A 57,395-nucleotide genomic window follows, 5' to 3' on the forward strand; every position below is an offset into this window, starting at 1 on the left:
CCCCATGCCGAACTCAGTAGTGAAACGGAACAGCGCCGATGATAGTGTGGCATTTGCCATGTGAAAGTAGGTCATCACCAGGCTCCTATTCAGAAAAACCCGCTCAATGAGCGGGTTTTTTGCTTTCTGGCGTTTATGCTTTTTATTCCAATACATTCGATTGCAGCAATAATACAGCAGCCTTTTTGCTTTCTGAATTTTAGGTTTTACACAACGTTTATTGTTTTGCTGGGGTAAACTCATTAAGTAGCTTCATTAGTTCCTTACTCAAAAATTCAGAAAAAAGTAGGGGAGCAATTGCACCAAAATTAGCCGCCTGTGAGCAGCTAATTAACCAGGGATTCAGCTAGTTAACTAATCTTGGCTAACCCTTTGCTTTGTCACTGGCTTTGTTTTAGGATCAGGGCATTCACACTAAGGTTTAAGACGACGTGATCCGTAATTTATTACTGCTAGTTATAGCTTTTGGCGCTTTGCCGCTGCAGGCAATTGAAGTAAAAGACTTATACCAATATCGCCAGCCGGTCGAAGATAAAACCCGAACTAGCCGAGCTACCGCGAGCCAAAATGCGCTGCTTAATGTCCTTGTTAAAGTGACTGGTGACGCCAATGCGGCTGAAAACTCTAAAGTGCGTGCTGCCTTGCCCGATATCGCTAGTTACATGACTAAATATGAGTACGCGGATAATAAGGGTGAATCTTATTTACAGGTAGAATTTGATGGCAACAAGGTTAACGCCTTGGTGCGTGACGCAGGCCTTCCGTTATGGGGCAATCGTCGTCCCTTGGTGGCGATCTGGTTAGCCATAGAAGATGGTTGGCGTCGTGAACTGATGACCGCCGACTCTTACCCGCAAATTCAAGAGCAAATTGCCGAGCGAGCATCCCGTCGTGGTGTCCCCGTGGTAACGCCGTTATTTGATTTAGAGGATCACCAACATGTGACCGTGGCCGATGTTTGGGGTAACTTCAGTGACTCTCTGGATATTGCCTCTGAGCGCTATATGGCTGAGCGGGTTGTATCTGCGCGTCTTTATAAAGATGAAAACACCGACGGCTGGGCCTTGGAGTGGCGTTTTACCAATGAAGATCAGTTTGAAGGAGTAAAGCATCAGGGCGAACAACAAGAGGTTGTGGGCGATATGATTGATGCCTTAGCCAGCGCTTTGGCGAGCGAATATGCAATTGATGCTAGCTCCAGCTATGAAGCGCAACAGCAAACCCTAAAGCTATATAACACTCAGAATTTTGTCGATATTGAATATGCCGTGCGCCGTTTAAAAAGCTTAAGTGTAGTGACCGATGCGGCGGTGACGCACATCAGTCAGGAGCTGGTTGAGATCCGTATTAGCCACACAGGTGGTGTGGAAGATCTCAAGAAAGCGTTAACCCTGGATTCTTACTTTAGTGACTATCGCGATCCGCAGAAGTTTTACTACTCCAATAGTAATGATGCGCTCGAGTACGCGTGGCAGTAATCTATGATGCTTAGCTCGCAATTAGCACTGCCGGTGACCTTGCCGGATGACGAAACCTATGCCAGTTATTTTGGCGGTGAGGATTCCTTAGAGGTTAGTCATCTGCGCTCGTCATTTAATCAGTTGAACGAGCAGTTTCAATATACCTATTTATGCGGTTTAGGTGATTCCGGAAAATCGCATTTGCTTTATGCCACCTGTGTTCATGCTCAGGAGCTTGGCTTGTCCAGCATGCTGTTATCACTGAGCGAAGTGCAGCATTACGGCCCGCAAGTGCTTGAAGGGGTGGATGCCCTCGATGTGGTCTGTATCGATGATTTACATCTTATTGCCGGTGATGAAGCCTGGGAAAAAGCGCTTTTTAACTTCTTTAACCGCTTTAACGAGCCAGGTAAGCTCTTACTTATCTCCGCCGACTTGCTGCCTGATATGTTGCATTTGGATCTGCCTGATCTCGAGTCGCGCTTAAAGTGGGGCACCACCTTGCAAATTCGCTCCATGAGCGATGATGATAAGGCGCAGGCACTGACCAACCGCGCCAAGATGCGCGGCCTGGAGCTATCCGATGAATGTGCGCGTTTTTTACTGACGCGTCTTAGTCGTGATATGCGTGCCTTACTGGATGTACTCGATACTTTGGATCATGCATCCATGGCGGCACAACGCAAGCTCACCATTCCTTTTATAAAAGCCACACTAAAGCTGTAGAAACAGGCGCGCGGGGCTAGAATCAATGCGGCCCTTTGGTTATCATAAGTGGCTAAATAAACACTTTAAATTATCACCCTAGTCAGGTATCCGATGAACTTAGAAGCGATTTTGGCTGACGCCTTAAAGGCGGTTGAAACAGCCAGCGAAATCGCGCACCTAGAAGATGTGCGCGTAAACTACCTTGGTAAGAAAGGTGAAATAACCGGGCTACTTAAAACACTTGGGCAAATGGCGCCAGAAGAGCGTAAGAGCGCAGGCCAAGTAATTAACCAAGCAAAACAAGAAGTTACTGAAGCAATCAATGTTAAACGTGAAGCACTGAGTGCTGCTGCGTTAGAAGCTAAACTTGCAGCTGAAACAATTGATGTCACCTTGCCGGGTCGCAATATGGCCTCAGGCGGTGTGCACCCGGTTACGCGCACCATAGAGCGTATTGAATCCTTCTTCGGCGAGCTTGGCTTTGCCGTTAAGTCGGGCCCTGAGGTAGAAGATGATTTCCACAACTTCGATGCCCTGAATATTCCGGCTCATCACCCGGCCCGTGCGGATCACGATACCTTTTACTTCAATCCTAAGTTGGTATTGCGCACCCAGACCAGTGGTGTACAAATTCGCACCATGGAAACCGAGCAACCGCCGCTGCGTATTATCTCGCCTGGTCGCGTATACCGTAACGACTACGACCAAACTCATACGCCTATGTTCCACCAGGTTGAAGGCTTGATGGTAGATACGGACGTCAGCTTCACTGAGCTTAAAGGTATTCTGCACGACTTCCTGCGTAACTTCTTTGAAGAAGACATGGAAATCCGTTTCCGTCCGTCATATTTCCCATTTACCGAGCCTTCGGCGGAAGTAGATGTAAAGGGTAAAGACGGTAAATGGCTTGAGGTATTAGGCTGTGGCATGGTGCACCCGAACGTATTACGTGCGGTAAACATCGACCCTGAAAAATACACTGGCTTTGCCTTTGGTATGGGTGTAGAGCGCCTGACCATGCTGCGCTATGGCGTTAACGACCTACGCGCTTTCTTCGAAAATGATATGAAATTCCTAAACCAGTTCCGTTAAGAGGTCGTGATAAATGAAATTCAGTGAAAAGTGGTTACGCGAATGGGTTAACCCGGCCATCGACGCGAATGAACTGGCAGAACAACTTTCTATGGCTGGCCTTGAAGTAGACGGTGTTGATGCCGCTGCGGGTCAATTTGAAGGTGTAGTTGTAGGTGAAGTGGTTGAATGTGGCCAACACCCGGATGCAGATAAACTGCGTGTGACCAAGGTTAACGTGGGCGAAGACGAGCTACTCGATATCGTCTGTGGCGCGCCAAACTGTCGCCAAGGCCTAAAAGTGGCCGTAGCGAAAGTGGGTGCCGTTCTTCCGGGTGACTTTAAAATCAAAAAAGCCAAGCTACGTGGCCAGCCTTCACACGGCATGTTATGTGCGTTTGTTGAGCTAGGTATCAGCGAAGAAGGCGACGGCATCATGGAATTGCCTCTTGATGCGCCTATCGGTCAGGACCTACGTGAATATCTTGCTCTCGACGACAAGATTATCGACGTTGATTTAACGCCAAACCGCAGCGACTGTTTAGGTATTAAAGGCCTGGCTCGTGAAGTGGGTGTACTGAACAACCTAGACGTTAAAGAGCTTGAAATTCCTGCGGTTGAACCAACAATCGACGATAAGATCAGCATTGAGCTGGTGAATGAAGAGGCATGTCCGCGTTATCTTGGTCGCGTGTTAAAGGGCATTAACCTGGATGCGCAAACACCACTGTGGATGGTTGAAAAACTGCGTCGCAGTGGCATTCGTTCAATCGACCCGGTCGTAGATGTGACCAACTATGTGTTGATTGAGCTAGGTCACCCTATGCACGCCTTTGATCTTAATGCCATCGAAGGTGGTATCAAGGTACGTAGCGCCAACGCAGGTGAAGAGCTGGTATTGCTTGACGGCAACACGGCGAAATTAAACGAATCGACTCTAGTGATCGCCGATCATAACAAGGCCCTGGCCATGGCCGGTATCTTTGGCGGTGAGCACTCGGGTGTAACCGAAAAGACCTCAGACATCCTGCTTGAAAGTGCTTTCTTCAACCCAGTTGCGATTGCCGGCCAAGCACGCAGCTATGGTTTGCATACAGATGCCTCACACCGCTATGAGCGTGGTGTAGATTTCGCCCTGCAGCGCGATGCCATGGAGCGTGCTACTGCATTGCTGCTTGAAATCGTTGGCGGTCAGGCTGGCCCAATCGTTGAAGCGGTTGCCCCTGAGCAATTGCCTAAGGTAACGGCGGTAACACTTCGTCGCGAGCGTCTAGACCGCGTCATTGGTTATCATATCGATGATGAAACTGTTACCAATATCTTGCGCCGCCTAGGTCTGGATGTGCAGTTCGATAACAACACCTGGCAGGCGGATGTGCCTAGCTACCGTTTTGATATTCGCATCGAAGAAGATCTAATCGAAGAAGTGGCACGCGTATTCGGTTACAACAATATTCCTAACGAGGCGCCATTAGCCAAGTTGAATATGACCCGTCATAACGAAGCGGACGTAGCCATCAAGCGTATGCGCGACACCCTGGTAACCCGTGGCTATCAAGAAGCAATTACCTATAGCTTCGTTGATCCTAAGGTGCAAAATGCCATTCACGGTGAAGAAAACAGCCTGGTATTACCGCATCCTATCTCTATCGAAATGTCGGTGATGCGTAAGTCTTTAATGCCTGGCCTACTTAATACTTTGGTGTATAACCAGAATCGCCAACAGCCACGTATTCGCTTCTTCGAGCAAGGACTGAAGTTTATTGCCGATGAAAACGCCGAAAACGGCGTGCTGCAGCAGGCTGTAATTGGCGGCGTGGTTGCCGGCAGTTGTTATGGCGAGCATTGGAATCTTGATAGCCGTGCGGCGGATTTCTTCGATGTCAAAGGCGATGTAGAGGCTTTATTGGCGCTGTGCAATACCAGTGCACGCTTCAGCTTTAAAGCCGAGGCCTGTGATGGTTTGCACCCAGGTCAAAGCGCGGCCATTTATGCAGATGGCGTAAAGGTTGGCTTTATTGGCGCTTTACACCCACAATTGCATAAGCAATTGGGTATTAACGGCACCGCATTTGTGTTTGAAATTGAAATCGCCGCGCTTAACAACCGCGTGTTGCCACAGGCTAAGGCTATTTCAAAGTTCCCATCGAACCGCCGCGATATCGCGATTTTAGTCAAAGACGAAGTAAATGCCGGTGATGTTTTGGCCGCGATAGAAAAAGTTGGCGGAAATCAATTGGTTGACCTAAACTTATTCGATGTGTATAAGGGCAAAGGTATAGAGCCAGATTATAAGAGTTTGGCAATTGCTCTGACACTGCAGGCGGTTGATAGAACGCTCGAAGAGAAGGATATCAACCAAGTTGTCGACAACGTCGTAGCCACTTTGGCTAAAGAGTTTAATGCATCGTTGAGGGACTAGATATGGCGCTTACCAAAGCCGACATAGCTGAACACCTATTTGAGAAGTTGGGGATCAATAAAAAGGATGCCAAAGAACTAGTTGAAGCGTTTTTTGAAGAAATCCGCTCAGCTTTAGAGAATGGGGAGCAGATCAAGCTTTCTGGCTTTGGCAATTTTGATCTTCGCGATAAGAAAGAGCGACCGGGTCGTAACCCAAAAACCGGAGAGGATATTCCTATTTCGGCGCGCCGTGTGGTTACCTTTAGGCCTGGGCAAAAACTGAAAACCCGTGTTGAAGTCGGTACCAGTAAGCTTGAGTCTTAATCATAAAAAGCAGCCTTAGGGCTGCTTTTTTAATGCCTGAAATTGGCCGCTATTCCTTGCCTGCACATTTATTTAAGCCCCTGTCCGGCACTGTGTTTTTGAACGCCGTTATTTCCTATCCCAATCCTTTAATTTTTCTCCGTCTCTTATTGGGCTAATGAGTTAACAATAACTAGAGGTGGTTATTGTCGCCACTTTGCATTAGAATATGGGCGCCCGGCAACAGGCATATTGTCCTTGATCGCGCTCTCACTTTGTGGTCGGAACAATTAAGTGCTGGGGTTGATATCCGTTCAAATCAAATTTCAAAGGCAGAAACAATGACCTTATCTCACGAGCAAGAATACTTAAACAGCTGGCAGGAACGCCAAGACTTCGCTGAAAGTATGCAACCTATTATTGGTAAACTGTACCGCAACCGTGGTATCGAAATTGCTGTATATGGCCGTCCGCTAGTAAGCGCCAGCACCATCGATATCATTAAAGCGCACAAAACCGTCGCTCAATTTGAAGATTCAAAACTGCGTTTACGTGAAAGCTTCCCATTCCTAGAAGCCATTAGCAAAATGGAGTTAAACTCTGCTCGTATCGATATCGGTAAGTTAGCCTACAACTACCTATACAAAGATGCAGCCAATGGTCGCTCTGTTGAAGAATACCTAAACGATGAACTAGCTGAAATCGTTAACGCCGGTGCAGCGAAAGAGCCGCGCGACGTAGTACTTTACGGTTTCGGTCGTATCGGTCGTTTACTAGCTCGTCTACTTATCGAAAAATCAGGTCCTTACGCTGATCTTCGCCTTCGTGCTATCGTTGTTCGTGGCGGTAAAGACGGTGACCTTGAAAAGCGTGCCAGCCTGTTGCGTCGTGATTCAATCCACGGTCCTTTCAACGGTTCAATCACTGTTGATCATGAGCGTAATGCTATTAAAGCAAACGGCAGCTACATCCAGGTGATCTACGCGAACTCACCAAGCGAAGTTGATTACACGGCTTACGGTATCAAAGACGCACTCGTTGTTGATAACACAGGTATCTGGAAAGACGAAGCGGGCCTAGGTCAGCACCTTGAAGCTAAAGGCGCGGCGAAAGTACTACTTACCGCTCCTGCTAAAGGCAATATCAAGAACATCGTATACGGTGTTAATAACAGTGATATCAAAGCAGAAGACAAGATCGTGTGTGCAGCAAGCTGTACAACTAACGCCATCACACCTACTTTGAAAGCTCTTAACGACAAGTTCGGTATCAAGAATGGTCACGTTGAAACTGTACACTCGTACACCAACGACCAGAACCTTATCGACAACTACCACTCGGCCGAGCGTCGTGGTCGTGCTGCTGCATTGAACATGGTTATCACCTCTACTGGTGCAGCTAAAGCGGTATCTAAAGCGCTTCCAGAGCTTGAAGGCAAGCTAACTGGTAACGCTATCCGCGTACCTACGCCTAACGTTTCAATGGCTATTTTGAACCTGAACCTTGAGACTGCAACGAACGTAGAAGAGCTAAACGCCTTCCTACGTGACACGGCACTTTACTCAGACCTTCGTGACCAAATCGACTACACAGCATCGACTGAAATCGTATCGACTGACCTTGTAGGCAGCCGTTACGCCGGTGTGGTTGACTCAAAAGCAACGATTGTTGACGGTGACCGCGTAGTACTTTACGTTTGGTACGATAACGAGTTCGGCTACAGCTGTCAGGTTGTACGTTGTATGCAAGACATGGCTGAGGTTACTCACCCAAGCTTGCCACGCTAATAAGCGTATAGAACAAGACTAGCCGGCACCGAGTGTCGGCTTTTTTATTGCTAAAACTGGCTTTACCGACCTATTACTAGGGAAGGGCCAGGTTATCTCATTAACAATAAGGATCAGCAATGAAGATCACCAGTAATTTCGACAGTGGTAATATCCAGGTTATCGCTAGTGAAAACCCGATGAATATCCAGCTAGAGATCAATAAGGACAACCAGTCTGATTTTTATCAGTGGTTTCATTTTCGCCTAGAAACCACGCCATTTGTTGAGCACCGTTTGCAGATCAACAATCTGGCGCAGTCGGCCTATCCGGAAGGTTGGGACGATTACCAGGCGGTTGCTTCTTATGATCGTCAAACCTGGTTCCGCGTTCCTACCCGTTATGAAGACGGCACCCTGGTTATCGACGTTGAGCCGGAATGCTCACAGATGTTCTTCGCCTACTTTGCACCATACAGCTACGATCGTCACCTGGACCTGATTTACTGGGCACAAAGCCACGCCATTTGTGAAGCGCAAAACCTAGGCCTAACACTGGATGGTCGCGATATGACGGTTTTGCGTATTGGTGAGCCGAGCGCAGAGAAGAAAAATATCTGGATCACTGCGCGTCAGCACCCGGGTGAAACCATGGCCGAGTGGTTCGTTGAAGGTTTGCTGCACAAGCTACTGGACGACGAAGACCCCCATGCTGCTGCACTGCTGTGCAAAGCCGTATTCTACGTAGTGCCGAACATGAACCCGGATGGCAGCGTTCGTGGTCATTTGCGTACCAACGCCGCCGGTGTAAACCTTAACCGTGAGTGGGCCACACCAAGCATGGAAAAGAGCCCGGAAGTCTTCTTGGTGCTTAACAAGATGCGCGAAGTGGGTCTGGATATGCATCTGGATATTCACGGTGATGAGTCTATCCCTTATAACTTTGTCGCCGGTAGTGAGGGGATCCCAAGCTATGATGCACGCCTGGAAGAGTTAGAAAATACCTTTAAGCAAGCGCTATTAACCATCACGCCGGAGTTCCAGGATGAGGTTGGTTACGATAAGGATGCACCGGGCGAGGCCAACTTGACCGTGGCATCCAGTGCGGTTGCCGAAGAGTTTAAGGCCTTGGCTTACACGGTAGAAATGCCGTTTAAAGACAATAACAACCTGCCAGACTTGGATTATGGTTGGTCAGACCGTCGCTCTTACCAATTCGGTCAGGATACCCTCAGCGCCATCGTTGCTGTGGTTGATAAGTTGAGATAACAGGCTTTAACGTGGGCATTGGCTATTACTGTGCCCATCATTGAGTTTAAAGCGATAAAGGCATGGGTTGGTTAACGATCCATGCCTTTTTTATTGCTTTCAATTTAGCCGGGATAAACTCAGCTAGAAGTTTAACGCATTAAAATGAAACAAGATTTACTTACGGGGTAAGCTCTACTCGAGCCCATAGGTCGAACGGATTGAAAATTAAGTGTTAACAAACTTAGGCAGTATAAGTTAATATTCCAAAGGTTGAAGAGTGAGGTAAGTATGCTTGCTAATTCTCACTGCCTTATGTCGCGCATTCTCAGTAGCTAACGCAGAGTATCGTAACTAAGAATAAGAAATATAATTATAGAGGATATCTATGGAAGCTTTTGTAAGCGCCGTTAATGACATTGTGTGGAGTAGTGCACTCATTTATCTCTGTCTAGGTGCAGGTCTATTTTATTCCGTATTAACCCGTTTCGCCCAGGTTAGGCATTTCAAAGAAATGTGTAAATTGCTGCTGAGCTCGAATGAATCGAGCCGAGGCATCTCATCTTTTCAGGCCTTGGCCGTTTCCTTATCAGGTCGCGTAGGTGTAGGTAATATCGCCGGCGTTGCTGCTGCCATAGGCTTTGGTGGTCCGGGTGCTATTTTCTGGATGTGGATAGTGGCATTTTTGGGTGCCAGTACTGCGTATGCCGAGTCTACTCTGGGGCAAATTTATAAAACAGAAGAAGATGGTCAATATCGCGGTGGCCCGGCTTACTATTTTGACCGTTGCTTGCAGCAAAAATGGTTGGCCATTTTATTTGCCGTATCGGCCATCGTTGCTTGTGGTGTCTTTTTACCCGGCGTGCAGGCCAATGCGGTAGGTAACGCCTTTACTCAGGTATTTGGTAACGGTGAGATGGTAGCGACTGGCTTTGGCGAGGTAGGCACCTATAAGCTGGTAGCTTTGGCTGTTATTCTGATTGTTCTGGCCTTTATTATCTTTGGTGGTATTAAACGCATCGCCCACTTTACCCAATTTGTCGTGCCATTTATGGCCTTGGGTTACATAGTTCTGGCTTTAATCGTGGTATTTCTAAACCTGGATAAAGTGCCTGGAATCTTCTCGCTGATCATCTCCGATGCCTTTACCGCCCAAGCCGGTTTCGGTGCGGCCATCGGCTGGGGTGTAAAACGTGGTATTTATTCGAATGAAGCCGGTCAGGGTACGGGCCCGCATGCAGCCGCTGCGGCTGAAGTTGACCATCCGGCGCAGCAAGGTCTGGTACAAGCGTTTTCTGTCTATGTAGATACGCTGTTCGTTTGTACGGCGACCGCGTTAATGATCCTTATTACCAAGCAATACAATGTGGTAGGCGACTTGCCAGCGGGCCAGTTTATTGTCCAAAACGTTGATGCAGCAACTGAGATTGGCTCTGCAGCCTTTACCCAAATGGCCTTGTTTAATGTCTTTGGTGACTTTGGTCATGCCTTTGTTGGTATCGCTTTGTTCTTCTTTGCGTTTACTACAATACTGGCGTACTTCTACATTGCCGAAACCAACGTTGCCTACTTAAATCGTTATGTCAAAGGCGGTATCCCGCTGGTGCTGGTGAAGCTGGTGATCATGTTTATGGTTTCATACGGCATGGTTAACAGCTCTGGTTATATCTGGAATATCGGTGACATTGGTGTTGGCCTAATGGCGTGGATCAACATTGTTGGTATCTTGGCGATTCTCTTTGTCGCTAAACCGGCTCTAATGTGTTTACGCGATTATGAAGACCAGAAAAAAGCAGGCGGCAAGATCACCTTTGATCCGGTTAAACTTGGCATTAAAAATGCGACTTTCTGGGAAGAGCGTCTTGCCAAGCAATCAACCAAGAAATCGACCAAGCAATCGAAAGATGCCCAGTAAGAAAGGTCGATTTGTTGATGGAAAGGGCGAGCCCAGAGCCATTTTTGAATCTCAGCGATTGGCTTAAATTCAAAAAAGACATCGACAAATAAAACCAGTACAATGAGGCGCCAAGTGGCGCCTTTTTTATTGGCGCGTGTATTGGCACCTAATTGCACCTAGGAGTAAGCATGGCCATAATTTCATGTCCGCAATGTCAAAAGTCGATATCCGACAAACATCAAGCCTGTCCCCATTGCAATGCCGTTTTTGGCGAAATGGATGCCGAGACCAAAAACCGTATGGCGGCGCGTTCTAAAACGCAAAAGCAGCAGTCGCTGATGAACCAGTCTTTTATCGCCTTAATTCTCTTCCTCGGTGGCTTTTTCGTGCTTTACTGGCATCATCCTGTGCCGGGCTCTTGGCAGCAAACCACCTGTTATGTGGCAATCGCCATCGGGGTTGTTTGGTATCTAGTTAATCGTGTTCGTCTCGTGCTTTTGAAAAGAAAAAAATTATGAATATTGACCAGTTAGTTCAGTCTATCACCCCTGAAGTTTACGAACGTTTGCAATATGGCGCCGCCACCGGCAAGTGGCCAGACGGTAACCCTTTAAGCGAACAACAAAAAGAGCAAACCGTGCAACTGGTGATGCTCTATCAAGCCAAGGTGCTCAAAAGCGACGAACAATTTACCGTTGGCGCCGACGGCCAGTTGGTGCAAAAGTCGAAAAAAGAATTAAAGCAGCAATTTAAGGCCGAAAACGAAATAGCCAGGTTCAGTGAAAATGATCTTTAAACAGTTATTCCAACCCAAGTGGAAGCATCCAAAAGAAACCACCCGACTCGGCGCATTAGCCCAGCTGGACAAACAACAGGATGCACACATAATCACAACCTTGGCCTGTGAGGATCCCAGTGCCAATGTGCGTACCGCGGCGCTGAAAAAGCTCAACGATGTGGGTCTTTGGTGGCAGGCGTGCCAACAGGACGGTGAGCCGAGCATCAAACGTCTTGCTAACCAAAAAGTGGCCGAGGCCATTTTGGCCAGCCCAGACGCCCTGAGCGATACCGACAAAGAGCGTTATATCGATCGCTTTGCCGCCGATAAAACCTTGGAGCAACTGGCGCTGCAAGAAAAAACCGCGGCCGTCAAAATTAAACTGTTAACCCGTTTAAACAAAGCACCTTTGCTGGAGCAGGTATTTCGCAGCGCCGATAGAGCATTGCAACTGCAATTGTGTGAGCTGGTGCTGAAATTACAGCTAACCGAAAAACTGCTTAAGGTCGCCAAGGGTGAGGCCAAGGACAAGCTGCAAAAGGTAATTGACGAGCAGCAACGCCAAGAGCAGATGCCGCTAGAGGTGGCAGAGCAAGTTAAGCTGATTCTAGCCAAGCTCAATGCCTTGCGTGAAAAAACCGATTATCAGCTGGTTAACAGCCAGTTTCTGCAGCTGGAAAAGCAATTCCAGCAGTTAGAGCTAGAGTGGCTGGACGAAGAGCTGCGCGGGCAAACACAAAGCAAGTATACGCAGCTGGCGGCCAAACTCAGCGCGCACAGCGACAAACTAAAGGTCGCGTATGAGCAAGAGCAAGCGCAGCAACTAGCCAAGCAGCGCAGCGTTTTGGCGCTGGCTAATCTCAGTGCCTTGGCGGAAGAGATCAGCAATGCCATGGCCCTGCGTTTCGATGGTAATGAGCAAATTCAAACCGACTGGCTTTATGCGAAAGTAGCGCAAGCCAAGGACATGTTGCAAAGCCAAGACCTGCAGGCAGGTAGTGAGCTGCAAAGTCAGCAGCAAGAGCTAGAGCGTCTGTTTAAGCAGGTTGAGCAGCTGGCGGCCTATGAGCAAGACGTGGATGCCCTGCGTGAGCAGCTGGCCAGCTATGGCAACCTAAGTGTCCCCGCTGATATCAGTGAGCTTGACGCGGCGCTTAGCGCTGAAGCCGAGCTCCGCGCGCAACTGCAGCAGGCCATTAAGGCACTTCCCAAAGAGCTGGCGGCGCTTTGGCAGCAACAATTTAATCAGGCCAAAAAGCACTGGCAGAGCCAGAATGACACCCTGATTCAGGAGCAAAAGCAACTGCAGAGCGTGGCGCGTAAAAAGGCGCGAGATATTCGCCGCCTTATTAATCAAGGCCGTTACCGCGTTGCCTTTGGCGTGTTTAATGGTCTGCAAGAAGCATATGCGCAATTGGCAGTACATTTTCAAAATGATCTAAGCCGCGAATACGAAAGCCTTGCCAAAACCCTGGATGATGCCAAAGACTGGCACCAGTATGCCGGTGAAGCGCAGCAGGAGCAGTTACTTGAAGCGGCGAAAGAGCTGGCACAGGGTGACTGCGATGATGCCAACGAGCGCTTAGCCCAGGTAAAGCGTTTGCGTAAAAGCTGGCAGTTGCTGGGCCCAGAGGTGGCGCAGCAGGCGAAAGAAGCATTTGAGCAGGCGATCGAGGCGGCCTTTGCCCCTTGTCGCGAGTATTTTGCCGAGCAACAAGCGCTTAAAGAGCAGGCCATGGCCGAGCGCGAACAGTTAATCGCACAGATGCAAAGCCTGAGTGAGCGTGCCGCCGAGCTTGAGACGCGGGAGCTGGAACACCAGTTCAACGCGCTATTAAAACAATGGCGCGCCGCCAAGCACATAGAAAGTAAGCTTTATCATAAATTGAGTAAGGCATTTGGCAATGCGCAAGGGGATATGGCCGAGCGTGTAGCCAAATTCTATCAAGACAATGCTCATGCCAAAGAAGCGCTTTTGCAGCAGGCGGAAGCTTTGGACACCAGTGATGTGTTTGCAGCCACCAACAAGCTAAAAGAGCTACAACAGCAATGGCAACAAATTGGTTTTGCCGGTAACGCTAAAGAGCGTAAGTTGTGGCAGGCGTTTCGTCGTGTAAATGACGGTATTTTCAGACAGCGCGATGCCGCTAAGGAACAGCAGCAACAAGCCCATGCCGAGCAAAAGGCGGAGCAGGTGAGTGCCCTTGAAGCCCTTGAGCAACAACTGGCGCAGGCGCAAAGCAATGCGGATTTACAACACTTGCTCAATGATGTGCAGCAGCTGCAATTGGTGCGCGAACTGCAAGGTCAACGGCAGCAACTTGCGGCTCGAATTGAGGCGGCGTTAAATGCCAAAGAGCAGGCGTTGCAAACCCGTCACTTCCAGGAGCTGCGTACCGCTTTGGCCGAGCAGCAGGCTGTGCCTGCAGATTGGTTAAGTGGCACCCGCGTGGATTTAACCGCTGAGCAATTGGTGCTACGCCTGGAGATCACCAATAATCTGGCCAGCCCAGAGTCGCTTTCTACACAGCGTATGCAAGAGCAGGTGAGTATGCTTGATAATAAGCACCACGGCGTTGAGCACACCAGCGAGGAGTTGTTACTTGCTTGGTTAGCTGGCGTGGGCGTTAACGAGCAGGGTATTTGTCAGGGTGCGCAAGCCGAGATTGAGCGCCTGGTTGTAGTTTTAGATAAGATGGTATCAGTATGAAGCAATGGTTAGTGGGTCTGGTATTGGCTGGTGTCGCTTTGTTAAGCGGCTGCGCCGGTCATGCACCCTTGAGTGTATTTTCTTTAACGAGCGGCGAGCTTGAGCAGAGCTTGTTACAACAAAGCGACCGTTATGGCGCCAATGCCACGGTAATGGGCGTGCCCATGGAGCTGACGGTGAACGATATTGGTGTGCAAATCGGCCCTGAGCATAGCCCTAATGGCATTGAGCTGGCGCTGGATAATACTGTGATGATGCAGGCTTTGGCGCTAAAGGTGCCGGTGCGAGTGCGCTTAAACATTGCCGCTGCGCCGTATTTTAACGCTAAGCAGGATGCCATCTATTTGCAGGATTTTAAAATCCTTAATGCGGATATAGATGCCATGGGTTACCGCGGTAAGTTGGCGCCCCTGTCTGAGCAGGTGCAGCAGTTATTGACTCAGGCACTGAGCCAATATCCTGTGTATAGCCTGAATAAGCAAGACCCGAAACAGGCCTTGCTGTCACGCTTTAAGTTGGCGCTAGAGGTTAACCCCGGGGTGATCACCCTGACTTCCGGGCTCTAATGCACTTAATTTAAACCTTGCGAAAATGTGTGAGCAAGCCCTAAAATGACGACATATCGTTACTTGCTGGCACATTTTCCATGGACTCTTCATTAAAACACTTTCTTCACGATCCCCGTCTATTACTTGATGCCGCCGGCGAGGGCATTTATGGCTTCGATCTCAGTGGCAATGCGGTCTTTATTAACCCCGCCGCAGAGCGCATGACAGGCTGGCAGGCAGACGAGCTACTGGGTAAAAAGATCCACCAGTTTCATCACCACAGCCATGCAGACGGCAGTGATTACCCAGCCGATCAATGCCCCATCTATCGCACCATGTTCGATGGACAAACCCGTCAGGTAAGTAACGAGGTGTTTTGGCGTAAGGATGGCAGCCTGTTTCCCGTTGAATACACCTCTACGCCTATTTATAAGGATCAACAACTGATTGGCGCGGTGGCGATATTTCGTGACGTATCCACCCAGCGCAGCACGGAGCAAGCCTTACGTGAAGCGCTGCAAAGGGTGAGTCAGTTAAGCGAGCAGTTACAGGCGGAGAACCGTTATCTGTTAGAAGAGCTCAATGCGGATTGGCAGCACGGCGACTTGGTTGGTCAGTCGGCGCCTTTTCGCACCATGATGCAGCAGATTGAGCTGGTGGCACAAACAGATGCCAGCGTTTTGATCCTCGGTGAAAACGGCACCGGCAAAGAGCTGGTGGCGCGCCACCTCCATGCCCAAAGTGAGCGCCGGGATGCTCCTTTGGTCAAGGTCAACTGCGCCGTGTTTGCCGAAAGCCTGTTGGAGTCCGAGCTCTTCGGCCATGAAAAGGGCGCCTTTACCGGCGCGGCGCAAAGACGCAAAGGGCGCTTTGAGCTGGCCGACGGCGGTACCTTGTTTCTTGATGAGATTGCCGAGCTGCCGATGTCTGCTCAGGGTAAATTGTTGCGGGTGTTGCAGGAGCAGGAATTCGAGCGGTTAGGAGGGCAGGAGACCATCAAGGTGGATATTCGCCTGATTGCCGCCACCAACCGGGATCTATGGCAAATGGTGCAGCAGGGCACCTTTCGTATGGATCTCTATTATCGCCTCAATGTCTTTCCCTTAACCGTGCCGCCGCTGCGCGAGCGCATCGAGGATATGGAGCTGCTGGTGGCTCAGCTGCTGGCCAAGCTGTCGCAAAAGTTAACTCGCAGTTTCACTGGGATAAGTAAGAAAAGTTTGGCCATGCTTAAGCGTTATTCATGGCCGGGCAATATCCGTGAGCTGCAAAATACTCTGGAGCGCGCCGCTATTTTAAATCAGGGACCGATTATGCAAATACCCAGTTTGATGGTGGACGGTGCAGTTGGGGAGCCTGCTCACGATGCCATGCCAACCTTGGCGGCCCACGAAAAGCAATATATCGAAGAGGTGTTAAGCCAATGCCAGGGGCGTATTAATGGTCGTGGCGGTGCCGCCGAAGTTTTGGCACTGGCACCAAGTACCTTGCGCTCGAAGATGAAGAAGCTTGGGATCTGCCGCGGATAGACTGAAGCGGGGAGAAGTGTGATAGTGGGGCCTTAAGTGTCGCTGCTAACGCCTTACTAATGGGCGCATAAATGCTTGGCTAAAATTGGCGACGAAGGAGCACAAGCCAAGCGTTTTGCGTCCTTTTGAGTAACTTGTTAGCTAGTTTCTACATTGAGCTTCAAATTCTTAGGATCATTATCTTTATTTTGCTCATCCAGTTTTCTTTTTATTGATTCGAACATCCATACTCCGAAAAACAGCTAACAGCTAACAGCTAACAGCTAACAGCTTTTAGCAAGACCTTACAAGGTACGCTACCTAGTAAGGTAGGAGGTAAACCATGTATAGGCGAACTAATAAGACTATAAAAAGTAATAGTAAATCATACAGTAAACGAAATGATAACTCGGCACAATGCGAAGAGGGTTCCGCACCAATTCAATCCTTTTCTAAGTATTCCGTCAATGGAGATAACGATATTTCGATAGCTCCGGCGTTATATCGTTATCAAACTTGCTTTTTATTTTTAAAATAACCAATAAAAACAATTGGTTGATTTAAATTCAAACCTGGCACAACACTTGCGATAGGAGCTGTGTTCCCTAGTTAGTAAAAGCAAGTAATATGAAATTTGATGTTAAAGAAGAAGACCTGATCATTAAGCCCTATAAGCAATCCGGGCCGATTTATGTGCGTGAGCAAAAGGGGCGCTTTCAGCGTATTCGCCGTATTTTAAGCTGGTGTTTGATGCTGGCTTTTATCGGATTGCCCTGGGTGAGTTATCAGGGCCAGCAGGCGGTGTTATTCGATGTTGCCCAGCAGCAGTTTAGGATCTTTTCCGCCACCTTTTTCCCGCAAGACTTTATGCTGGTCGCCTGGCTCTTTATGGCCGGGGCCTTTGCGCTCTTTTTTATCACCAACTGGCTGGGCCGTGTCTGGTGTGGCTATATGTGCCCGCAAACCGTGTGGATGCTAATGTATACCTGGGTTGAGCACCGCCTTGAGGGCACCCGCAACCAACGTATAAAACGCGACGCTCAGCCCTGGAACGCCGATAAGTTGGTACGTAAGGGGGCCAAGCATCTGGTGTGGTTATTGATGGCGTTTTTAACCGCCACCACCTTTATGAGTTACTTTATTCCCGCGCACGAACTGTATAGCGACCTGTTGGGTTTGAGCTGGGGTGGTATCACCTTATTCTGGGTCTTCCTGTTTACTCTGTGCACCTATGGTAACGCCGGTTGGCTGCGGGAAAAGATGTGCATCTATATGTGCCCCTATTCGCGTTTTCAATCCGTGATGTTTGATAAAGACACCTTGGTCGTGAGCTATGATCAGGACAGAGGTGAAGCCAGGGGGCCAAGAAAGCGCAAGGCCGACCCGAAACAATTGGGCTTGGGAGATTGTGTCGACTGTAATCTGTGTGTCGAGGTATGCCCGGCTGGTATCGATATTCGTAATGGTTTGCAATATGAGTGCATTAACTGCGGTCTGTGCATCGATGCCTGTGACCAAACTATGGACAAGTTTAATTATCCAAAGGGTTTAATCGCCTATCGCAGTGAGCATCAGCAAAACGGTGGCCGGACATCAATTTGGCGCTTAAAGCTGGTGGGTTATGCCTTGATGACAGTGCTGGTGTTTGTGGTGATGGCTATCTGGCTCAATGGCCGTACGGCGCTGGAAGCTTATATCACGCGCGACAGGGGAGAGTTGTCCCGGGTTGATTATCAGGGCCAGGTGGAAAACCCCTATCGTATCTCCATTATCAATAAATCCCAGCAGGTTCAGGAATATACCTTGAGTCTTGAGGGTTTGGAGCAAGGTCAGTTGCAGCTGCACGGGCAATTAAGATTGCAACCGGGTGAGCAAAAAGAGGTGCCGGTTACGGTGCGCATTGATGGTGAATTACTTGAGCGTAAGGTGACGCCCTTTAGCTTTGTGATAACGCAAAACGAAGGTGAGCAGCAGAGTATTCGCAAAGAAACCCGTTTTTATAAGTAGTAGCTTCAGCAAGATAGCCGAGCAATAAAAAGGACCCAGTCTAGTGCTGGGTCTTTTTATTTGTGTCTGCCTAGGGTTGTAACGCTAAGCGCTGTTTATAAAGCGCTAACAAAATCCAAAGCGCCAACTACGGCGGCAACCTGAGCTGCGACGCAATTTTCTGGTGTGCTGCGTGGGCTATCCGGATAGACCTCGGTGGTGGTGACATAAGGAGCTAAAGTCAGGCCCATACAGAGGCCCAGTTTGCGCCCCGCATATTCAATCACTCCATGCCCGGAAATGGGCACGCCAATTAACTGGTTGTTTATATCGGCTTCGGCAATATGGGTTACGGTTGCCACCTCGGCGTTAATGGCTTTTTGGAATTCCGGCTGTGGGCGCTCGGTGTCGGCCACCAGATAAAAGCCATCGGGAATATTCCAATTGTTATTGGTCGTGCCTTCTCTTGCCGCCAAAGCCGGGCGGAATTCCGAGTTATCCGTATCCGTGGTTTCATGGAGATCTATATGTACCAGCACATCGCTGCTAAAAGGGGCGATAAAGTCGAGCAGCAACTGAGCTTCGGGGGCAGGCGAGCCTTCATAAAAGGAACGATTCGGGTCGATTGCCTCCGGGTTCCAGCGGTTAATGGTTTCATAACCCCAAGGGCTTACACAGGGAACCACAAGAATATTGAAGGCTTCGCTATGCGCCGGGGTGAGCTCGGCGGCAAACGCTAGGGCACCGTGAATACCGCTGGTTTCATAACCATGTACGCCACCGGTAACCAGGGCAATAGGGCGCCCGGCCTGCCAACTTTTATGCTTAAGGGCAAAGAGGGGATAGTCTTGCTGATAAGCAAGCAGTCCGTATTCGATAATCTCAAACTGAGCGCTTAGCGCCTGAATCTTGGCGACGACTTCATCCTGATAACTGCGGTGCATTTTTTGTGCCTCAAGCCATTGCTGCTTGTGCTCTGGGCCCCAGGGTTCACCCGGTGTGCCAATGGGATAAATGGTGTTGCTCATAACCCTTCCTGCTATTGTCTTTGTTTAGGCGCAGCTTAGAGTCTTGGCAGGGATTGTCAACCAAATTGCCTTTGTTGGCCAAGGGTATGGAGCATATATTGAGGCGTCGCGCCCTAAACTTTGAACGCGACTAAAACGTGCGGGAGGCTAGTTTTCAGCTAGGTTATTCTGGATATAGACAAGGGCGTCATCGAAATTTTCAAAGACGATATCGTTGGCGCTATTGGCGCGCCCTAAGGCACGACGAATTTGTTCTAACTGATTGATGGCAATAGCAGAGTTGATCACAAAGGCGGCGGCTTGGCAGCCATGGGCAAACATCTTCTCGGCCACAGACACCATAAGCACTTGTGCCTCGGGTGTAGCGGCAAGCACATCCTTGGAATTACTGATATAACCCCAACGTTCAAGCTGATGCTCTTTCACCAGGGTTTCTAATTGAGTGGCGAAGGTGGCTATCATGCGCTCATTGATGGCACCGCTGAACTGGCCGACGATCACATCTCCTTGTCGGGTTAGTTGATATGAACCATTGGCGCCGGAATAATTAAACATATGTCCCCCTAGGTTTGTGAAGGCGAGATTCTCATCACATTGTCCCTATTGTAACTGCAACTATGTGTATTTAGGATGTTTTTTCATGGTTTATTTGATGTTGACCAGGTTAAGTGTAGTTGATGCTTGAATGGAGTTGTTAAGATGAGGTATTTTCAGAACATAATGAACATTTAGGGTTGGTGATGGAACTAACAGATAAAATGCAGGCCTTTGTGATGCACTGTGGTGAGATGGGCAGTCGTTGGGGCTTTAATCGCACCATAGGCCAGATGTATGCGCTGCTACTTATTAGCGAGGAGCCACTGAGCGCCAACGAATTATCGCAAACCCTGCATATTTCCCGCGGTAATGTCAGCATGGGTATTAAAGAGCTGAACTCCTGGCAGCTGATCGCCACTCGGCATAAGCCGGGCGATCGTAAAGAGTATTACCAGCCGGCGGGCAGCATTTGGCAAATGGCCAACCGTGTATTTGAGCAGCGCCGTAAGCGCGAAATCGACCCGACCTTGAGCCTGTTGCGCGATAACCTCCTCGAGGAACCAAGGGATCAGCAGGAGCGCTACGCCCAGCAAAGGTTATTAGAAATCCATGATTTACTGGAAATGATCACCGAATGGGCCTCCGAGCTGCAGCGCTTAAGCCCGGAAAAACTCTCCACGCTAATGAAGCTCGGTGCCGGCGTGTCAAAAATCCTCGATTTTCGCGATAAGCTCAGCCCCAAAGACCGCACAGAGTCCTGAGTTACTCATTAATTAGCCCGGAAAGCGCAATAATACTAAACGCGTATATCTATATAACGAAACAGTTGAGGTGTTTTTGCGCAATTAGGTTAATAATTAGTTATAGGTTTCCAGCCAAAGATAACCAATCTCGCTCGTCGAGTTGGTTTTCTTCTTTTTTGGCCCTTCTTAATTATCCCCACGCCTTGTACCTGCTCGCACAACACTAGACAAATGGCCGTCTAGCCGCTAACGTAAGTCGGTTTATTACAACAAGAATGGATTTTTTATGCTTAAAAGAACACTGGCTGTCGCCGTGTGTGTGGCCCTAGCTGGTTGCAACGACAAACCGGCTGCAGAGGCAAGCGCACAACAAGAACAAAAAGTAGAACAAACTCAGGTTGCAGCAGCGGCCATCAGCTACCCAATTACACGTAAAGGCGAAGTGGTCGACAGCTATTTCGATCAGCAGGTTGCAGATCCCTATCGTTGGTTAGAAGACGATATGAGCAGCGAGACGGCACAGTGGGTCGAAGCGCAAAACAAGGTCACTTTTGGCTACCTGGAGCAGATCCCGTTTCGCGACGAACTTAAGCAACGTCTAAAAACCCTGATGGACTATGAAAAGGTCAGCGCCCCATTCACCGAGGGTGAGTACACCTATTTCTATAAAAATGACGGTCTGCAAAACCAATACGTGCTTTATCGCCAAAAAGGCGAGGGTGAGGCGGAAGTCTTCCTAGACCCTAACACCTTTAGCGCCGATGGCACCACATCACTGGCGGGTATCAGCTTTAGTGAAGACGGTTCATTGGCGGCCTACCAGATCTCAGAAGGCGGCAGTGACTGGCGTAAGGTGATTGTGCTGGATACCAAAACCAAGGAGCAAATTGGTGAGACCCTGGTTGATGTGAAGTTCAGCGCCATTTCCTGGTTTGGTAATGATGGCTTCTATTACTCCAGCTATGACAAGCCTAAGGGCAGTGAATTGTCGGCGAAAACCGATCAACATAAGCTCTACTACCATAAGCTGGGTACGGCGCAAAAAGACGATGCCCTTATCTTTGGTGGCAGCGATGAGCAAAAACACCGCTATGTTGGCGCCGAGGTGACTTCGGATGCGCGTTTCCTGGTAATTTCAGCGGCCGTCTCAACATCTGGTAACAAGCTGTTTATTAAAGACTTGAGCAAGGAAAACAGCGAGCTGGTTACCATTATTGACGACCTGACCTACGACAGCTCGGTGCTGGATAACAAGGGTGATACCCTGTTTATCGTTACCAACAAGGATGCGCCGAACAAGCGCGTAGTGACCGTTGATATCAAGGATCCAACGCCTAAAAACTGGCAGGACCTTATTCCTGAAACCGAAAACGTACTGAACATCTCTAAAGGCGGAGATTTCTTCTTCGCACGTTATATGGTTGATGCCATCTCTCAGGTGAAGCAGTTCGATAAAAGCGGCAAGCTAGTACGTGAAATCGCGCTACCGGGCGTGGGCACGGCGTCGGGCTTTGAAGGTAAAAAAGAACAAACCACCTTGTATTACAGCTTCACCAACTATAAAACGCCAAGCACCATCTTCAGCTTTGATGTGAACAGTGGTGACTCGGTTGTTTATAACAAGTCAGGCGCTCAGTTTGACCCGGCGTTGTATGAGTCTAAGCAAGTATTCTATAGCTCAAAAGACGGTACCAAGGTACCTATGATCCTAACCTTTAAAAAGGGCACTGAGCTTAACGGTAAAAACCCAACCATTCTTTATGGTTACGGCGGCTTTAACGTGAGCCTGACTCCTCGCTTCTCGGCCACTACGGCGGCCTGGTTGGAGCAAGGCGGCGTATATGCGGTGGCTAACCTGCGTGGCGGTGGTGAGTACGGTAAACAGTGGCATAAAGCCGGTACGCAGATGCAAAAGCAAAACGTATTCGACGACTTTATTGCTGCGGCCGAGTACCTGATCGCTAACAACTACACCTCAAGTGACTACCTTGCGGTACGTGGTGGCTCTAACGGCGGTCTATTGGTAGGTGCTGTGATGACGCAACGCCCGGATCTGTTTAAGGTTGCCTTACCTGCGGTAGGGGTACTGGATATGCTGCGCTATCACACCTTCACCGCCGGTGCAGGTTGGGCCTACGATTACGGTACGGCGCAAGACAGTAAGGAAATGTTTGATTACCTTAAGGGCTATTCGCCGGTACATAATGTAAAAGCGGGCACCAGCTATCCGGCAACCCTGATCACCACGGGCGATCATGATGACCGCGTGGTTCCAGCGCATTCATACAAGTTTGCTGCCGAGCTGCAATCGAAGCACCAGGGTGAGAACCCTGTGATGATCCGCATTGAAACCAATGCCGGTCACGGTGCAGGCACGCCGACCAGTAAGATAATCGAGCAATACGCCGATATCTATGGCTTTACCCTGTATAACATGGGTGTTAAAAAGCTTTAATACTGAGAAGCTTATGCTAATTTGAAAGCCGGGCCTAGTGCTCGGCTTTTTTGTTTTAGGGAGATGACAATGCAGCTAGATTCTTTTGAATCGTCAAGACTGGTACACCAACCCTTAAGTAAAGAGTATTGGCCGCTGTTTGTAGCGCTTCATCAAAATCAAGAAGTGATGCGCTATGTCGCCGACCTCCCGCAAATCACGCAGATCAGAGCGCGCTTTGACGCCCGGCTGGCATCAGGGGCAAAGGCTGATAGTTGGCGGGCCTGGGCGATACTTAACGAAAACGGCAAGGAGATAGGAGTAACCGGCTTTTTACCTCAAGGCGAGCACAGCGCCGAGCTGGGTTTTTTACTCTTGCCCGAGTATCAAGGTCAAGGTTATGGCCAGGAGTCATTACAAGCCTTACTGACCCATGGCGAGCGGCGTTTTGCAATTGCACAATATCGGGCTACGGTTACTGCAGGCAATCTGGCGTCGCGAGCACTGTTGCTTAAATGCGGCTTTACTCAGCTCGCCAGCGCCCGCAATGGCTATTGTATTGACGGTGTCGAGGTCGAGGACTGGCTGTTTCAACTAAGTTTGTAATTGTGCATATACGCACAGAACCTAGCGCCATGGCGCCATGTTCACGGACCAATCGCTGGGATAAGCTAGAGTAATAGGATCTGTTTATCTTTGCGGTTTACTTTATGTTCGATCTAAACGCATTCTGATCACGACGATCGTTATGATGCATAACACGCTATGTACATAGCGAGCAACACAGAGCAGGATGCGTTTAGATGAACCCGTAGGGCAGCGCTTGTAGCGCATTTCTACTGTGTTGTTACATGTTTATGTAGAATAACTACACCACACATGTGCCGCCTTGTATAAATACACTACAAACTGCTGCAGAAACGAACAACAAAGGTCAACAGACCCTAAGGAGTAAGAAGTATGTTGAATAATACTGAGCATGGTTATGGCTGGATGCACATTGCCTTGCATTGGTTGATGGCCATCGCCGTCTTTGGGCTTTTTGGCTTAGGCCTGTATATGGTCGAGTTAAGCTATTACGACAGCTGGTATAAAGGGTCGGTTGATTTGCATAAAAGCATAGGCCTGACCCTGGCAATGCTGTTGGTGCTGCGTTTGGTCTGGCGTTTAACTCAGGCGCGACCTCAGCCGGTGGACCGCAGCTTAATATGGCAAAATCGTTTTGCCCACTGGGTGCATATCATTTTGTACCTGATATTGGTGGTGATACTTATTTCTGGCTATCTTATATCTACGGCAGATGGCCGCGGTATTGAGGTTTTTTCCTTGTTTAGCGTTCCTTCGCTAGGGGAGTTTGTTGACAACCAAGAAGATATTGCTGGCATGGTGCACGAATACGCGGCCTGGAGCCTGGTGATTCTTGCTGGTTTACATGCCTTGGCGGCCCTTAAACACCATTTTATTAATCGCGATCATACCCTAGTGCGTATGTTGAAAGCGAAAAAAGGAGATTAATGTGAATAAAGCTCTAACTAAACTAACTCTGGCTGCAGCCATGATGGCCGCCAGTGGTGCTGCCAGCGCGGCGGATTATGTTATCGATACCCAAGGTGCCCATGCTTTTGTGAATTTCAAAATTCAACATCTTGGCTATAGCTGGTTACATGGCCGCTTTAACACTTTTTCTGGCGACTTCAGCTATGATGCGCAAAAGCCGAATGAGTCCAAAATCAAGGTGGTGATCGACACCGCCAGTATCGACTCAAATCATGCCGAGCGTGATAAACATTTGCGCAGCGGTGATTTCCTCAATGTGAAAAAACACCCAACGGCCACCTTTACCAGCACTAATATTGAGTTTACTGATGCTGATAATGCCAAGGTAAGCGGTGAATTCACCCTAAATGGCGTGACAAAACCTATCAGCTTTGATGTAACCAAGGTGGGAGAAGGCAAAGATCCTTGGGGTGGCTATCGCGCCGGCTTTAGCGGCCACACACGCTTTGCCCTGGCCGATTATGGCATAGATCAAGACCTGGGGCCGGCCTCGACCCATGTGGAAATTGAACTGTCTATCGAAGGCGTGCGTCAATAACCTTCTTTCTCACACGCCTACAGCGCTTGTTGTAGGCGTGGTCTTAATGCCGTGGGCAACCATTGCAACATCACATCCTTGTAGGTATCGCTTGCCACCACCTGCTGCAGTGCCGGTGCCAATGCTTTTAACTGTTGTTTTCCTAATTCATTGTTACTGCAGGCGATATAGCCATAGCTTAGGGCCGGCGCTTCAGTGATAGGGAAAATACTGAGTTGCTCATCTAAACCCATTTTCTCGCTTAAATATTGAAATTCGCTGGGATAACTTAGCAAGATATCGAGACGTTTTTTGGCCAGCATATAGGTGAGGCTGGCAAGCACATCGCGCCCGGGTCGGGTTGTTAACTGGGATTTAGGCACTTGGGCTATCACAGTATCCAGCTCATTGCCGTAGGAGCGTCCCATGGGCAGGCCTAAACGCAGATGATGCTCGCTCAGCAAATGGGTCAGAGACTGAGGTGCGCCCGGGGTTAAGCCCAGTTTTTGTGCCACTTCTTTGTGCATCACCAGAGCCGGTGATAAACCTATGGTGGAATACTGTTCGCTAAAGTGTAATTCAGAGCGTCGTTGCTCGGTTTTATACAGGGATAATAAACAATAGGTGCTTTGCTTATGGCGCAGCTCGGTCAATAAATGGCTGCTGGGGATGGCCATATATTTAAAGTCATACTCCGGCAACTGCTGCTGGAGTAAGTGGATCACTTGTTCATCGCGCCCTTGGCCGACATTGGTGCCATTGAAAATATAGTAGGGTTCGAAATCCAGGGTGAGCCAGGTAATACTGTTGCTGTTTATCCCGTAAGCTGTGCTGGAAAGAAGCAGGGCGATCCCTAGGGTTAGACGTTGCCAAGGTCGCTGCCGAAAAGCTTGTTGTAAACCATGTCTTAGATACCGCATACAAGTTACCGCTAATACTAATCAACCTTTTGAGTCTAGCACCGCTATAATTTTAGACCCATGAAATATATATAAAAATGTAAATGTTAGGCCCAGCTATAATCTCCTGCCTGGCTATTAATATGATGAATAATCAATACGCTAGCCTGAAATTAGCCAAGTAACTAAGACCTTGGTATAACTTAAAAAAAGTGACCAGGAGCGCCCTTATGACCCAGCAGCAAAGTTTAGCGGTCGCCTATATAGATGGTGATGGCATAGGCCCCGATGTGATGCCCTTGGTACGAGGGTTAGTGGATCTTGTACTCGAGCGCTGTTATGACGGCAGACAGATAATTAGCTGGCAGCCGTTATTACTTGGCGAGCAGGCGGCCCGAGAGGGGGATGGTGAATGGTTCCCACAGGCCACCATATCAGCGCTGCGTGAACTTAAGGTAGCATTGAAAGGGCCCATGAGTAGTGCCATTGGCGGTGGTTTTCGCTCGCTTAACATTGCCCTGCGTGAAGAGCTGGATCTGTTTTGCAATATGCGGGTGATCAAGGCCTTACCCGGTTTACCTTCGCCGCTCAAAAATCCCGACGGCATAGATTTGGTGGTTTTTCGCGAATGCAGTGAAGATAGCTTTGCCAGTATCGAGCTGGCAGCCAATAGCCCGGATGCAGCACGTTTGATTGAGGTATTGGAGCAGGAGCTTGGCTACCATAGGCTACGCTTTGTCGATAACTGCGCTCTGGCCATTAAAAACTGCTCACAAGCGGCCACCGAGCGGCTGATAAAACAAGCCGCCGACTATGCCATTAGCCAGCGGCGTAAAAAAATCACCTTGGTACATAAAAGTAATGCCTGGCAGCTCACCGAAGGCCAATTCCAACGCTGGGCGCTCGATTACCTGCGTAAAGACTATCAACTGACAGTAAGTGATTGTCAGCAGCACTATCTTTTGCCCGGTGCCGATGGCACTCAGATACAGGTTGAGCAGATGATGTTGGATCAGGTGATGCAGCGACTGCCGCAGCAGGCTGGCAGTTTTGATGTGATGGTGTGCAATAACCTGGCAGGAGATCTTATCGCTGATTTAGCTGCGTCCCTGGTCGGTGGCGTGGGGATCATCCCGAGCGTCAATTGCAACCAGGAGCTGGCCTTGTTTGAGCCCAGTCACGGGCCGTTTCGGCGTATTGCCGGTAGCGGCCTGGCCAATCCCTGTGCCAGTGTTTGGGCGGCGGTCTTGATGTTAGAGCACTTGCAGTTGGACGTGGCGGCATCAAGCCTGTTTGCCGCTTTAACTGAGGTGGTTGCCAGCCATGAACAGCTGTTTCAACTTGATACGCGCAGTAGTCTCGAGCAGGGCGTACCCACAAAAGAGGTGATCGCCGCCATAATTAAGGCCTTGCCATGCTAAACAAAGCCTTGGTTGTTTTTGTTAAGCGGCAATCGCACCTTGGAGCAATTGGCGAGCACGTATGCGGGCGGCGTCCTTGCTGCCTAATCGCGGTGCCAGACCAAGTTCATCAAGCAGGATAAACAGCATGGAGACCGGAATGGGGCAGTTGTTTTCATCAAGAATATCTGCTTGTGTGTTGTTGACACTGGCGGCATTCGGGTAGTGCTCGCGTAGCGCATCCAAGGTCACACTGTTGTCGCCACAGGCGCGGCAGCGGCCACCAAACTCATCGTTAAGCTGTGCCAAGGCTTGATAAAATTCTTCAAGGTTCATGGGCGAAGCACAGGCTTGCAGCTGAGTGCGAATAAATAGATCTAATTCGGTATTAATATGAATGCAGTCGTAGTGTTTGTATTGGCGTCTTAGCATGGGTGCCTCCATCGGCTTGTTGTTGCTATATATTTACCTTAGGGCCAAACACTCTATTAATGAAATGGATGATATCGATTTTTGGTATTGATGCTGTAAATTGTCTGTTTGAGTCTTAGGTGTACCGCTGCAATTGTTGTCTTAGCCAAATATGGGCCGGGCTATGGTGCACCAATGGGCTCCAGAGCATGGATACGCCAATGGGGACTATGGGGAAAGGTACGGCGCACAGGGCCAAAGGCGCGTTGCTGGTGGCGATAATATGCTCCGCTAAGCGTCTCGGCAGGGTGGCTATCAGCTGCGAGTTAGCACAGAGTGAGGGGATCAGGCTGTGATGGCGGGCGTAGACGCGAATATTGCGACGCTCGCCCAGTTGCACCAAGGCTTGATCAACCCAGCCTAATTTTTGCGGCTCGCGGTTTTTTATCATCGGCTCTGGACCAAAACCGCTGCGGTTAAGCCAGACATGCGGGCTGGCCAGATAGGTTTCAAGATCCAGACGTTGTTGCAGCGGGTGCTGCCGTGCACTCAGACAGCAATAGTTATCCCGCCACAGGGTGGCCTGATGAAATGAGGCGGGCATACGGGTAAAGCGATCGATGGCGATATCGACCTGACCATGCTCAAGCTCACTGAGGGTGACATCGCTGGGGTTAATGAGGTCGATATTAATGCCCTGATAGGCACTGAGCACTTCGCTAACAAAGGGCACGAGCAAGGAAGCCACCAAAAACTCATTGGCCATAATGCGAAAGGTATGTTCGCTGCTGCTTGGGTCAAAGTCTTGTTCTTGTGTGGTGATAGCCTGCGCCAGGGTCAGAAAGTGTTCTAACTGGGGCTGCAACGCCAGGGCTTTTTCGGTGCACATCATGACGCTGCCACTGCGAACCAATAAAGGGTCGCCAAACAGATCGCGCAGCCGTTTCAGGGCGTTACTCATGGCACTTTGTGTCAGTGCCAGCCGATTTGCCGCAGCAGAGACGCTGCGCTCCTCGATAAGGATATGCAAATACACCAACAGATTGAGATCGACCTGACGTAAGTTCATGCTATAGACACAAAAAATAGAGGTACCTAATACTCTATCCTAGCTGCTGGAATAAAGCTAACCACAGCAACGGCTTAAGGTATTTTCATTGCTGATAGTGATTATTCGCCGCTGCTTGGAATAGCAGAAAAAGGAAGTAAGGGGAGAAAAGTTGTGGTGATGGCAGAGGGCATAATTAGTTAAAAGGCGCCAACTCGGCGCCTTAGTCTTTATGCTCTTTGGGCTGAGCTCATGCCATCACCCATGTACTTTTTTGCTTCTTCGTCGTCCTCCGAACGCAGACGCTCAAGCTCAGCATGGGTTTCAGCCAGGCTTGATTCCAACTCGCTAAGACGGCTTTGCGCCAGGGTCGCACTTTTAGACAAGCGCTCCAGCGTTGAAGTTGAATTTTGCTTCAAGAAGGTGATTTGTTCGCCTAGGCGTTTATTCTCATCAATAATACCCTGAGCTTCAGAGTCTTTATTCGCTAGGCGATCTTCAAGCTCTTTGATCTTTTGCTGGAATTGATCGTTACTGGCGGTCAAACGCTCAATGGTGGACGCCGAGTTATTCTTTAAGAAACGCACCTGCTCATGCAGTTTTTCATTGTCCTGCTGTGCTTGTGTATGGGTTTCTTTAAGTTCTTGCAGCTCTTGAGTTTGCGCCTTGTTTTGCTCACGAAGCTGACGAATGTCTTCGCGCTGGCTCTCTTGGTGCTTGGCGGCAATGGCGCTTTGCTCTTTGAGCATGCTGTTTTCGGTCTTCATGCGCTCAACTAAAGGCTGTTGCTCTTCTAACTGTTGTTGCAAACGTTCGATTTGCACGTCTATGTCAGATTTTTCCTGCTCTAGCTGGTTGTGCTTATGCGCAAGCTCGTCACGTTGTTGCAGTAATTCATCACGCTCTTGGGCAAGGGCCGCATAATCATTATCGAAGTTATCGATACGCTGTTTCAGAGTCGCAATTTTTTGTTCGTTTTCTGACTGGGCTTCTTCAAGTTGCTGTTCAACGCCGGCCAATTGATTTTTATGCTGTTCTAATTCGGCAGCTTGCGTATCAATTTGCTCCTGACGAGCGGCAATCTTGTCATTTAATTCTTCATTTTGCTGGGATAGTTTCTGATATTGCTGCTGCAAGTTATCCAGGCTTTGCACTGCGAGTTGCTCGGCCTGAACCATTTCTTCTAGCCGTGCCTGTACCGGGGCGAGCTGGGCATTGGCAAAAGCCTGAGACTGTGCCCTGAAGGCTTGCACAAATTGTTCTGAAAACTCAACTTCCATATCGCTTACCTTGGGTGGCTGCTCTGTATCTTGTGGACGAGCGGAGCGGTCTTCGCTGCGCCATTGGCGGTAATGTTCAAGCACGCTAGAGCGTTCTCCGTTAACACGTTGTAATAAAACTTCCAGTGTGATTGGCGTACCGGCGCGATGTAACTCATCACAAACGGTTTTAATTTCATTATATTGAGTCATCAATCTATCCTCCCAGCAGATTTTTTAGGATAGCATTAAAACTGCGGCTGATCAGAAATTCTAATAAAAATATTCTAGTTAATTTCTCAGCAGCGGCTCATAATTACTATTTTAGTTGTAGTTCTATCCTAACAGGTACTACCTCAATCATACTACGACAATTTGGTATTACACAATGCTAACAATTGATTTAAATGAAAATAAACAGCTAGTTATAGTTGAGTCAGCAAGGGTTCAGGCAAAAAAAGAGCAATTACTGATAAAAGTGCGTGCTGCGGGCGTTAATCGCGCCGATTTATTGCAGCGTCAGGGTCATTATCCGCCACCACCCGGGGACAGCCCTACTTTAGGCTTAGAAGTGTGTGGTGAAGTGGTCGCCCTAGGTGAAGGAGCCGACAAGAAATGGCTGGGTCAACAGGTGATGGCGCTATGTGCTGGCGGCGGTTATGGTCAGTTTGTGGCCGTGGATCAGGGTCACTGTCTGACGCTACCTTCTAATTTTAGCGCCTTGGAAGGGGCGGGCTTCTGTGAGGTGTTTTTAACCGCCTATGATGCTCTGCGCCAGTATCCTGGGTTTGGCGCCGGGCACACCCTCTTGGTTCATGGTGGCGCCAGTGGCGTTGGCACTGCTGCGATCAAGTTGGCCAAGTATTTTGGCGCCAAGGTGGTGGTCACTGTGGGTAATGAGCAAAAACGCCAGGCTTGCTTGCAACTTGGTGCAGATGTGGCGATAAACTATCGTCAAAACGATTGGTGGGAACAAATGCGCGCCGAGGGTTTGAATGCCGACTTGGTGATAGATCCGGTTGCCGGTGACTACCTTAATGCCAATCTTAAGGTTTTGGCTCAGGACGGCAAAATCGTCATTTTAGCCATGCTCGGCGGGCGTTATTGTCAGCAACTGGATATCGCCAGGGTATTACAAAAGCGTGCATCCATAATCGGCTCTACCTTGCGTAATCGCAGCAGCGAGTATAAAACGGTTTTGGTTAAGGAGCTGCATCAAAGGTGCGAAGCGGGCATGCTCAGTGGTGAGTTAACGCCTGTGATCGACTCGGTTTACCCTTGGAGGGATGCGGATCAAGCCCATCAGCGTTTGGCGCAAAACGCCAATATAGGCAAGGTGATCTTGGTGCATAAATAGAAAAGGCCAGCATTATGCTGGCCTTTAATCATTGTACTGACTGGTGAGGAGTTTACATCACTCGCATACCTGGCTTGGCGCCGTCATGAGGTTCCAGCAGGTAGATTTCATCCTTGCCAGGGCCTGCCGCAAGCACCATGCCTTCAGAAAGACCAAAGCGCATCTTACGCGGCTTCAGGTTGGCAACCATCACAGTTAGTTTGCCAATCAGCTGCTCTGGGCTGTACGCAGATTTAATGCCGGAAAATACCTGACGTTGCTGACCACCCAGATCCAGGGTGAGCTTAAGCAGCTTATCGGCACCTTCAACATGCTCGGCATTGGCGATGAGGGCTACGCGCAGGTCTACCTTGGCAAAGTCATCAAACTCGATCTCATCCGCCAGCGGATCTTTTTTCAACTCGCCGTTGTCGGCTACTTGCTCTAGTGCTTGGCTTTGTGGCGCCAGGCTTTCTTTCGATTCATCAACCATGGTATTAACCTTATCCATTTCAACACGCTGCATCAGCGCTTTAAATTTGTTGATAGGCTGACCCAATAGCGGCTTATCGACACCATCCCAAGCCAGCTCATCGTTTAAGAAGTCGCTAACATTGGCGGCCATGCCCGGTAAAATTGGGCGCAAATAAGTCATCAGGATACGGAACAGATTTAAGCCAACGCTGCATACCTCATGGGCTTGCTGCGCGGTGTCTTCGCTTTTAGCCAGAACCCAAGGCGCTTGCGCATCTATGTATTGGTTGGCTTTATCGGCCAGAGCCATAATGGTGCGTACCGCACGACCAAATTCACGGTTTTCATAGTGCTCGGCGATGGTGTCTTTGGCCGCCGCAAACTCGGCCAACAGGGCCGGCTCGGCATTGGTGTCACTTAGCTTGCCATCGAACTTTTTGGTGATAAAACCGGCACAGCGGCTGGCGATATTGACCACCTTACCGACAAGATCTGAGTTAACGCGCTGGGCGAAATCTTCCAGGTTTAAATCCAAATCGGTAATGCCACCGCTTAGTTTCGCGGCAAAGTAATAACGCAAGTATTCAGGGTCGAGATGATCCAAGTAAGTACGAGCCTTAATAAAGGTGCCTTTTGACTTAGACATCTTGGCGCCATTGACGGTTACAAAACCATGGGCGAAGACATTGGTCGGCTTTCTAAAACCGGCGCCTTCAAGCATGGCCGGCCAAACAGGCTGTGGAAGTAAATAATGTCTTTACCGATAAAGTGATACAGCTCAGCGTCGGAATCTTCGCGCCAAAAGGCATCAAAGTCGATACCGTTTTTATCACACAGGTTTTTAAAGCTGGCCATATAGCCGATAGGGGCATCCAACCACACATAGAAGTATTTACCCGGTGCGCCTGGGATTTCAAAACCGAAATAAGGGGCGTCGCGGCTGATATCCCACTGCTGCAGGCCATCGGCAAACCACTCGTCTAGCTTGTTGGCCATTTCTTCTTGAATACTGCCCGAATGCAGCCAACCTTTAAGCATGCCTTCAAAAGCAGGCAGGTCGAAGAAGTAATGCTCTGAGTCGCGCAGCACAGGGGTGGCGCCTGACATCGCAGAGCGTGGTGATTTTAGTTCGGTCGGCGAGTAGGTGGCGCCACAGACATCACAGCTGTCGCCGTTTTGGTCTTCTGCATCACAGCTTGGGCAGGTGCCGGTTACGAAGCGGTCCGGTAGGAAGATTTGTTTTTCCGGGTCGAACAACTGCGAGATGGTGCGCTTTTTAATATAGCCACCGTCGTTAAGGCGGTTATAAATAAGTTCGCTTAGCGCCTTATTCTCATCCGAGTGGGTGCTGTGGTAGTTATCAAACTCGATATTAAAATCGGCAAAGTCACGTTGGCGTTCAACGCTAACCTTGGCAACCATTTCCTCAGGGCTGATCCCTTGCTTCTGTGCGTTAAGCATGATCGGCGTGCCGTGGGCATCGTCCGCACAGACGTAATAGGTTTCATGTCCTTGGGACTTTTGAAAGCGAGCCCAAATATCGGTTTGAATGTACTCAAGCATGTGGCCCAGGTGTGTAGGACCGTTTGCATAAGGCAGGGCGCTTGTAATGAGAATTTTTCTCTTTGCCATAAGGTGCTTATTCCATCTCAGATAGGCTCACCCAGATCATCGACTCAAGGCGCTGTAGCGCGATGAAGTTTCGTTGCCTAGGGTGAATAGACTGGTGTTAATGCCCTGAATGTTACATAATTTGGCGGCACATTTCATTACGCTTCTTTAATTATTTATGCAGTTACTATGTTTGGATTAGGCTCAGGTAAAAAACCCTCTTTGTTTTCAAAACGCCGGGGTTCACAATGGCAGGAAGAATATAGGCAACATCTGGGTCGCTATCGTAGCGCCGCCTTTCCCGTAGGGGTGCCAGAGACCGCGGTACAGGCCAGCAGTGAGCAAGGTTTATGCAGGCTTGTTATGCCCTTCGCCTGTGCCCAGGAAGCGCCGGAACTCGGTGCTTTTCTAAGCAAGCAATTGAGCCGCCAGATACAGGTGGAAATTGAAGTGCAGTTGGCGGAAAAACCGCGTTTTGCCAACATTAAACACATTATTATGGTGGCCTCCGGCAAAGGTGGTGTGGGTAAATCAACCTGTGCCGTCAATTTGGCCATGGCACTGCGCCATGAAGGTGCCCGAGTCGGCATCCTTGACGCCGATATTTATGGTCCTTCTATTCCCTTATTGCTGGGTCTGCAAGGTCAGAAACCTCAGGCCAAAGACGAGAAAACCCTGCTGCCCATGGAAGCCCATGGTCTTAAAGCCCAGTCTATCGGCTTTTTAGTAGACCCGGACGATGCCACCGTATGGCGCGGGCCCATGGCATCCCAGGCCCTGGTACAACTGTTGAATGAGACCCAGTGGGGCGAGCTGGATTATCTGATTGTCGATATGCCACCGGGTACCGGCGATATTCAGCTGACCATGTCGCAAAAGGTACCGGCATCGGGAGCGGTGATCATCACCACACCCCAAGATTTAGCCCTGGCCGACGCGCAAAAAGGGGTGGCCATGTTCAATAAGGTGAACGTGCCCATTATTGGTTTGATGGAAAACATGAGTCAATTCCAATGTCCCCATTGTGGCGAGTCGAGCCATATTTTCGGCGCCGACGGTGCGCTACAGCTATCCCAGCGCTATGGTGTGCCTATTTTGGCGCAATTACCGCTTGCGATGGAAATTCGTCAGTGCTCCGAACAAGGCGGTGACCTGAGCGACGACTATCAGGATATGGCGGCCTATTTTGCCGCGGCGGCGCGCCTATGCGCCAGTCAGCTTTATTATCAACAAGGCGCTCAGCAGGGCGTAGACATTATTATAACGGACGACTAACCATGCGTTTATCAGATACCCATATAAAAGAATACCTAAACGATCAGCGCATCGTGATCACCCCGCAGCCCGACGAGCAGATGATCTCAGGCGTCAGCGTCGATTTGCGTTTGGGTAATAAATTTCGCGTGTTTCAGGATCACTGCGCGCCGTATGTAGACTTAAGCGGCCCTAAAGAGCAGCTTAACGCGGCGATGGAGTCCATTATGAGCGATGAAATCGTCATCAAAGAGGGCGATGCGTTTTTCCTGCACCCGGGCGAGCTGGCCTTGGCCATTACCTATGAATCTGTGACCCTGCCGGCGGATATCGTCGGCTGGCTCGACGGTCGCTCGTCATTGGCCCGTTTGGGTTTGATGGTGCATGTGACCGCGCACCGCATCGATCCGGGCTGGAGCGGCAATATCGTGCTTGAGTTCTATAATTCCGGCAAGCTGCCACTGGCGCTGCGCCCGAATATGAAAATCGGTGCGCTGAGCTTTGAAACCCTTTCAAGCCCGGCGGAAAAGCCCTATAACGCTCGCGCCGATGCCAAATACAAGGGGCAAAACAGTGCCCTGGCAAGTCGCATTGGCGATGAAGGCCAGCAATAAGTCAGCCTAAAGCTTAGGTCTTTACCTTTACTATGTATACCGCCCTGATCTTCGGGGCGGTTTATTTTTATCCGAGCGCTTGCCCTAAAAGCGCAAAATATTCCCGAAAACACGGCACCAGCTTTGCCGCCTCCTCCTCATTAGGGTAAGCGCCCAGCTTTGCCAACTCCCCCTGCTTGGTACCACTGACCAAATACTGGTTTTTTATCTCGGCATTTTGCACATAGTGCTCAAATGCGCGAGCGCTCAGCTCTTCTGGCATGGCCAGGTAATATTGACCGGCACTGGCATCAAGTAGAGCACAGCGCTTTAAATAGGCGGAGCTATCTGTGCTCTGCTCGTTTAACAGGATGTGCTCTAAGAGCTGTAACAGGGGTTGATTAAGCCGGTGTGGATTATAGTCATCCCGGGTCAGCCAGAGTTTGCTGGCAAACGCACGCTGGGATGTTGGCCCGGTAAATAAAAAACGACTGATGTAATGATCAAACGCATGCCACCATTCATGGGCAAAGGCGCCGCTGCCGGCGTTTTTCGCCAAGGCCAGGGTGCGGGTGCTGCTTTGGTAGTGGGCTTGGACCCCAAGGCGGCCGCCCTGAGCAAAGGCCAGGGTTAAGGTTTGACGCAGGCCAATGACTTGCGGGGGAACGGCCAGTATTTGGGTGAGATCCGCTAAGGCATCATAAACCAGGTTCGCCGCTCTTTGGCGCTCTTCGTTATTGACCCAGCGCCCCACACTGATGGCACGCAGGCCAAAGGTGGTACGCACTTCACTGAAATCCACATCCACGCCAAAGCGATAATCCGGACCACGGCGGTACTTGTGGTCCATAAGCGACGAGGTCATTTTTGATAACGCTGCTTAACGGCGGCGGGCATCTGCTTGGTTTGCATGGTGACAAAACCATCAAGCAAGTGCAGCAAGGGGTGAGTGTCGAGCCCTTCTAATTGCGCCAAACAATAGGCGCTGGCCTCAAGCGTTGACAGGCTTTGCTCACGGTTGGCCTTGCGAATATGGTAGCGATTGGCAGGAACCTGGGCAAAACTCAACGCCTTCAGCTTATGCAGCCAGGGGTTTTGTTGCCATAACCTATGCACCTTACTCCAGGTGCCATCGAGGACAATAATATGCTCAATGGGGGCGGTGCATTGTTCCACCGGCTCCGCTGTGTCAGTGGGATATAAGAGCGCACAGGCTTTATCTGCAATGGCGCGCACTTCGGAAAAATCCTCAGGGTGCTCGCCCACACACAGCTGCATATTGGTCAAACCCAGTTGCAACAAGGGGGTGGTGCTTTTGGCCTGCTTTTGTTCATGAGGATGTTGTAAAACCCAAAGCTTAATGCGGTTGTTTACCTTGGTGACAAAGGGGCAAACACAGCTGCTGGGTGGGTAATGACAGTGAGAGCAAAGAAGGCGAGCCATAGTGACAGAGGGTTTTACTGATATATGGCGTTATTGTACTGGTTTTAGCTATTTGCTCCAAGTTGCGCATTTGCTATCCTCGGGCTGGACACTGAAGACCAAAGGAAAAGGCAGTATGGATATAAAAATTGATGAATCGGCCTTGATGGCGATGCATGATTTACTCGGCGAGCATTTCGATGAGATCTTAGTATTTTGTTTCAGTGAATTCAGCCGCTTACATAGTGCCTTTCAAGAAGCGCTGGGCAGTGAGCAAAGCGATGCCATTCGCAATATCCATAGTTTAAAATCCAACGCCGCCCAATTTGGCGCCGTCACCTTGGCGGATACGGCGCGCATCATAGAGCTTGGTTTGAGCCAGGGTGACCATCAAGCATTACAGGCGCAAATCGATGCGCTTCCCAGTGTCATAGAGCAAAGTATTGTGCTGATCAAACAGTGGCAACAACAAATTGAAATTAATTCATAGATAAGGGCATTTCGCATATAGCTATTTCCCTCTTGTGCCGATAATCTAACGGTAATAATCATAAGGGGGAAGGCATGTCAGAAATATTAAAAAGTCAGAAGTTACATGGGGTTTGCTACGATATTCGTGGACCCGTGTTGGCTGCAGCCAAGGCCATGGAAGATGAAGGGCAAAAGGTACTTAAGCTTAACATCGGTAATCCTGCGGCGTTTGGCTTTGATATGCCCGAAGACATGCTTAAAGATATTATCCGCAACCTCAGCTCGGCGCAGGGCTATTGCGACTCCAAGGGTCTGTATTCGGCGCGAGTGGCGGTTTATCAGCACTATCAACAGCGCGGTTTGCATAACCTCAGCATAGACAATATTTTTATCGGCAATGGTGTCAGTGAGCTTATCCAAATGGTCACCCAGGCACTGGTGAATAATGACGATGAAATCCTCATCCCGGCGCCGGATTATCCCCTGTGGAGCGCTTGTGTCACCCTGGCCGGCGGTAAGGCGGTGCATTATCGCTGTGACGAGCAGCAGGACTGGTTCCCGGATATCGAGGATATTCGCAGCAAAATCACCTCCAGAACCAAGGCCCTGGTGCTTATTAACCCGAATAACCCAACCGGTGCTGTGTACAGCAACGACCTCTTGCTTGAGTTAATCACTTTGGCTCGCGAACATAATTTACTGTTATTGAGCGATGAGATTTACGAAAAGATTCTTTATGACGGCACCAGTCATAGTTCCATCGCCTCCTTGTGCGACGATGTACCTGTGATCACCTTTAACGGCTTGGCGAAAACCTATCGCGCCGCTGGCCTGCGCATCGGCTGGATGGTATTGAGCGGACCCACGCAGCGCATGAGCGATCTGATTCAGGGCTTAGACATGCTGGCCTCCATGCGTTTATGTGCCAATGTGCCGGCCCAATACGCGGTGCAACAGGCTTTGGGTGGGGTGCAGTCCATCGATGCGCTAATCGAACCCGGCGGTCGTTTATACGAGCAGCGCAATATTGCCTGGAAGGGATTGAACGATATTCAGGGAGTTAGTTGTGTGAAGCCTCAGGGCGCGCTTTATGCTTTTGCCAAGGTGGATACCAAGCGCTTTAATATCACCAATGATGAAACCATGGTGCTTGATCTGCTGAGACAGGAAAAAATCCTCTTGGTGCATGGCCGCGGTTTTAACTGGCCGGAGCCGGATCACTTCCGTGTTGTATTTCTGCCTCATAAGGATGAGTTGGAACCGGCGATGCAGCGCTTAGGTCGCTTCTTTGAGCGTTATAAACAAGAGTAGTAAGTTAGAATTTAAGAAAAGCAGCGCACTGGCGCTGCTTTTTGCTTTTTATGAAGTCTTTATTCTGGGTCGCAGAGTGTGAGCACATAGCGTTCATAGAGCTCATCAAGGTGAGCAATAATCACTTCTTTCCCTACCACCTCAGATTCAATCAGGGCATCGGCTATGGTGCTCGGATTTTGCCAGTTTTGTAATGTCTCGGCACTGGCTATATGGCTGATATGCCAGGGCTCGGCGGCAACACCGCCCTGGTATTTTAGATAGGGGCGATAAAAGCCAAACTCCTGCAGGTGCTCCCTTAGCCAGAGGTTAAGGTTGGCAAAGGGGCCGGTGTCGGCATACTCATCCGGGCTTAGCTGCAATTGATAATCCTCGGCTACCACACTTGGGTCCCAGACATCGAAATCACTGCCGAAGTGATGGCGGCTGGCACCCGGCAGCGCCGAGTAAAGCATAATGGCATGCAGGCGATCCAATGGTGACAGGCTAGTCAGGTCAACCACTTGCTGCTGGGCATCAAAAACAGGTCGTACACCTTGATACTTGTTATTCCAAATCATCGCCTGGCGGGAAAAGGAGCGAAACGCCGAGGCGATACGCAAGTCAATGCCATCGGCTTGAGCGCCTTGTTGCAGGCGCTGGAAGTCTGCCAGTGCCTCCCGGTTGAGGCTATGGCCTTGCCAGTCACACAAGTGTTCTTCACTGCGCCCGGTGGCGCACAAGGCGAGCCTCATGTGAGCAGCCGCCTTAGGATCCCTTCGTAGATCAGCGCCAGTTTTTCCAGGTCATCACTACTGACACATTCATCGACCTGATGAATGGTGGCGTTACGCGGGCCTAGTTCAATCACTTTAGCACCTGTGGGAGCAATAAAGCGGCCATCTGAGGTGCCGCCACTGGTTTGCAGCTCGGCCTGATAGCCCATTTGCTCTTCAATGGCACCTTGTACCGCTGCGGTTAACTCGCCGGGCTCGGTGATAAAGGGTTGGCCGTTGTGCGTCCAATCGAGGTCGTAATTAACCTTATGCTCACCTAGCAGGGCCACTACGCGCGATTTAATCTGCTCGGCGGTCAATTCTGTGCTATAGCGAAAGTTAAATTGCACCTCCAGCTCGCCAGGGATCACATTCCCCGCGCCCGTACCGGCATTGATATTGGAAATTTGCATGCTGGTGGCAGGGAAAAATTCGTTGCCCTCATCCCATTTTTCCTGACACAGGGCCTGTAAAAAGCCGCTGGCCTGGTGCACCGGGTTATCGGCCAAATGAGGATAGGCGACATGACCTTGTTTGCCCTTAACGGTCAAATACGCGGTGAGTGAGCCTCGGCGGCCATTTTTAACTACATCGCCGAGCTTGTCGGTGGAGGAGGGCTCGCCGACAATGCACATATCGATTTTCTCGTTGCGCGCTTCCAGGGTGTCAATCACCCTTGTGGTGCCGTTGATAAAGGGGCCTTCTTCATCCGAGGTGATCAAAAAGGAAATTGATCCCTTATGTTCGGGATGCTTGGCAACAAAACGCTCGGTCGCCACTACCATGGCGGCAAGGGAACCCTTCATGTCGGCGGCGCCGCGACCATGCAAATAGCCCTCATGCTCGGTGGCGGCAAATGGCTCAAAGCGCCATTTTTTTTCATCGCCCACGGGCACTACATCGGTATGGCCGGCAAAGCACACATTGGGCTTGCCCTGACCCTTGCGCGACCAGGTGTTAAGGGTATCGATGAAAAACATAGGCTCATTGGTAAAGCCTATTTTTGCCAGACGCTCGGCGATAACATGCTGACAGCCTTCGTCTTTAGGGGTTACCGAAGGACGGCGGATCAAGTCTTTAGCCAAGTCAATGACTGCGCTCATAGTCTTTCCTATGCAAAAATGGCGTCGTATTCCGCCGCCTTAAAGCCAATTAAATGATGCTCGTCGGTGCGCAGAATTGGGCGTTTGATTAAGGCAGGTGATTCCAGCATCAAGGTCATGGCCAGTTCCTTATTCAGCCGCTGCTTTTGCTCGTCGCTGAGCTGGCGGTATGTGGTGCCGCGTTTATTAACCATGGCTTCCCAGCCGAACAGGGCTTCAAGTTCAGTAAGTAGCGCTAAATCCAGCCCCTGTTTGCGGTAGTCATGGAATTGGTAATCTACATTATTATTTTCTAAATGTTTTTTTGCTTTTTTAATGGTATCGCAGTTGCTGATACCGTACATAATAGTGGTCATAATCTGTCTGTAGCTTTAGTTGCCGATAAAGAGTAAGGATTCATTGGCCGCAACCTGTTGATAGCAAGAGCAAATCAGCGGCGACGGCGCGAGATTAATGATCATGATAGCGGCCAAGGGCGCAGATTTAAACTGCCGCAGGTCGAAATAAGCAATTTCTTCGCAGCGCCTATGTTTTATGAACGTACGTTATAACCTTCTTTTTTTAACGAGTTCACGGCGTTTTTAGCCTCTATGCCTTTAACCAGGATGTAATCCGTATCAAAGGTGGAAATGGCAAAGATGGAGATATTCGCCCGGGCCAGAACCCCGGAGATATTTGATAAGATGCCGGTAAGGGAAAAGCCCAGTGGCCCCAGTACCTCAAGTGCCACCCAACCAGGCTCCTGCTCCAGGCTATCAAGGGCGATATCACTGATACAGACGATGGACAGCTCTTCGGCGGTTTTACCAACAAAGTAGACCTCGCTTTGAAAAATAATACTCGGGATGGCAGCGGAGCTGTCGAAGCTGTGAATGGTAAATTCATGTGGGAGTAATTGAAGCGTTTGTTTGGCCATACCGTTCCCCTTGGGTTAAGTACAAGTTATACCCAATAAGGGCAATTTAATCCAATGCAAGTTGCTCACAATTGCTGTGGATAAGTTTGGGGGTAGGGTGGTCGGTAAGTTGTATCTATTTGAAATTGTTTAAATTATCTTGTTTGGTTGTTTATTGATCAACACCCGGTTGGTTGTTGCTAATAACGAAATAAACAGGGTGCCCCCGAAGGTGCACCCTTGTGATTATGTGGCTAACATAAGCGAGCAATTAGGCTTCGGCCTGATCCGCCTGAATTGCGGTCAGGGCTATGGTGTAGACAATATCATCCACCAAGGCACCGCGGCTAAGATCGTTGACCGGTTTACGCATGCCCTGCAGCATAGGCCCTATGCTGACCAAATCGGCACTACGCTGTACCGCCTTATAGGTGGTGTTGCCCGTGTTCAAATCAGGGAAGATAAACACGGTTGCCTGACCGGCGACCGGACTGTTCGGCGCCTTTTTACGGGCCACATTCTCCATGATCGCGGCATCGTATTGCAGCGGCCCGTCGATGATCAGATCAGGGCGCTTTTGCTTAGCCAGCTCAGTGGCTTCGCGTACCTTTTCAACATCGGCACCGGCGCCTGAGCTGCCTGTACTGTAGCTGATCATCGCCACCCGAGGCTCAATGCCAAAGGCGCTGGCAGAGTCGGCGGATTGAATGGCAATGTCCGCCAATTGGGCGGCGGTTGGGTCTGGGTTAATAGCGCAGTCGCCATATACCAGCACCTGATCCGGCAGCAACATAAAGAAGACAGATGAAACCAGGGACGAGCCCGGCGCGGTTTTGATCAACTGCAGTGGCGGGCGAATGGTATTGGCCGTGGTGTTAACAGCGCCTGATACCAATCCATCTACCTGGCCTTGGGCTAACATCATGGTGCCCAGCACCACATTGTCCTTTAGCATTTCTTCGGCTACCACTTCGGTCAGACCCTTGCTCTTACGCAGCTCCACCATGGGCGCCACATAGTCGCGACGGATCTGCTCCGGGTCGACAAGATGCATGCGCTCATTTAGCTCAACCCCTTGTTGTTCGGCTATGCGGGTGATCTCCGCCGGGTCGCCTAGTAACACGGTATTGGCAATGCCACGCTCGCCACAAATCGCCGCCGCTTTTATGGTGCGCGGCTCTTCGCCCTCTGGCAGCACTATGGTTTTATCGGCGCGACGGGCCTTGTCTGTTAACAAATAACGAAATGCCGGAGGCGACAGCTTACGGGTTTTTTGCGATTGCTGCGCCAGGCTATCAAGCCAGTCGGAGTCGATAAAGGTGGCCTGGTGTGACTTTACCTTATCGACACGCTGCTCATCATCACAGGGGACTTCTAAGTTGAAGTTGTGCAGCAGCAAGGAGGTGCGCCAGGTATCGTGCTCAGTAGCAAGAATAGGCAATCCGGTTTGCTCCATGGCCTGGTGGCAGAGCTCCATAATACGCGGCTCTGGGTTAATTCCGCCAGTCAGTAAGATGGCGCCTATCTTGGTACCGTTCATGGCTGACAGGCAGCCAGCGACTAACACATCGGAGCGATCGCCCGGTGTCACCAGCAGCACACCGGGAGTGATATGGTTGAGCAGGTTAGACACGGTGCGCGCACAGAAGGTTACCCGGCGCAGACGACGATGCAGTAGATCGCCCTGGTGGATAATGCGGGCATCCAGGTAGTTGGCCAGGTCAATAACACGAGGCGCTACCAGCTCAAAATCCCAGGGGATGGTGCCAAGGAGTTGGAACGGATGCTTGCGAAATAGCGGCATGGACGCCAGGCGGTTCACTTCGTTATCCAGTAAATCCGGATTGAACTGCTCCACCAGGTCGGCCCGGGCACGGCCTTGCTCATCAAGCGGCGCATTGACCTTGTTAAAAATACAGCCCAATACTCGTGGGTGGGCAATGCCGCCATAGTTGCCGGCGGCGATTTCCAACTTGTCTTCAAGCTCTTCCACCGTGTCGTTGCTCGGGGTCAGCACAAAAACGATATCGGCGCCCAGAGTCTGTGCAATTTCACGGTTAACACGCCCGGCATAGGGCTGGTTACGGGTTGGTACCATGCCTTCGATAATGGTAATTTCATCGTCATTTATACCACTTTCAAAGCGCTCAACGATTTCTTCGAGCAAGGTGTTACCATGGCCATCGCCGATCATTTTTTCTGCATAGGCGAGGGAAATAGGCTCGGGCGGATTAATGCTAGAACCAATTTTAACTATGGCGGTGGATTTCTCCGGACCACATTCACCACGGCGCGGTTGGGCTATGGGTTTGAAGAAGTTGACCTTCAGGGCTTTTTGCTCCAGTGCCCGTACCAAACCCACAGAGACCGAGGTCAGTCCCACACCGGTGGACACAGGGATCAGCATAATACGTCTAGACATGATTTAGGCTCCCTTAGCCAGACGCGCAGCGTCCTGACAGATCATCCATTCTTCATTGGTCGGTACCACCATGGCGGTCAGTGGGCTGTTAACGCTGGTGATCACGCCACTTTTGCCAAAACGGGCGGCGAGGTTGCGCTGCTCGTCAATTTGCCAGCCGAGGAAGCTCAGATGCGCAAGTACCTTGGCACGAATAATATCCGAGTTTTCACCTATGCCGCCGGTAAAGATGAGGGCATCCAAACCATTTAACGGTACCAGGTAAGCGGCAATTTGTTTGGCCAGACGATAACAGAAGATATCCAGCGCCAAAGTTGCCTGCTCGTGCCCCTCTAAATAGGCTTCTTCTATGGTGCGACAGTCATTGGACAGTTCGCTAATGCCTAGCAAGCCGCTTTGCTGATTCAACATGGTGTTGACCTCGGCGACCGAGTACCCAAGCTGGCTGGTAAGGAAGTCGAATAAACCCGGGTCGATATCGCCGCTGCGAGTACCCATAACCACGCCTTCAAGCGGAGTCAGGCCCATACTGGTATCGACGCTGGCACCATTTTTAATGGCGCACACAGAGCAACCGTTGCCCAGGTGGGCGGTGATCAAGCGATGATTGTCCGCAGCTAACCCGAGCGCCTCAACGGCCTGGGTTGAGACATAATGATGGCTGGTGCCATGGAAGCCGTAACGGCGTACACCGTGTTCTCTATATAAAGAATAAGGGAGCGCATATAAAAACGCGTGTTTTGGCATGCTTTGGTGGAAAGCGGTATCAAACACGGCCACCTGCACCAGTTCAGGAAATGCTGCTTGCGCTGCCTGAATACCGGTCAGGTTGGCAGGGTTGTGCAGTGGTGCTAATTGGGCGGTCTGGGTAATGGCGTCAAGCACGTCCGGGGTGATCAACTGGGAGCCGGTAAACTGCTCACCGCCGTGCACTACACGGTGGCCAACGGCGATTAAATCTTTAGCTAGATCATATTGGTGGATCAGCGTGACTAGGGTGTCGATGGCGATTTTGTGATCGGCACCGGCGGGTAAAGCGTTTTGCTCTTTGTTGCCGGCGAATTTATACTTTAAGGAGGCGTCGTCGTTATGAAGGCGCTCGGCTAAGCCACTTAACAGTTCATCGCCGCTGCTGGCGTCGATAACTGCGAATTTTAGGCTTGAGCTGCCGCAATTTAAAACTAGGACGTGTTGTACAGACATTTGGTAGACCCGTGGTTGAAAATCAGAAATTAAACCCCACGTTTACCTAAAGTAATAGCTTTTAACCTGGTCATAATAACTATGACCAAAGGCTACATTTAGACTAAGGTATTATTGCAGTGGGACCGACTATTTTACCTTATTATTGCTACTAAGCGATAGTTGTAAGGGGCGTAAATGCAAAACAGTATGATGACACAAATTCAGCAAGGGCATAGCTACGCCAAACTCTGGCCGCTGCGCCGTGAATTGGCGCCCATGTTTGTGGAAAATCGGATTATCAGTGCCACCTTGTTTGCCATTAAGGTGATGCCGTTGCTGGCGCTCACAAGCCTGGTGGTGCAATTACAATTACTGGGTCAGCATTATCTGGGGCCGGCGCTGGCCTGCGCCTTATTAATTCTCTCCCTGCCGGTGCAAGGTCTGCTGTGGCTTGCCAAGCGAGCCTCCTCGCCGCTGCCACCTGCTTATGCGCATTGGTATAAAGAGCTGTATACGAAAATGGTGGCCCAGGGCTATCGTGGTGCTCCGGCCAAGGCCAAGCCGCGATATCGCGAACTGGCCCTGCTGCTTAAGGATATGTTCGATAAAATGGACAAGGCCTTTCGTCAGGATATCTTCTGAAATTCGCTGAGGTAAAACTCGGCTTGCACCTTAAATTCTGCTCTTGCTGCAAGCTGTGCCAACTGCTCGACACTAAACTTCCAGGCAAAGGGGGTCATCAAGGCCAAATCTCTTGCCTGTTCACCTGTGAGGGTGAGGGTACGGCTCAGTAGTTGCTCGGCGCTGCGAGTAAAGCCTGTGGGCGTGTCTAGCTGTTGATGCTCGCGCACTTCATTATAGATAATCTCTTTTAGTTCGGCCAAATGCTTGGGGCCGGGCGAAGCCACCACCAGATATCCCTGTGGCGTCAATAGGCGGGCGCTTTCTTCGGCAAAGATGGGGGCAAATACACTGGTAACCACGGATGCAGAGCCTGCACTCAGGGGGATCTGCTTGCTTGAGGCCACCGCAAATTCGCAGTTGTTATAGCGTTTAGCGCCATAGCGTACAGCGGGTTTGGCAATATCTATGCCGTACACCTGTCCCCGGTGCTCTAGCTGGTTTGCCAACTCATGGGTGTAATAGCCTTCACCGCAGCCCATGTCTATCACCCCCGTCTCGCTTTGGTGTAAAGCAGCAACACGTTCGGCTAACGCCTGGCGCAGAAACTGATAATGGCCGGCGGATAGAAAACGACGTCTGGCTTGCACCATATCCTGGTTATCGCCGGGTTGTTTTGATTTCTTATATTGCACCGGTAATAAATTGATATAGCCTTCTTTGGCGTAATCGAATTGGTGGCCGGTGTCACAGCTTAGGCTATTACCCTGACGGGTTAAGGGCTGTTGGCATAAGGGGCAGCAATAAGCACTCATGGTGCAAGGTATTCCTTATCGTAAAAGGTGCGCACCCAGTGCGGGCGGTAGATCACCAGCAGGGTCATGGCCATGCCGGTGAGCATGGCTTCGGGGAACCAGATAAGCGCACTTAAAATCACATAGTTATCCATCAGCATAGACCATTCATAGGTGCCGATAGCCCAGTAATAGAGCGCACCGACAAAGATCTTCAGGCAATTGGCCAACGCCGCACAGAGAAAACTACAGATGAAGATATAGATAAATAAATGACGTGGCAGCAGGTTATAAACCAGCACAAAAACGCCATAGCTAAAGTAAATGGGAATAAGTGCAGTGGTGATAGCAAACACCGCAGCGTTTTCCCAAGGTATGGTTGAAAAGCTCGTAAGCAAGGCGGTGGCAAGTACAGCCGCCAGGCTGGCTAAACGCCAACCTAAGATCAAGGTCACCGCGGTAATGCCGAGAATATGTATATCCAGGCCCGGGACTATCCCCGCCTTAATGCGCCACAGCATTGCCAACACCAGGGCACAGGCAAACAGACCGGTTTGTCTTGCCGGACGTTGCCACAGACCGCTCACACTGGCTTTATCCAGGGTGAAAAACAGTATGAGTAAGACGGCAATAAAGCTTACGAGCATGGCAATTAGCCCTCGAAGGTACTCCAGACAGGGGCGTGATCCGATGGTTTTTCGATGCCGCGCAGTTCATAGTCTATGCCGCTTTCCGACAGGGATTGCGCCAAGGCAGGAGTGGCCAGAATAACGTCGATACGCAGGCCGCGGTTGTCATCAAAGCCCTTGGAGCGGTAGTCGAACCAGGAATATTTGTCGTCAGTATCCGGGTGCAGTTGTCTAAAGGTATCCACCAGACCCCAATTTGTGAGGGTGGCCAGCCATTGTCTTTCTTCCGGCTGGAAGGAGCATTTACCGGTTTTTAGCCAGCGCTTTTTGTTGGCCTCACCGATGCCGATATCCAGATCGATTGGCGAAATATTAATATCACCCATTACCACTAACTTGCTGTCTGGGCTGTATTGAGTGTTTAGCTCGGCCATCAGATCGCTGTAAAACTGACGCTTATAAGGGAACTTGGTCTCATGGTTGATGTTATCGCCCTGGGGGAAATAACCATTAAGCACGGTGACATCTTCCCCCTGAGCATTTTCCACTGTCACCGCTATCATGCGCTTTTGGTGCTCATCGGTGTCGGTGGAGAAGCCTTTTTTCACCATTTTGGCCGGCTGCTTGGTCAGCATGGCGACGCCGTAATGGGCTTTTTGACCATGGAAATACACGTGATAACCCATGGCCTCGACGTCAGCGACGGGGAACATTTCATCATGCACCTTGATTTCCTGTAAGCCGATCACATCCGGTTGATGCTTGTCGATAAGTGCTTGAAGTTGATGAAGGCGAGCGCGTAAGCCATTAATATTGAAAGAGATTATTTTCATTGGCGATAAATGATGAAAGTTATTATAAGTAGGGCGTCAGTGTAGCATTTTGCTCTCTTAGAAGGAATCGCCAGAGCCAGGCACAGGGCGCTTTTTAACGCCCCGTGCCGTGAATCAATCACTATGGTTAGTCGAGGTGACTAAAGATATTGGCCTTGGCTTTATCGGCAATATAATCAATGGCCTTTTGCGCTCTGACGCTGTTACCGGCCGCATCGAGGCGCGGTGAAAAGGCGGCGATGGCGAACTTACCCGGCATAATGGCAATAATGCCGCCGCCGACCCCACTTTTCGCCGGTAAGCCGACCGTATAGGCCCATTCGCCGCTGGTTTCGTACAAGCCAGCCGTGCTCATGACCGCCAGCACCCGCTCGACATTATCAGCGCGCATCAATTGTGCGCCGCTGATGGGGTGGGTGCCGCCGTTGGCGAACACTGAGGCCATAATAGCCAGGTCTTTAGTGGTGACGCCCACGGAGCACTGACGGGTGTAGATATCCAGGTTGATATCCACATCGCCGTAAAAACGCCCGTAAGATTTAAGCAGCTCGGCAATGGCCAGGTTATGGCCATTACTGCTGGACTCGGAGCGATACACATCCTCAAGCACGTCCAGCTTGGTGGTGGCAAATTTTCCATACCAGGCACTGATCGCCTGCCATTTTTGTGCGGCGCTATCGCCCTCTATCAGGCTGACCGTGGCCATGGCTCCGGCATTCACCAAGGGATTGACAGATCTGGCCGGATTAAGCTCGATGGCGGTGACCGAATTAAAGGGCAGGCCGGTGGCGTTGGCGCCGATTTTATCCAAGATGGCCTCGGGTCCTTGTTGCTCCATGGCCAAAGCCAGGGTAAATACCTTGGAAATAGACTGAATAGAAAAGTGGCTGTCTATGTCGCCCTGGGTAAAAATCTTGCCGTCTGTGGTAACCAGGGCAATGGCAAATTGCTCGCTGTCGACCTTGGCAAGAGCGGGAATATAATCCGCATTGGCGCCGCTTTTTTCGTCTTTATACAGGGTATGGGCCTGAGCAAGTATCTGCTCCACCTTGGCTGTGTCATAGGGGCGGGCATCGACTTGAGTTTGCAGGCCGAGGGCCGATATCAATAGTAGCGAGTAGAGTATTTTCTTCATGTATATCAGTCCTTATCGTCCTTAAACTGCAAATAGGGCGTGAATCGCGCCTTAAGTTCCTAATATTTAAAACCAAAAGAGGTTTGCAAACGTAAGTTGTCGCCCTTATCGCCACGATAATTCTCGAGCTCACCATATTGCAGCTCAATGCCGAGACGCGACATTGTGGTCGGGTTGTAAATCAGGTTCACCGTACTGTAGAGGCTGTTATTGAACGACAAGGGATGCTGGGTGATGATATTGTCTATATCCACGTAACTGATGCCGATGGAAGAGGTGTAGTTGTCGTTCCATTGTTTATCCAAATAGATAAAACCCGCCGTGGCGCCTATGGCGGTGAGCTCGCCATTGCCGTCGAGTCCTGCATCACTGCCGCCGGTGATATCGGCGTAATAATGGCAGCAGGGATCGTTTAGGTAGCGGCCTATGCCTTTACCGTTGGCGATTTGAAATTTCAGACTGTGACTGTAATTTACATCATAGGTGCCGGTGACATTAATGCCCCAGCCCCACACCTTATCTTCTTGCAGGTTTGTTTTGTATCCCAAATAGCGCAATAGCAGTGCGGTTTTGATATACCCCTGATCAAATTGATAGGTATAACTGGCGCTGGCATCGGGCCAATCGTTTTGTTCGCTATAGTTCAGGGACTCAGGATCAATATTAACCGGTAACGCCAGATCTGCATCTGAACGTTCGATACCTAAGGCCCAGAAGCTGCCATTGCCTAAGCTGCGGCGATAACGAATTTGCGGGTGACGGGCAAAGACCATGGCCGATGGGCCCCAATAATCGAGGATATTGGGAAAGGAATTGATGTCCATAAAGCCGCTAAAGGTCTGCCCAGCTCCCCAGTTGCCAAGCTCACCCCAAAGGTGAGTGAGGTTAAAATCGGCATTACCGTCGCCATCGAACATATCAAACTCAAAGCGGGTGGTCATATCGCCGTGCTCGGTTGGGGTGTGACTGCGAAAGGAGAGCTTGGATTGTCCCGCGTTGAGCAAGGTCTTATCGTCGCTGGCATCTTCGTCAAAGAGAATGGACGAGGTTTGAAAGGCGCCGCGATTGGCCATGTCGCCATCGTTATAAATGGCATCGAGCCAAATTTGCCCGCCTATTTGCAAGGTGGTGTCCGAATCGCTTAAAAAGATGCTCTTTGGTGGCGTTTTAAAACGGTAGCTGGGACGTTCATACTCCTGATAAAGGCGGCCATTAAGCTTGCTTTGAGGTTGTTCGGTTTGGGTTTTGACCGTAGCCAAAGGACGCTTAATGGCAGCAATTTCAGCGTCTTTAAGCTTGAGCTGCTGTTCTATTTCGGCATCTTTGCGCTTTAACTGCTGTTCTAACTCAACAATACGACGCTCTAGCGCGGCCAAGCGTTCTTCAACGGTGGCACCTTGTACCGCCGGTGTTAGCAAGAGTGCCGTCAGGGCAAGGCCTAAGGCTTTGCCACTGACTTTGGTGGAGGCTTTTCCAGCGGCGCGACTGTGTGGTGAGAGCTGGGTTCGTTGTGCAGGATTTAAGGGAGCCATGTCCACTCCTATAACTCGACGGCAAAAGTTACGATCATCTTATAGTCATCCTTTTTCGGCACTGTGCCATCGGCATTGGCGATAGGAGATTGCAGATGATCCCAAAGCAGTGATATGTCGAAATCAATATCACTGGTGATATCTATTGAGGCACCCATCAGGGCATGCTGAGCATTGCCACCGGCCGCTTGCTCGGCAAGGGTAAAACGATAGTCAAAGGTTAAATCTATGTCTGAGGTCAGCTCGTAATCCATATTTGACGAAAAATAAACTGAGGTCGTTGAGTTTCTGCTGGGAGCGTCAATAACGACATTGGCAAATTGCGTTCTTTGATAGGCAGGACCCATGCCTATATCCCATTCCCAGCGCTGATTATCAATGACGTAATAACCTATACCGGCGCCGAGCGTGTATTTATGGTCGATATTCTGAAATGGGTCGCGATAGTATTCGAAAAACACCGGGCGAAAATACAGGGACTTGGTATAAAACCAGTCAAAGGTGCCGCTAGCACGGACATTGTTTTCAGTGACCTCTTCATCGTTGCTGGTGCGTGCCGCCAGGGCGTTGATCAGCAACCGATTGGTGGCGGTGCGCCGTTTGATATCAACGGTGGCGGAGAGCTCACTTTGCTCTGTGTTGCCCCGACTTAAATTAGCGCCGACACCCACCTTGGCATACCAGGCGCCACCGGCGTCCTTAGCGCTGGCGGCGATAGACACCAGATCTTTGGGTAAATAGGCCAGCTTAGCTGCGCCTACCTGTACATAACTTGGGCCGATCAACAAGGCGCCTTCGCTGACATGGCCGTCGTTAAAGCGCACGCTATGGGCTCGCCCGGAAATCACCATGTCGACGTCTTCACGGTCGATAAACAGGGTGTCGAGTATGTCGCTGTCAAACTCAATTTGTTTGTCGTACATGGCTTTAAATTCACCTTTTAGCCATTCGCCTGAGCTCAGGCGGATCCAGTCGTATTTATCTATATCTTTAACAATGGCTTGGCGTTCTTCCAGATATAAAGGTGCTTGCTGCCCGGCGTCGACGCTAGGTGTAAGCACCAAGGCGAAAATGACAATAACCAGGGCTATAAATGGCATCCGATTTCCTTTATAGGGGTATCCGATTAATACCAATTCACTTAAATAGCTAATCATTCTAGCGGGCTCAATATCATGCTAACGGCGTTGGAATTTATCTTTGTAGCAAAACTACATAAGAAAAATTCCGCCTTGTTATCACATCATTTAGCCAACGCTATGTCTGATCACATACTCAACAGAATTGGTATAAGGCGAATAAATGCAAGCAATTACATCAATAATAATAGGCCAATATGGCGAGGGTACAACTGACCGCAGTGGCAAAAACGTCAGAAAAGGGAGGGTTAATACGAACTGCTGCTAAATAAACGTTGGTGGGTTTTATAGGCATATTCGTCGGTCATGCCACTGAGGTAGTCACACAAGACTCTGTAGGTGCTGGTGCCGGTTTTTTCCGCCTGACGATAGGCGACGGCTGTGGTTTCCGGCAATAAACGCAGCGGATCGCTGGCAAAGGCCTCGAATAATTCGATGATCAGTTTCTGGCCATTAAATTCTATCTGCTGCATATGTGGGGCACGAATAAGGCGCTTATAAATAAAGGTTTTTAAGCAATCCAGTAGCGCCTGATAACTTGGCGGCAAGACCACCTGATAGCCAAGCATAGCGCAGCTAAAGTCGCCGTCGGTGGGTACCAATTTAGCTTGTGTGATAAAGAGGTTCACCAGCTCGCCTATAAGGTCCTTGCGCTGCGCCTCACACTGGAAGAATAATCGCTGCGCCATATTGGCACCTTCGAGCCAGGGACAGTCGAGCTCAGCCAACATAGGTTCGGCGTGGGACTGCCAGTCGTGAATGGTGATCTGCTCGGTGGCAATGGCATCCTCGAGGTCATGTACCGCGTAGGCGATATCATCGGCCAGCTCCATCAGAGATGCGTCCACCGACTTATACAGGGTTTTGGCGCGAAAGCTATCCTGGGGCTGGTGACTTTGAAATAAGGCCCTGTCCGCGGCGCTCAAGGGAGCGAAGATCCAGTCTACCAAGTCACTGTCATCACTGTACAGGCCCTTGGCTGGGCGCCATTCATTGGCCTTAATATAACGCTGCTGCGCCGGCTCGGATGGCTTGCTATGCCACAGGGTATCGAGCAGTGCCGGGTATTTTATAAAACCCAGCAGGGTACGGCGGGTCAGGTTCATGCCAAAGCCCTGGGTGTAGGGTTCAAGCTTGGCGACAATGCGTAAAGTCTGCGCATTGCCCTCAAAGCCACCGTGTTCACGCATCATGTAATTTAGAGCAATTTCACCGCCGTGGCCGAAGGGTGGATGACCTATATCATGGGCTAAACACAAGGTTTCCAACAAGGAATCATCGGGCAGACAGGTGATATCGGGATGTTGTCGGCTCAGATGGCGCAGCAAGCCACTGCCTATTTGCGCTACCTCTAAAGAGTGGGTGAGGCGAGTGCGGTGAAAGTCGTTCAGGCCAATGCCCATGATTTGCGTTTTTGCCTGCAGGCGACGAAACGCGGCGGCATGAATAATACGCGAGCGGTCGACCTGCCACGAAGAGCGGTTATCGTTGGGGCGATGCTTATCTTCACCTGTGCGTCTTTGTTGCCAAATATCGGCCATGCAGTGCTCGTAACCCTGAGTATTATGTACTGAGTGTAAACAATAAATAACTCCTTGTCTTGTATGATGTTAGTGGCAAAGTAGTGATTATTTCGTATTTGCTTCTGTTAGGATATAATGCGCCGTTTGTTTATCCAGACATATGAATACTAGAGGTGTCATGATCAAAAAACTGGGACTCATTCTATTTACTATCATCTCCATTACCGCCCTGGTGTACCCCTTTATCTGGGGGCCGCAGGAGCAGAGTGCGCAAGTTACAGAGTCAACGCCAGAGCAAGCTGTTAAAAAACCAGTGGTGGAAAAGCCAAAGCACAATGTTAAACTGCCTGACTTTGCACAAGTTACCGATATTAAAGAAAAAAAATCCCTGTTTTTTGACTTTATTCGCGGCCCGGTGGAAAAAGCCAACAGCCGAGTGCGGGATCAGCGCGCGACTTTAGAAATCGCCCTGATGATGATTCAGTATCAGCAGGCCTTATCCGCCACTCAAGAGCAAAAGGTAGAGGATATTTTTGCCGAATATGGTCTTGTGGATGAAGAGATAAGCGAGCTGTCATTGCAACAGGCGCTGCGTCGCGTTGATGTGATCCCCAAAGAGCTGGTGATGATGCAGGCGGCCAATGAGTCGGCCTGGGGTACCTCGCGCTTTGCTCGTATCGGCTTGAACTTTTTTGGCCAATGGTGCTTTAGCGAGGGTTGTGGCCTGGTGCCTAAACGCCGCAATCAGGGAGCCAAACATGAGGTGGCCGTGTATCAGTCGGTACAAGAAGCGGTCGATGCCTATTTCTATAACATTAACACCCATAATGCCTATCGTGAGCTGCGCGATATTCGCGCCGAGTTGCGCCAGGCACAACAGCCACTGACTGCCAAAGATCTGGCCTATGGATTAATGTCTTACTCCGAGCGCGGTGAAGCCTATATTGAAGAGCTGCACGCAATGATAGACCATAATGAGGCGTATTTTGATGAATAAACTGACTTCCTGGGTATCTCCGTTATTAATCTTGTCGTTTAGCGCGGCTGCTGAGCCTGTGGTCATGTCGTATGACGGCTTTTATGACCGCATGGAAGTCGTGAACGAGGGCGAGTACCAATATGCACAGGTTGGTTTTTATTTAAAAACCTATGCCGATGCCAAGCCCTGTGAGATCGCAGCTGGGGAAATCTTAACGGAAAAGCAAAGTTACCCTTTAACTTACGACGACCAAGGTCAGCTGTTCCTGCCCTTTGATAAAGAGCTAGATACCCACAAAGCCATGGTGGTGGTGACCCCAGCCAATGCCGGCGGCTGTCAGTTAAGCATACAGATTGAAGCAAAAATGCCGCAACAGGGGATCACTGCAGGGCAGTTATATCAGGTGAATAATGAGCTTGAGGAGCTGTTGGCGGATCTTTCCGGCTTCTTCGTCGGCACCCTGATGTCTTTCTTGCTACCGGATCAGCAAGGTATTCAACTGCACTTTACTGGCTCTGTGCCCACCGATGTCCCTTCCGACTGGCAGTGCGTCGACACTCGCTGTAAGGTCAAAATTAAAAACAAGTGGGAAGATAGCGAAACCGTGCTGGTGGACGGTGCCAAGCTGGCTCGTATCACCCCTTGGATTGATAAAGGTTAATCATTGACCATAGTGCCCGGTGCCGCCGGGCTACTGACCCACCCCGTTTCAACCAGAAACAACCTTGACTGTCTGTGCTACGGCAGACCACCGAAAATTCTTCCTATTGCTCGCTGCAAAGTCCTGCCTCGCTTCTATACTTTCTACGAGTGTAACGGCGGTGACCCGTTCATTTTTGTATTATGCGAATGCCTCGATCGCCGTTAAAAGCAAGCAACGAGGAATAGAAAATGAAATACATATCCAAAATTGGAGCCATGCTGTTTGTGGTCACCTCAGGCGCAAGTATGCAGGGCTTGGCAACCGAACCCTGCGGTGATTTCGGAGAATGCCTGGCTCTGATTGAAATTAATGCCAGCGACGGAGACATAGGTTTCCACTTTTTATTTGACGGTGACGACCTTGAGTCGGCGCGGCTGACGGACCCAGATGGCGCCAAACTGTTCGAGTACAAGGTAGGAGGGTCATTGAAGGAACAAACCTTGACCGAAACCTTTGCCGAAAGCGCCGAACCCTTGTGTTGGAATGATCCTGAAGCCGAAGAGGATGAAGAAATAGTCACACTAAGTGAGTTTCTAGAACGCTGGCAACCGGGCATTTATATGGTCACGGGCAAAGGAGAAGAAGGAGAAAAAGCCGAAGGCGAGACCATGCTTACCTATCACCTACCGGCCGCGCCTGCCAATGTTTCATATAATGGTGGAGTGATCACCTGGGAGCCGGGTAACGATCTTGGTAAATGTGCGACCAGTGGCGAACTTGATGACTTAGTCAATGATGGTAGCTTGCCTATGCACCCCGAATTTGTAGCCGTCGGTGCGTGGGAAGTCGTTATGGATACCGTTGTCGAGGATGGAGATCCCTTGGCGAAGATGAAATTCAGTGTTCGGGTGCCCGCATCGGCGTTTCAGGTTGCGGTCTCACAAGAGTTTTTGGATGCCTTGCCGGCAAATACGGAAATGAAAATTGAAGTGGGTGCCATAGGAGTCGACGGCAATGCCACCTTTACTGAAACCGGTGATATTTGTGTCAATGAAATTGAGGAGGGCTGCGAATAGGCTAGCCGCCTTATACATATGAAAAAAGCGCTGATTAGCGCTTTTTTCATGGTGACATTAAGTCAGTTCAATAATTGCAGGGGTTGTATCGGCGACCTCATCTTCCTGGTCATAGCCTACGGGGATGACGGGTACCTCAGGTTTATCCATCGCCGTGTCACCGCCGTCGATCACCTCACCGGTTTGTAAGTCGCTAAAGGCAAATAAATTTGTATCGGCCAGGTGCGAAGGTACGACGTTTTGCATCGCAGTAAAGATGCTTTCGATGCGTCCCGGGTGTTGTTTATGCCATTGCTGCAACATGGCTTTGATGTTTTGTCGTTGCAGATTTTCCTGTGAGCCGCACAGGTTACAAGGGATAATGGGGAACTGCTTATGTTCTGCATACTCGGCAATATCCACTTCTTTACAGTAAGCCAGTGGGCGAATAACCATGTGTTGGCCGTCATCACTCATGAGTTTAGCCGGCATCCCTTTTAACTTGCCACCATAGAACATGTTCAAAAACATGGTTTCTATCATATCGTCACGGTGGTGGCCCAGGGCAATCTTGGTGGCACCCATTTCTTTGGCGGTGCGGTATAAGATGCCGCGGCGCAGACGTGAGCATAGCGAGCAGGTGGTTTTACCTTCGGGGATCTTGTCCTTAACGATAGCGTAGGTGTCTTCCTCGACTATCTTGTATTCAATACCCAGCTCATTGAGGTACTGAGGCAAAATATGCTCAGGGAAGCCTGGCTGTTTTTGGTCCAGGTTTACGGCGAACAGCTCGAAGTTGACTGGTGCCGAGCGTTGCAGGTTTTGCAGTATATCCAAAAGGGTGTAGCTGTCTTTACCACCAGACAAGCACACCATGATGCGATCGCCTTCTTCAATCATATTAAAGTCGGCAATGGCCTGACCGGTATGGCGGCGTAAGCGCTTTTGCAGTTTGTTGAAATTGTATTGCGCTTTGGCTTGTGCTGAATGCGACACCTGGGCACCCTCTAAGGCTAAAAATCAAAGGCGCGTATTATAGGCTGACGCACTCGAGGCATCAAGAAAAAGGCAGCGGATGCTGCCTGAAGGTGTTGAAAATTGGTTTTGGGTTAATCTTCCAGTGGACTGCGATAGCCATCTGGTTTAAGCGCCAGCACGTCACAATCCAGGCTGTCGATAACATGCTCGGCGGTATTACCCACCAAGGCAGCGCTGAGTCCGGTACGACCCACTGTGCCAATGACCACTAACTCGCTGTCGAGCTTTTCCGCCAGGCGCGGCAGTACGTCTTCCGGCAGGCCTTCTTCCACATGTTGATGATTTTCAGGGATACCGAATTGCTTACCCAGCTCACGGGTAGAACTGAGGTGGTGCTCTTTTACCGTTTCATTGTATTGCGACGGATTAAACTCGGGAATTTCGATGGCGATATTGACCGGTGTAGCCGGGTAGGCGTTAACCA

The 57,395-nt window shown here is 50.0% G+C and carries 53 protein-coding genes and 1 pseudogene (1 of these 54 running past the window's edge); 29 read left to right on the plus strand and 25 right to left on the minus strand.

The window, feature by feature from the left end:
• A partial coding sequence (locus C2M17_RS16000; RefSeq protein ID WP_233997919.1) for a hypothetical protein occupies positions 1–243 on the minus strand: 243 nt, incomplete at its 3' end.
• Between the two features lie 188 nt (positions 244–431).
• Here C2M17_RS16000 and C2M17_RS04985 point away from each other — a divergent pair.
• The 14 genes from C2M17_RS04985 to ccoG all read left to right on the plus strand — a co-directional run bounded on the left by C2M17_RS04985 (position 432) and on the right by ccoG (position 18,406).
• Positions 432–1,478: a DUF2066 domain-containing protein gene (locus C2M17_RS04985; protein ID WP_105199775.1), complete on the plus strand. Its 1,047-nt coding sequence runs from the start codon at positions 432–434 to the stop codon at positions 1,476–1,478.
• 6 nt (positions 1,479–1,484) lie between these two features.
• Positions 1,485–2,186, plus strand: coding sequence for a DnaA regulatory inactivator Hda (hda, locus tag C2M17_RS04990; RefSeq protein ID WP_105199918.1), 702 nt, complete (start codon positions 1,485–1,487; stop codon positions 2,184–2,186).
• A 93-nt stretch (positions 2,187–2,279) separates the two neighbouring features.
• Positions 2,280–3,260, plus strand: a complete 981-nt coding sequence (pheS, locus tag C2M17_RS04995; RefSeq protein WP_105199776.1) for a phenylalanine--tRNA ligase subunit alpha — start codon at positions 2,280–2,282, stop codon at positions 3,258–3,260.
• Between the two features lie 13 nt (positions 3,261–3,273).
• Complete coding sequence (pheT, locus tag C2M17_RS05000) at positions 3,274–5,661, plus strand: phenylalanine--tRNA ligase subunit beta (RefSeq protein ID WP_105199777.1); 2,388 nt, start codon at positions 3,274–3,276, stop codon at positions 5,659–5,661.
• 2 nt (positions 5,662–5,663) lie between these two features.
• Entirely contained in the window at positions 5,664–5,966 is a 303-nt protein-coding gene (ihfA, locus tag C2M17_RS05005; protein ID WP_105189518.1) for an integration host factor subunit alpha, read from the plus strand.
• 320 nt (positions 5,967–6,286) lie between these two features.
• Positions 6,287–7,732, plus strand: coding sequence for a glyceraldehyde-3-phosphate dehydrogenase (locus C2M17_RS05010; protein WP_105199778.1), 1,446 nt, complete (start codon positions 6,287–6,289; stop codon positions 7,730–7,732).
• A gap of 119 nt (positions 7,733–7,851) precedes the next feature.
• Positions 7,852–8,979, plus strand: a complete 1,128-nt coding sequence (locus C2M17_RS05015; protein ID WP_105199779.1) for a M14 family metallopeptidase — start codon at positions 7,852–7,854, stop codon at positions 8,977–8,979.
• A 367-nt stretch (positions 8,980–9,346) separates the two neighbouring features.
• A complete protein-coding gene (locus C2M17_RS05020; protein WP_105199780.1) occupies positions 9,347–10,873 on the plus strand; it encodes an alanine/glycine:cation symporter family protein in 1,527 nt (508 codons plus the stop codon).
• 170 nt (positions 10,874–11,043) lie between these two features.
• A complete protein-coding gene (locus C2M17_RS05025; RefSeq protein ID WP_105199781.1) occupies positions 11,044–11,373 on the plus strand; it encodes a hypothetical protein in 330 nt (109 codons plus the stop codon).
• The gene (locus C2M17_RS05030) at positions 11,370–11,651 is read left to right on the plus strand and encodes a YeaC family protein (protein ID WP_105199782.1); all 282 of its coding nucleotides are present in this window, start codon (positions 11,370–11,372) and stop codon (positions 11,649–11,651) included. The genes C2M17_RS05025 and C2M17_RS05030 overlap by 4 nt, the downstream gene beginning before the upstream one ends.
• Positions 11,641–14,343, plus strand: coding sequence for a DUF349 domain-containing protein (locus C2M17_RS05035; RefSeq protein WP_105199783.1), 2,703 nt, complete (start codon positions 11,641–11,643; stop codon positions 14,341–14,343). Before C2M17_RS05030 ends, C2M17_RS05035 begins: the two co-directional genes overlap by 11 nt.
• Positions 14,340–14,909, plus strand: coding sequence for a DUF1439 domain-containing protein (locus C2M17_RS05040; RefSeq protein WP_105199784.1), 570 nt, complete (start codon positions 14,340–14,342; stop codon positions 14,907–14,909). The genes C2M17_RS05035 and C2M17_RS05040 overlap by 4 nt, the downstream gene beginning before the upstream one ends.
• Positions 14,910–14,989: 80 nt before the next feature.
• Positions 14,990–16,420, plus strand: coding sequence for a sigma-54 interaction domain-containing protein (locus C2M17_RS05045; protein WP_105199785.1), 1,431 nt, complete (start codon positions 14,990–14,992; stop codon positions 16,418–16,420).
• Positions 16,421–17,026: 606 nt separating this feature from the next.
• Complete coding sequence (gene ccoG, locus C2M17_RS05050) at positions 17,027–18,406, plus strand: cytochrome c oxidase accessory protein CcoG (RefSeq protein WP_105199786.1); 1,380 nt, start codon at positions 17,027–17,029, stop codon at positions 18,404–18,406.
• Positions 18,407–18,501: 95 nt separating this feature from the next.
• Here the strand turns inward: ccoG and C2M17_RS05055 are convergent, their stop codons facing one another.
• Both C2M17_RS05055 and C2M17_RS05060 read right to left on the minus strand, forming a co-directional pair.
• Positions 18,502–19,413 (minus strand): M14 family metallopeptidase, encoded by a 912-nt coding sequence (locus C2M17_RS05055; RefSeq protein ID WP_105199787.1) that lies wholly within the window; start codon positions 19,411–19,413, stop codon positions 18,502–18,504.
• Positions 19,414–19,560: 147 nt separating this feature from the next.
• Positions 19,561–19,968, minus strand: a complete 408-nt coding sequence (locus C2M17_RS05060) for a hypothetical protein (protein WP_105199788.1) — start codon at positions 19,966–19,968, stop codon at positions 19,561–19,563.
• A gap of 185 nt (positions 19,969–20,153) precedes the next feature.
• Between C2M17_RS05060 and C2M17_RS05065 the strand changes: the two genes are divergently transcribed.
• From C2M17_RS05065 to C2M17_RS05085, 5 genes are all read left to right on the plus strand, one after another.
• A complete protein-coding gene (locus tag C2M17_RS05065) occupies positions 20,154–20,711 on the plus strand; it encodes a GbsR/MarR family transcriptional regulator (protein WP_105199789.1) in 558 nt (185 codons plus the stop codon).
• Positions 20,712–20,979: 268 nt separating this feature from the next.
• The gene (locus C2M17_RS05070) at positions 20,980–23,148 is read left to right on the plus strand and encodes a prolyl oligopeptidase family serine peptidase (protein WP_105199790.1); all 2,169 of its coding nucleotides are present in this window, start codon (positions 20,980–20,982) and stop codon (positions 23,146–23,148) included.
• A 69-nt stretch (positions 23,149–23,217) separates the two neighbouring features.
• The gene (locus C2M17_RS05075; protein WP_158683978.1) at positions 23,218–23,733 is read left to right on the plus strand and encodes a GNAT family N-acetyltransferase; all 516 of its coding nucleotides are present in this window, start codon (positions 23,218–23,220) and stop codon (positions 23,731–23,733) included.
• A 354-nt stretch (positions 23,734–24,087) separates the two neighbouring features.
• Entirely contained in the window at positions 24,088–24,642 is a 555-nt protein-coding gene (locus tag C2M17_RS05080; RefSeq protein WP_105199792.1) for a cytochrome b, read from the plus strand.
• A gap of 1 nt (position 24,643) precedes the next feature.
• Complete coding sequence (locus C2M17_RS05085; RefSeq protein WP_267894405.1) at positions 24,644–25,222, plus strand: YceI family protein; 579 nt, start codon at positions 24,644–24,646, stop codon at positions 25,220–25,222.
• A 17-nt stretch (positions 25,223–25,239) separates the two neighbouring features.
• On the opposite strand, the gene C2M17_RS05090 is transcribed toward C2M17_RS05085, so the two are convergent.
• Positions 25,240–26,121, minus strand: coding sequence for a TIGR02285 family protein (locus tag C2M17_RS05090; RefSeq protein WP_105199793.1), 882 nt, complete (start codon positions 26,119–26,121; stop codon positions 25,240–25,242).
• A 209-nt stretch (positions 26,122–26,330) separates the two neighbouring features.
• On the opposite strand from C2M17_RS05090, the gene C2M17_RS05095 reads away from it, so the two are divergent.
• Entirely contained in the window at positions 26,331–27,521 is a 1,191-nt protein-coding gene (locus C2M17_RS05095; RefSeq protein ID WP_105199794.1) for an isocitrate/isopropylmalate family dehydrogenase, read from the plus strand.
• A gap of 21 nt (positions 27,522–27,542) precedes the next feature.
• Here C2M17_RS05095 and C2M17_RS05100 read toward each other — a convergent pair whose 3' ends face one another.
• From C2M17_RS05100 to C2M17_RS05110, 3 genes are all read right to left on the minus strand, one after another.
• Positions 27,543–27,932 (minus strand): hypothetical protein, encoded by a 390-nt coding sequence (locus C2M17_RS05100; protein WP_105199795.1) that lies wholly within the window; start codon positions 27,930–27,932, stop codon positions 27,543–27,545.
• A gap of 115 nt (positions 27,933–28,047) precedes the next feature.
• Positions 28,048–28,980: a LysR family transcriptional regulator gene (locus C2M17_RS05105; RefSeq protein ID WP_105199796.1), complete on the minus strand. Its 933-nt coding sequence runs from the start codon at positions 28,978–28,980 to the stop codon at positions 28,048–28,050.
• Positions 28,981–29,189: 209 nt separating this feature from the next.
• Positions 29,190–30,431, minus strand: coding sequence for a DNA-binding protein (locus C2M17_RS05110; RefSeq protein WP_105199797.1), 1,242 nt, complete (start codon positions 30,429–30,431; stop codon positions 29,190–29,192).
• 175 nt (positions 30,432–30,606) lie between these two features.
• On the opposite strand from C2M17_RS05110, the gene C2M17_RS05115 reads away from it, so the two are divergent.
• Positions 30,607–31,575, plus strand: a complete 969-nt coding sequence (locus C2M17_RS05115; protein ID WP_105199798.1) for an NAD(P)H-quinone oxidoreductase — start codon at positions 30,607–30,609, stop codon at positions 31,573–31,575.
• Between the two features lie 52 nt (positions 31,576–31,627).
• On the opposite strand, the pseudogene metG reads toward C2M17_RS05115, so the two are convergent.
• A pseudogene (gene metG / locus C2M17_RS05120) lies at positions 31,628–33,660 on the minus strand (methionine--tRNA ligase).
• Between the two features lie 168 nt (positions 33,661–33,828).
• Here metG and apbC point away from each other — a divergent pair.
• A complete protein-coding gene (gene apbC / locus C2M17_RS05125) occupies positions 33,829–34,914 on the plus strand; it encodes an iron-sulfur cluster carrier protein ApbC (RefSeq protein WP_105199799.1) in 1,086 nt (361 codons plus the stop codon).
• Between the two features lie 2 nt (positions 34,915–34,916).
• Positions 34,917–35,507, plus strand: coding sequence for a dCTP deaminase (gene dcd, locus C2M17_RS05130; protein ID WP_105199800.1), 591 nt, complete (start codon positions 34,917–34,919; stop codon positions 35,505–35,507).
• Between the two features lie 67 nt (positions 35,508–35,574).
• On the opposite strand, the gene C2M17_RS05135 is transcribed toward dcd, so the two are convergent.
• Both C2M17_RS05135 and C2M17_RS05140 read right to left on the minus strand, forming a co-directional pair.
• Entirely contained in the window at positions 35,575–36,351 is a 777-nt protein-coding gene (locus C2M17_RS05135; RefSeq protein ID WP_105199801.1) for a CLCA_X family protein, read from the minus strand.
• Entirely contained in the window at positions 36,348–36,929 is a 582-nt protein-coding gene (locus C2M17_RS05140) for a tRNA-uridine aminocarboxypropyltransferase (protein WP_105199802.1), read from the minus strand. Before C2M17_RS05140 ends, C2M17_RS05135 begins: the two co-directional genes overlap by 4 nt.
• A 115-nt stretch (positions 36,930–37,044) precedes the next feature.
• On the opposite strand from C2M17_RS05140, the gene C2M17_RS05145 reads away from it, so the two are divergent.
• The gene (locus C2M17_RS05145) at positions 37,045–37,398 is read left to right on the plus strand and encodes an Hpt domain-containing protein (RefSeq protein WP_105199803.1); all 354 of its coding nucleotides are present in this window, start codon (positions 37,045–37,047) and stop codon (positions 37,396–37,398) included.
• 74 nt (positions 37,399–37,472) lie between these two features.
• Positions 37,473–38,690 (plus strand): pyridoxal phosphate-dependent aminotransferase, encoded by a 1,218-nt coding sequence (locus C2M17_RS05150; RefSeq protein ID WP_105199804.1) that lies wholly within the window; start codon positions 37,473–37,475, stop codon positions 38,688–38,690.
• Between the two features lie 59 nt (positions 38,691–38,749).
• Here C2M17_RS05150 and C2M17_RS05155 read toward each other — a convergent pair whose 3' ends face one another.
• The 6 genes from C2M17_RS05155 to C2M17_RS05180 form a co-directional block, all read right to left on the minus strand.
• Positions 38,750–39,424 carry a M15 family metallopeptidase gene (locus C2M17_RS05155; RefSeq protein ID WP_105199805.1) on the minus strand — a complete coding sequence of 225 codons (675 nt, stop codon included), beginning with the start codon at positions 39,422–39,424 and terminating at the stop codon, positions 38,750–38,752.
• Positions 39,421–40,548 (minus strand): succinyl-diaminopimelate desuccinylase, encoded by a 1,128-nt coding sequence (gene dapE, locus C2M17_RS05160; RefSeq protein WP_105199806.1) that lies wholly within the window; start codon positions 40,546–40,548, stop codon positions 39,421–39,423. Before dapE ends, C2M17_RS05155 begins: the two co-directional genes overlap by 4 nt.
• An 8-nt stretch (positions 40,549–40,556) precedes the next feature.
• On the minus strand, positions 40,557–40,904 hold the full coding sequence (locus C2M17_RS05165; protein ID WP_105199807.1) for an ArsC family reductase: 348 nt from the start codon (positions 40,902–40,904) through the stop codon (positions 40,557–40,559).
• A gap of 176 nt (positions 40,905–41,080) precedes the next feature.
• On the minus strand, positions 41,081–41,464 hold the full coding sequence (locus C2M17_RS05170; protein WP_105199808.1) for an ACT domain-containing protein: 384 nt from the start codon (positions 41,462–41,464) through the stop codon (positions 41,081–41,083).
• Positions 41,465–41,714: 250 nt separating this feature from the next.
• On the minus strand, positions 41,715–43,865 hold the full coding sequence (pta, locus tag C2M17_RS05175) for a phosphate acetyltransferase (RefSeq protein WP_105199809.1): 2,151 nt from the start codon (positions 43,863–43,865) through the stop codon (positions 41,715–41,717).
• A 3-nt stretch (positions 43,866–43,868) separates the two neighbouring features.
• Complete coding sequence (locus C2M17_RS05180; protein WP_105199810.1) at positions 43,869–45,068, minus strand: acetate kinase; 1,200 nt, start codon at positions 45,066–45,068, stop codon at positions 43,869–43,871.
• Positions 45,069–45,245: 177 nt separating this feature from the next.
• On the opposite strand from C2M17_RS05180, the gene yfbV reads away from it, so the two are divergent.
• Positions 45,246–45,692, plus strand: a complete 447-nt coding sequence (yfbV, locus tag C2M17_RS05185) for a terminus macrodomain insulation protein YfbV (RefSeq protein WP_105199811.1) — start codon at positions 45,246–45,248, stop codon at positions 45,690–45,692.
• Here the strand turns inward: yfbV and rlmA are convergent.
• The 7 genes from rlmA to C2M17_RS05220 form a co-directional block, all read right to left on the minus strand.
• On the minus strand, positions 45,677–46,486 hold the full coding sequence (gene rlmA, locus C2M17_RS05190; protein WP_105199812.1) for a 23S rRNA (guanine(745)-N(1))-methyltransferase: 810 nt from the start codon (positions 46,484–46,486) through the stop codon (positions 45,677–45,679). The two genes, yfbV and rlmA, sit on opposite strands and share 16 nt — an antisense overlap.
• Positions 46,483–47,112, minus strand: a complete 630-nt coding sequence (locus tag C2M17_RS05195; protein WP_105199813.1) for an energy-coupling factor ABC transporter permease — start codon at positions 47,110–47,112, stop codon at positions 46,483–46,485. Before C2M17_RS05195 ends, rlmA begins: the two co-directional genes overlap by 4 nt.
• A gap of 5 nt (positions 47,113–47,117) precedes the next feature.
• Positions 47,118–47,927, minus strand: coding sequence for an exodeoxyribonuclease III (gene xthA / locus C2M17_RS05200; protein WP_105199814.1), 810 nt, complete (start codon positions 47,925–47,927; stop codon positions 47,118–47,120).
• A 127-nt stretch (positions 47,928–48,054) separates the two neighbouring features.
• Positions 48,055–49,062 carry a glutaminase A gene (glsA, locus tag C2M17_RS05205; protein WP_105199815.1) on the minus strand — a complete coding sequence of 336 codons (1,008 nt, stop codon included), beginning with the start codon at positions 49,060–49,062 and terminating at the stop codon, positions 48,055–48,057.
• 59 nt (positions 49,063–49,121) lie between these two features.
• Complete coding sequence (locus C2M17_RS05210; protein ID WP_105199816.1) at positions 49,122–50,594, minus strand: DcaP family trimeric outer membrane transporter; 1,473 nt, start codon at positions 50,592–50,594, stop codon at positions 49,122–49,124.
• Positions 50,595–50,602: 8 nt separating this feature from the next.
• Positions 50,603–51,694, minus strand: a complete 1,092-nt coding sequence (locus C2M17_RS05215) for a DUF481 domain-containing protein (RefSeq protein WP_158683979.1) — start codon at positions 51,692–51,694, stop codon at positions 50,603–50,605.
• Between the two features lie 287 nt (positions 51,695–51,981).
• Positions 51,982–53,274, minus strand: coding sequence for an anti-phage deoxyguanosine triphosphatase (locus C2M17_RS05220; protein ID WP_105199818.1), 1,293 nt, complete (start codon positions 53,272–53,274; stop codon positions 51,982–51,984).
• A gap of 160 nt (positions 53,275–53,434) precedes the next feature.
• Between C2M17_RS05220 and C2M17_RS05225 the strand changes: the two genes are divergently transcribed.
• The 3 genes from C2M17_RS05225 (at position 53,435) to C2M17_RS05235 (ending at position 55,954) form a co-directional block, all read left to right on the plus strand.
• Positions 53,435–54,253 carry a glucosaminidase domain-containing protein gene (locus C2M17_RS05225; protein ID WP_105199819.1) on the plus strand — a complete coding sequence of 273 codons (819 nt, stop codon included), beginning with the start codon at positions 53,435–53,437 and terminating at the stop codon, positions 54,251–54,253.
• The gene (locus C2M17_RS05230; protein ID WP_158677928.1) at positions 54,246–54,896 is read left to right on the plus strand and encodes a DUF2987 domain-containing protein; all 651 of its coding nucleotides are present in this window, start codon (positions 54,246–54,248) and stop codon (positions 54,894–54,896) included. The genes C2M17_RS05225 and C2M17_RS05230 overlap by 8 nt, the downstream gene beginning before the upstream one ends.
• Positions 54,897–55,126: 230 nt before the next feature.
• The gene (locus C2M17_RS05235; protein ID WP_105199821.1) at positions 55,127–55,954 is read left to right on the plus strand and encodes a hypothetical protein; all 828 of its coding nucleotides are present in this window, start codon (positions 55,127–55,129) and stop codon (positions 55,952–55,954) included.
• A 57-nt stretch (positions 55,955–56,011) separates the two neighbouring features.
• Here the strand turns inward: C2M17_RS05235 and ttcA are convergent, their stop codons facing one another.
• Both ttcA and uspE read right to left on the minus strand, forming a co-directional pair.
• Positions 56,012–56,929, minus strand: coding sequence for a tRNA 2-thiocytidine(32) synthetase TtcA (gene ttcA, locus C2M17_RS05240; protein WP_105199822.1), 918 nt, complete (start codon positions 56,927–56,929; stop codon positions 56,012–56,014).
• A 113-nt stretch (positions 56,930–57,042) separates the two neighbouring features.
• Positions 57,043–57,395, minus strand: partial view of a universal stress protein UspE gene (uspE, locus tag C2M17_RS05245; RefSeq protein ID WP_105199823.1) — the 3' end only. 571 nt of this gene lie beyond the right edge of the window; the window shows 353 of its 924 coding nt (coding positions 572–924); the start codon falls outside the window, past its right edge — the gene reads right to left on this strand; its stop codon occupies positions 57,043–57,045.

The sequence above is a fragment of the Pseudoalteromonas sp. T1lg10 genome, from assembly GCF_002964545.1.
Lineage (GTDB): Bacteria > Pseudomonadota > Gammaproteobacteria > Enterobacterales > Alteromonadaceae > Pseudoalteromonas.

What these genes read in the sequence shown, in the direction of transcription:
- yfbV (WP_105199811.1), top strand. Translation starts at nt 45,246, where the DNA reads ATGCAAAACAGTATGATGACACAAATTCAGCAAGGGCATAGCTACGCC.
- C2M17_RS05155 (WP_105199805.1), bottom strand. Translation starts at nt 39,424, where the DNA reads ATGAGGCTCGCCTTGTGCGCCACCGGGCGCAGTGAAGAACACTTGTGT.
- C2M17_RS05115 (WP_105199798.1), top strand. Translation starts at nt 30,607, where the DNA reads ATGCTAACAATTGATTTAAATGAAAATAAACAGCTAGTTATAGTTGAG.
- hda (WP_105199918.1), top strand. Translation starts at nt 1,485, where the DNA reads ATGCTTAGCTCGCAATTAGCACTGCCGGTGACCTTGCCGGATGACGAA.
- C2M17_RS05150 (WP_105199804.1), top strand. Translation starts at nt 37,473, where the DNA reads ATGTCAGAAATATTAAAAAGTCAGAAGTTACATGGGGTTTGCTACGAT.
- C2M17_RS05180 (WP_105199810.1), bottom strand. Translation starts at nt 45,068, where the DNA reads ATGTCTGTACAACACGTCCTAGTTTTAAATTGCGGCAGCTCAAGCCTA.
- C2M17_RS05070 (WP_105199790.1), top strand. Translation starts at nt 20,980, where the DNA reads ATGCTTAAAAGAACACTGGCTGTCGCCGTGTGTGTGGCCCTAGCTGGT.
- C2M17_RS05095 (WP_105199794.1), top strand. Translation starts at nt 26,331, where the DNA reads ATGACCCAGCAGCAAAGTTTAGCGGTCGCCTATATAGATGGTGATGGC.
- apbC (WP_105199799.1), top strand. Translation starts at nt 33,829, where the DNA reads ATGTTTGGATTAGGCTCAGGTAAAAAACCCTCTTTGTTTTCAAAACGC.
- C2M17_RS05105 (WP_105199796.1), bottom strand. Translation starts at nt 28,980, where the DNA reads ATGAACTTACGTCAGGTCGATCTCAATCTGTTGGTGTATTTGCATATC.
- C2M17_RS05045 (WP_105199785.1), top strand. Translation starts at nt 14,990, where the DNA reads ATGGACTCTTCATTAAAACACTTTCTTCACGATCCCCGTCTATTACTT.
- C2M17_RS05210 (WP_105199816.1), bottom strand. Translation starts at nt 50,594, where the DNA reads ATGGCTCCCTTAAATCCTGCACAACGAACCCAGCTCTCACCACACAGT.
- C2M17_RS05145 (WP_105199803.1), top strand. Translation starts at nt 37,045, where the DNA reads ATGGATATAAAAATTGATGAATCGGCCTTGATGGCGATGCATGATTTA.
- C2M17_RS05055 (WP_105199787.1), bottom strand. Translation starts at nt 19,413, where the DNA reads ATGAGCAACACCATTTATCCCATTGGCACACCGGGTGAACCCTGGGGC.
- C2M17_RS05025 (WP_105199781.1), top strand. Translation starts at nt 11,044, where the DNA reads ATGGCCATAATTTCATGTCCGCAATGTCAAAAGTCGATATCCGACAAA.
- C2M17_RS05020 (WP_105199780.1), top strand. Translation starts at nt 9,347, where the DNA reads ATGGAAGCTTTTGTAAGCGCCGTTAATGACATTGTGTGGAGTAGTGCA.
- xthA (WP_105199814.1), bottom strand. Translation starts at nt 47,927, where the DNA reads ATGAAAATAATCTCTTTCAATATTAATGGCTTACGCGCTCGCCTTCAT.
- C2M17_RS05100 (WP_105199795.1), bottom strand. Translation starts at nt 27,932, where the DNA reads ATGCTAAGACGCCAATACAAACACTACGACTGCATTCATATTAATACC.
- C2M17_RS05035 (WP_105199783.1), top strand. Translation starts at nt 11,641, where the DNA reads ATGATCTTTAAACAGTTATTCCAACCCAAGTGGAAGCATCCAAAAGAA.
- C2M17_RS05230 (WP_158677928.1), top strand. Translation starts at nt 54,246, where the DNA reads ATGAATAAACTGACTTCCTGGGTATCTCCGTTATTAATCTTGTCGTTT.
- ccoG (WP_105199786.1), top strand. Translation starts at nt 17,027, where the DNA reads ATGAAATTTGATGTTAAAGAAGAAGACCTGATCATTAAGCCCTATAAG.
- glsA (WP_105199815.1), bottom strand. Translation starts at nt 49,062, where the DNA reads ATGAAGAAAATACTCTACTCGCTACTATTGATATCGGCCCTCGGCCTG.
- C2M17_RS05060 (WP_105199788.1), bottom strand. Translation starts at nt 19,968, where the DNA reads ATGTTTAATTATTCCGGCGCCAATGGTTCATATCAACTAACCCGACAA.
- C2M17_RS05080 (WP_105199792.1), top strand. Translation starts at nt 24,088, where the DNA reads ATGTTGAATAATACTGAGCATGGTTATGGCTGGATGCACATTGCCTTG.
- C2M17_RS05015 (WP_105199779.1), top strand. Translation starts at nt 7,852, where the DNA reads ATGAAGATCACCAGTAATTTCGACAGTGGTAATATCCAGGTTATCGCT.
- C2M17_RS05065 (WP_105199789.1), top strand. Translation starts at nt 20,154, where the DNA reads ATGGAACTAACAGATAAAATGCAGGCCTTTGTGATGCACTGTGGTGAG.
- C2M17_RS05220 (WP_105199818.1), bottom strand. Translation starts at nt 53,274, where the DNA reads ATGGCCGATATTTGGCAACAAAGACGCACAGGTGAAGATAAGCATCGC.
- C2M17_RS05215 (WP_158683979.1), bottom strand. Translation starts at nt 51,694, where the DNA reads ATGCCATTTATAGCCCTGGTTATTGTCATTTTCGCCTTGGTGCTTACA.
- rlmA (WP_105199812.1), bottom strand. Translation starts at nt 46,486, where the DNA reads ATGAGTGCTTATTGCTGCCCCTTATGCCAACAGCCCTTAACCCGTCAG.
- C2M17_RS05040 (WP_105199784.1), top strand. Translation starts at nt 14,340, where the DNA reads ATGAAGCAATGGTTAGTGGGTCTGGTATTGGCTGGTGTCGCTTTGTTA.
- pta (WP_105199809.1), bottom strand. Translation starts at nt 43,865, where the DNA reads ATGTCTAGACGTATTATGCTGATCCCTGTGTCCACCGGTGTGGGACTG.
- C2M17_RS05165 (WP_105199807.1), bottom strand. Translation starts at nt 40,904, where the DNA reads ATGACCACTATTATGTACGGTATCAGCAACTGCGATACCATTAAAAAA.
- pheS (WP_105199776.1), top strand. Translation starts at nt 2,280, where the DNA reads ATGAACTTAGAAGCGATTTTGGCTGACGCCTTAAAGGCGGTTGAAACA.
- C2M17_RS05195 (WP_105199813.1), bottom strand. Translation starts at nt 47,112, where the DNA reads ATGCTCGTAAGCTTTATTGCCGTCTTACTCATACTGTTTTTCACCCTG.
- C2M17_RS05140 (WP_105199802.1), bottom strand. Translation starts at nt 36,929, where the DNA reads ATGGCTCGCCTTCTTTGCTCTCACTGTCATTACCCACCCAGCAGCTGT.
- C2M17_RS05135 (WP_105199801.1), bottom strand. Translation starts at nt 36,351, where the DNA reads ATGACCTCGTCGCTTATGGACCACAAGTACCGCCGTGGTCCGGATTAT.
- dapE (WP_105199806.1), bottom strand. Translation starts at nt 40,548, where the DNA reads ATGAGCGCAGTCATTGACTTGGCTAAAGACTTGATCCGCCGTCCTTCG.
- C2M17_RS05030 (WP_105199782.1), top strand. Translation starts at nt 11,370, where the DNA reads ATGAATATTGACCAGTTAGTTCAGTCTATCACCCCTGAAGTTTACGAA.
- C2M17_RS05075 (WP_158683978.1), top strand. Translation starts at nt 23,218, where the DNA reads ATGCAGCTAGATTCTTTTGAATCGTCAAGACTGGTACACCAACCCTTA.
- C2M17_RS05110 (WP_105199797.1), bottom strand. Translation starts at nt 30,431, where the DNA reads ATGACTCAATATAATGAAATTAAAACCGTTTGTGATGAGTTACATCGC.
- C2M17_RS05090 (WP_105199793.1), bottom strand. Translation starts at nt 26,121, where the DNA reads ATGCGGTATCTAAGACATGGTTTACAACAAGCTTTTCGGCAGCGACCT.
- C2M17_RS05170 (WP_105199808.1), bottom strand. Translation starts at nt 41,464, where the DNA reads ATGGCCAAACAAACGCTTCAATTACTCCCACATGAATTTACCATTCAC.
- C2M17_RS05235 (WP_105199821.1), top strand. Translation starts at nt 55,127, where the DNA reads ATGAAATACATATCCAAAATTGGAGCCATGCTGTTTGTGGTCACCTCA.
- C2M17_RS05225 (WP_105199819.1), top strand. Translation starts at nt 53,435, where the DNA reads ATGATCAAAAAACTGGGACTCATTCTATTTACTATCATCTCCATTACC.
- ihfA (WP_105189518.1), top strand. Translation starts at nt 5,664, where the DNA reads ATGGCGCTTACCAAAGCCGACATAGCTGAACACCTATTTGAGAAGTTG.
- C2M17_RS05010 (WP_105199778.1), top strand. Translation starts at nt 6,287, where the DNA reads ATGACCTTATCTCACGAGCAAGAATACTTAAACAGCTGGCAGGAACGC.
- dcd (WP_105199800.1), top strand. Translation starts at nt 34,917, where the DNA reads ATGCGTTTATCAGATACCCATATAAAAGAATACCTAAACGATCAGCGC.
- pheT (WP_105199777.1), top strand. Translation starts at nt 3,274, where the DNA reads ATGAAATTCAGTGAAAAGTGGTTACGCGAATGGGTTAACCCGGCCATC.